The 40430-nt window shown below is 72.7% G+C and carries 30 protein-coding genes and 1 tRNA gene (1 of these 31 cut by a window edge); 11 read left to right on the forward strand and 20 right to left on the reverse strand.

Annotated features, from left to right (window positions below):
* The 6 genes from AOM09_RS12735 to gcvP form a co-directional block, all read right to left on the reverse strand.
* On the reverse strand, positions 1-424 hold the start of the coding sequence (locus tag AOM09_RS12735) for a transglutaminase-like domain-containing protein (RefSeq protein WP_156162364.1). It extends 2105 nt beyond the left edge of the window; the window shows 424 of its 2529 coding nt (coding positions 1-424); its start codon is at positions 422-424; its stop codon lies off the left edge, out of view.
* Complete coding sequence (locus tag AOM09_RS12740) at positions 421-1788, reverse strand: DUF58 domain-containing protein (protein ID WP_062389188.1); 1368 nt, start codon at positions 1786-1788, stop codon at positions 421-423. The genes AOM09_RS12735 and AOM09_RS12740 overlap by 4 nt, the downstream gene beginning before the upstream one ends.
* Positions 1785-2744 carry an AAA family ATPase gene (locus AOM09_RS12745; protein WP_062389191.1) on the reverse strand — a complete coding sequence of 320 codons (960 nt, stop codon included), beginning with the start codon at positions 2742-2744 and terminating at the stop codon, positions 1785-1787. Before AOM09_RS12745 ends, AOM09_RS12740 begins: the two co-directional genes overlap by 4 nt.
* A 52-nt stretch (positions 2745-2796) precedes the next feature.
* Positions 2797-8706 (reverse strand): Ig-like domain-containing protein, encoded by a 5910-nt coding sequence (locus tag AOM09_RS12750; RefSeq protein WP_062389193.1) that lies wholly within the window; start codon positions 8704-8706, stop codon positions 2797-2799.
* The gene (locus tag AOM09_RS12755) at positions 8703-9782 is read right to left on the reverse strand and encodes a serine/threonine-protein kinase (protein WP_062389195.1); all 1080 of its coding nucleotides are present in this window, start codon (positions 9780-9782) and stop codon (positions 8703-8705) included. Before AOM09_RS12755 ends, AOM09_RS12750 begins: the two co-directional genes overlap by 4 nt.
* A 120-nt stretch (positions 9783-9902) precedes the next feature.
* Positions 9903-12770: an aminomethyl-transferring glycine dehydrogenase gene (gene gcvP, locus AOM09_RS12760; RefSeq protein WP_062389250.1), complete on the reverse strand. Its 2868-nt coding sequence runs from the start codon at positions 12768-12770 to the stop codon at positions 9903-9905.
* A 600-nt stretch (positions 12771-13370) separates the two neighbouring features.
* Here gcvP and AOM09_RS12765 point away from each other — a divergent pair.
* Positions 13371-14387: a glycosyltransferase family 2 protein gene (locus AOM09_RS12765; RefSeq protein WP_062389252.1), complete on the forward strand. Its 1017-nt coding sequence runs from the start codon at positions 13371-13373 to the stop codon at positions 14385-14387.
* Here AOM09_RS12765 and AOM09_RS12770 read toward each other — a convergent pair.
* Both AOM09_RS12770 and AOM09_RS12775 read right to left on the reverse strand, forming a co-directional pair.
* Entirely contained in the window at positions 14323-15249 is a 927-nt protein-coding gene (locus tag AOM09_RS12770) for a lysylphosphatidylglycerol synthase domain-containing protein (protein WP_156162365.1), read from the reverse strand. The genes AOM09_RS12765 and AOM09_RS12770 overlap by 65 nt on opposite strands.
* Positions 15246-16094, reverse strand: coding sequence for an NAD-dependent epimerase/dehydratase family protein (locus tag AOM09_RS12775; RefSeq protein ID WP_169747663.1), 849 nt, complete (start codon positions 16092-16094; stop codon positions 15246-15248). The genes AOM09_RS12770 and AOM09_RS12775 overlap by 4 nt, the downstream gene beginning before the upstream one ends.
* 50 nt (positions 16095-16144) lie before the next feature.
* On the opposite strand from AOM09_RS12775, the gene AOM09_RS12780 reads away from it, so the two are divergent.
* A complete protein-coding gene (locus tag AOM09_RS12780) occupies positions 16145-17326 on the forward strand; it encodes a glycosyltransferase (protein ID WP_062389203.1) in 1182 nt (393 codons plus the stop codon).
* Positions 17327-17660: 334 nt separating this feature from the next.
* Here AOM09_RS12780 and rfbB read toward each other — a convergent pair whose 3' ends face one another.
* The gene (gene rfbB, locus AOM09_RS12785; RefSeq protein WP_062389207.1) at positions 17661-18653 is read right to left on the reverse strand and encodes a dTDP-glucose 4,6-dehydratase; all 993 of its coding nucleotides are present in this window, start codon (positions 18651-18653) and stop codon (positions 17661-17663) included.
* Positions 18650-19534: a glucose-1-phosphate thymidylyltransferase RfbA gene (rfbA, locus tag AOM09_RS12790; protein WP_062389210.1), complete on the reverse strand. Its 885-nt coding sequence runs from the start codon at positions 19532-19534 to the stop codon at positions 18650-18652. Before rfbA ends, rfbB begins: the two co-directional genes overlap by 4 nt.
* A 187-nt stretch (positions 19535-19721) precedes the next feature.
* On the opposite strand from rfbA, the gene AOM09_RS12795 reads away from it, so the two are divergent.
* Positions 19722-22172 carry a glycogen/starch/alpha-glucan phosphorylase gene (locus AOM09_RS12795; RefSeq protein ID WP_062389212.1) on the forward strand — a complete coding sequence of 817 codons (2451 nt, stop codon included), beginning with the start codon at positions 19722-19724 and terminating at the stop codon, positions 22170-22172.
* A gap of 25 nt (positions 22173-22197) precedes the next feature.
* On the opposite strand, the gene AOM09_RS12800 is transcribed toward AOM09_RS12795, so the two are convergent.
* The 3 genes from AOM09_RS12800 to AOM09_RS12810 form a co-directional block, all read right to left on the reverse strand.
* Positions 22198-23748 (reverse strand): peroxidase family protein, encoded by a 1551-nt coding sequence (locus AOM09_RS12800; RefSeq protein ID WP_062389215.1) that lies wholly within the window; start codon positions 23746-23748, stop codon positions 22198-22200.
* A gap of 153 nt (positions 23749-23901) precedes the next feature.
* Entirely contained in the window at positions 23902-24405 is a 504-nt protein-coding gene (locus tag AOM09_RS12805; RefSeq protein WP_062389218.1) for a low molecular weight protein-tyrosine-phosphatase, read from the reverse strand.
* Between the two features lie 22 nt (positions 24406-24427).
* Positions 24428-24802, reverse strand: a complete 375-nt coding sequence (locus AOM09_RS12810; protein WP_062389221.1) for an RNA-binding S4 domain-containing protein — start codon at positions 24800-24802, stop codon at positions 24428-24430.
* Between the two features lie 67 nt (positions 24803-24869).
* Between AOM09_RS12810 and AOM09_RS12815 the strand changes: the two genes are divergently transcribed.
* The 8 genes from AOM09_RS12815 (at position 24870) to AOM09_RS12850 (ending at position 31336) form a co-directional block, all read left to right on the forward strand.
* The gene (locus tag AOM09_RS12815) at positions 24870-25499 is read left to right on the forward strand and encodes a YgjV family protein (RefSeq protein ID WP_062389223.1); all 630 of its coding nucleotides are present in this window, start codon (positions 24870-24872) and stop codon (positions 25497-25499) included.
* A 174-nt stretch (positions 25500-25673) separates the two neighbouring features.
* Positions 25674-26768 (forward strand): threonine aldolase family protein, encoded by a 1095-nt coding sequence (locus AOM09_RS12820; RefSeq protein ID WP_062389225.1) that lies wholly within the window; start codon positions 25674-25676, stop codon positions 26766-26768.
* On the forward strand, positions 26768-27154 hold the full coding sequence (locus AOM09_RS12825) for a YchJ family protein (RefSeq protein ID WP_062389227.1): 387 nt from the start codon (positions 26768-26770) through the stop codon (positions 27152-27154). The genes AOM09_RS12820 and AOM09_RS12825 overlap by 1 nt, the downstream gene beginning before the upstream one ends.
* Positions 27155-27278: 124 nt before the next feature.
* Complete coding sequence (locus tag AOM09_RS12830) at positions 27279-28502, forward strand: inorganic phosphate transporter (RefSeq protein WP_082099153.1); 1224 nt, start codon at positions 27279-27281, stop codon at positions 28500-28502.
* On the forward strand, positions 28502-28738 hold the full coding sequence (locus AOM09_RS12835) for a hypothetical protein (protein WP_062389230.1): 237 nt from the start codon (positions 28502-28504) through the stop codon (positions 28736-28738). The genes AOM09_RS12830 and AOM09_RS12835 overlap by 1 nt, the downstream gene beginning before the upstream one ends.
* 4 nt (positions 28739-28742) lie before the next feature.
* Positions 28743-29297 (forward strand): GNAT family N-acetyltransferase, encoded by a 555-nt coding sequence (locus AOM09_RS12840; RefSeq protein WP_062389232.1) that lies wholly within the window; start codon positions 28743-28745, stop codon positions 29295-29297.
* A 13-nt stretch (positions 29298-29310) separates the two neighbouring features.
* On the forward strand, positions 29311-30318 hold the full coding sequence (locus tag AOM09_RS12845; protein ID WP_228375142.1) for a Gfo/Idh/MocA family protein: 1008 nt from the start codon (positions 29311-29313) through the stop codon (positions 30316-30318).
* Between the two features lie 64 nt (positions 30319-30382).
* Entirely contained in the window at positions 30383-31336 is a 954-nt protein-coding gene (locus AOM09_RS12850; protein WP_062389235.1) for a sugar phosphate isomerase/epimerase family protein, read from the forward strand.
* A gap of 82 nt (positions 31337-31418) precedes the next feature.
* Here the strand turns inward: AOM09_RS12850 and AOM09_RS12855 are convergent, their stop codons facing one another.
* The 7 genes from AOM09_RS12855 to AOM09_RS12885 form a co-directional block, all read right to left on the reverse strand.
* Complete coding sequence (locus tag AOM09_RS12855; protein WP_082099158.1) at positions 31419-34121, reverse strand: alpha-L-rhamnosidase; 2703 nt, start codon at positions 34119-34121, stop codon at positions 31419-31421.
* Between the two features lie 63 nt (positions 34122-34184).
* Positions 34185-35033 carry a carbohydrate ABC transporter permease gene (locus AOM09_RS12860; RefSeq protein WP_062389257.1) on the reverse strand — a complete coding sequence of 283 codons (849 nt, stop codon included), beginning with the start codon at positions 35031-35033 and terminating at the stop codon, positions 34185-34187.
* Positions 35034-35035: 2 nt separating this feature from the next.
* On the reverse strand, positions 35036-35968 hold the full coding sequence (locus AOM09_RS12865) for a carbohydrate ABC transporter permease (protein WP_062389237.1): 933 nt from the start codon (positions 35966-35968) through the stop codon (positions 35036-35038).
* A gap of 75 nt (positions 35969-36043) precedes the next feature.
* Positions 36044-37384 carry an ABC transporter substrate-binding protein gene (locus AOM09_RS12870; protein ID WP_062389240.1) on the reverse strand — a complete coding sequence of 447 codons (1341 nt, stop codon included), beginning with the start codon at positions 37382-37384 and terminating at the stop codon, positions 36044-36046.
* 203 nt (positions 37385-37587) lie between these two features.
* The gene (locus AOM09_RS12875) at positions 37588-38622 is read right to left on the reverse strand and encodes a LacI family DNA-binding transcriptional regulator (protein ID WP_062389243.1); all 1035 of its coding nucleotides are present in this window, start codon (positions 38620-38622) and stop codon (positions 37588-37590) included.
* 389 nt (positions 38623-39011) lie between these two features.
* A tRNA-Leu gene (locus tag AOM09_RS12880) sits at positions 39012-39098 on the reverse strand.
* 75 nt (positions 39099-39173) lie between these two features.
* Positions 39174-40364: a methyl-accepting chemotaxis protein gene (locus tag AOM09_RS12885; protein ID WP_156162367.1), complete on the reverse strand. Its 1191-nt coding sequence runs from the start codon at positions 40362-40364 to the stop codon at positions 39174-39176.
* Positions 40365-40430 lie beyond the last annotated feature (66 nt).

Raw genomic sequence — 40430 nt, forward strand, 5'->3', positions numbered from 1 at the left:
TCAGCAGCGGCACGGCGAGCGTCGCCTCGTAGTCGCCCAGCGGGACGGGCAGCGTGACGATGTCCTTCCAGCCGGTCACGGGCGCGCGCACGGCCTGGATCGCCGCCTTCACCAGCGACTCGGGGCCGCGCAGGGCGCCGGGGATCGCCACGAGGAGGGCCCCGCCCAGGTAGCCGACGCCGAGCAGCGTGAGGAGCAGCCCGGGCCCGCGGCGCGCGAGGAGCGTGAGCATGCTCGCGCCGAGGCCGATGACCGCGCCGACGAGCACCACGAGCCCGTAGCGCGCCGGGGCGGCGTCCGATGCGACGTACACGGGGCGCAGCGTGAGCACCACCGTCCCGGCCATCGCGAGCGCATAGAGGCATGCGCCCAGCAGCACCCGGGGCCGGACCGCGGCGCGCGTGGCGCGCTCCCGCGCCATCATCGGCGCGACGCTCCTCGGGCGAGCAGCTGGCGCAGGTCGTCGAGCACGCCGAGGCTCACCACCTCGATGCCGCCCAGCGCGTGCATCCGCGGCTCCTGCGCGGGCGCGCACACCACCGCCCCGACGGAGACGTCCGCCGGGAACCTCAGCGCCGCGGTGCGCAGCGCATCGTGCCCCAGCGCCGAGCCCGTGACGAGCACCGCGAGCGACGTGCCCTGGTCGTCCTCCGCGACCATGCGCGTGACCGTCGCGAGGTGCATCGCGGCGTCGCTCGACCCGATGCCCGCGAGGTCGTCGAGCAGCGCGCGCGGCGACCCGACGCGCAGCGCCCGCAGGGAGCGCACCGAGGCGCGCGCGAACTCGGGCACCTCGCCGCTCGCGACGGCGCGCACCTCGCGGCCGTCGCGGATCGCCCGGGTCCCGAGCGATCCGAGCGCGCTCACCGCCATCTCGAACTCGTCGTCGTCGCGGTAGGAGCCGCGGTCGACGTCGAGGACCAGCGTGAGCAGCGAGCGACGGGTCTCCTCGAACTGCCGGACCATGAGCGTCCCGGTCTTTGCCGTGGACTTCCAGTGGATGTGCCGCTGTGCGTCGCCGCGCTGGTACTCCCGCACGGCATGGAAGGAGATGTCCTCGTTCGTGAGGATGCGCACCGCCTGGCCCTCGAGGTCGCGCACCCAGCCGAGCGAGGTGCTGGGGACCTCGACAGTCCGCGGGTGCACGTAGAGCGTCTGGACCTCGTCCCACGCGCGGTGACGACGCAGCAGGTGCAGCGGGTCGGTGCGGGCCGATGCGGCGGGGCCCACCTCGACGATGCCGCGCGGCCGCGCCGGGATGGTGACGCGCTCGGCCCATTCGGCGTGTCCGCGCATGAGGGGCACGTGAAGCTCGACCAGGGCCTCGCCGACCGGCAGCTCGACGCTGCCGGGCAGCGCCGCATGGCGGCCCTCGTTGACCACCACGACCGATCCCGCGGTCGGCTCGCCGGCGATCACCGCGTCGCGGTCCAGCGCGAACGTCACGCGGTAGCGCACGTCGCCGAGCAGGAACGGCACGGCCGCGAGGAGCAGCACGAGTCCCGCCACGCCCGCGACGAGCGCCTCCTCCCAGCCCCACCCCAACCCGGCGGCGAGGCCCGCCGCGGTCCAGCCGGCCACCGCCCAGCCGGCCGGGGTCACCACGGCCCGCACCGCGCGCCAGCCGGCGGCGATCACGCCGCCGACGGCGCGTCCCGCCTGGTCCAGCCTGAGCCGCGCCCCGACCACCCGACCCCGAGGCGCATCGGCCACCTCGGTGCGCGTCGAGTACGTCCCGGTGACGGCGGTGCGCGTCCGGGTCGCGGTGAGGTCGGGGCGGTCGGTCACACGAGGTCCCGCTGGCTGGGCGGCGCGGTGTCGAGCAGGATCTGGCCGATGACGGCCCCCTGCGTGACGCCGTCGAACTCCGCCTCGGGGTCGAGGATGAGCCGGTGCGCGAGCACCACCTCCGCGAGCGCCTTCACGTCGTCCGGCACCACGTAGTGACGGCCGTGCGCGAGCGCCCAGGTGCGCGACGCGGAGGCGAGGGCCAGCGCGCCGCGCATCGACGCGCCGAGGCGCACCTGGGTCGCGGAGCGGGTCGCGCCGACGATGCGCGCGATGTAGTCCGAGATGAGCGCGTGCTGCTGCACGTCGTGCGTGAGCTCGGACATCGTGGTGATGGTGTCGAGCTCCGCGATCGCCGGCACCGTCATGCGCGCCGGGCGCTTGGGCTCGAGGATGCGCAGCGTCGCGGCATGGTCCGGGTAGCCGAGCGACGTGCGCATGAGGAAGCGGTCCAGCTGCGCCTCGGGCAGCGAGTACGTGCCCGCCTGCTCGATCGGGTTCTGCGTCGCGACCACCATGAACGGCGCCCCGACCTCGCGCGTGACGCCGTCGACAGTGACCTGGCGCTCCTCCATGACCTCGAGCAGCGCGGACTGCGTCTTGGGCGACGCCCGGTTGACCTCGTCCGCCAGCACCACGTTCGCGAACACCGGGCCGTGATGGAACTCGAAGCGCCCCTGGTCGTACACCGTCACGCCGGTGACGTCGCCGGGCAGCAGGTCGGGCGTGAACTGGATGCGTGTGCTCGTGCCCTTGACGGTCTGGGCGATCGCGCGCGCGAGCGACGTCTTGCCGGTGCCGGGCACGTCCTCGAGCAGCAGGTGCCCTTCCGCGATCATCGCCGTGAAGGCGAGCTCGATCACGTGCCGCTTCCCCACCACGGCCCGCTCGACGTTGTCGACGAGCTTGCCGAAGGTGGTCTCGAACCACTGCGTGTGCTCGGAGGTCAGGGCCACAGCGGCCTCCTTTCGTGACGCCCCCGCGGGGGACGATGCGTGGCGCGCGCCGTCATGGCGTCACCGTGGGATCGGGGGTGGGCTCGGGCGGCGCACCGCCGCACGTCACGGCGGCGCCCGTCCACGGGGCGATGCCGGCGAGATCGCCCTGGAAGGTCACGGTCACGCTCGCGGAGCGCATGAGCGTCGCGTCCGTGGTCGCGGCGCCGCCCGCGTCGAGCATCGTCACCGCGGCGGAGAAGTCCGCCGCCGTGCCGCCGAAGGTCGCGACGGGCTGGGTGCCGACGGTGCAGGCCGCGAAGGTGACGGTGGGCCGGTAGGTCGCGCCGGCCTCCGCGGTGACGGGCGTGGTCTGCGTCGAGCACGTGCGCTGACCGCCGCCGAAGTCGACGCAGTAATAGGCGACGACGCTCACGTCGCGTCCCGCGACCATGACGTCCGCGAAGGACCGCGACGTGGTGCCGTCCGAGCCGCGGTACCAGATCTCGAGGCCGGCGCGCGGCTGCCACTGCGGCTCGCCCGCGAGCGCGGTGGTGCAGCTGGTGCCCGCGCCGACGCAGGTGTCCGCGACGCGGTAGCCGCGCTGCAGCACGGGAGCGCCGGGGTCCTGGAAGGCGGCGAACACGACGTCGACGGTCGCGGCCTCGCCGAAGGTGCGGTCCTCGACGCGGCTCTCCGCGCACACCGTCACGGTGTTGTTGGCGTTCGCGTTCACCGCGACGGTGAACGACGCGGTGCCGCCCGCCGCCTGGACCAAGTCGGTGCAGCGGCCGTTCGCCACGCGTCCGACCCACGTGGTCGAGCCCGCGCCGCCGGACGCCACCGAGGCGGTGATGGTGGCCCGGTCGGCGCCGGTCGTGTAGGCGTAGGCGGCGTTGGACAGGGTCGGGCGGCCGACGCCGTTGGCGGTGACCGTGACGCCGGCGCCCTCCGCCTGCGGATCGCCCGCGGGCGGCAGGTCCAGGCCCGTGAGCGGCGCGATGGTCACGTCGACGGGGGTGTTGGAGCCGATGGCCACGCCGTCGAGCCGCTGGCGCCCCGAGGACACCGCGATGGTCTGCTCGGTCCCGCCGACCGTGATGCGCACCGCGCTGGTCGAGGGGTCGGCGATGTCGAGCACCAGGTCGATGCGGCCGCCGTCGCCGGACGTCACGGACGGCTGCCACGACACGACGGTGGGCTGGGCGGGCGCGGCGTACGCCCACGCGACCGTGGTCGGACCCGCGCTCGCCCGTCCCACGGCGTTGACCGCATAGGCCGTGTAGGTCGCCTTGGCGCCGTTCGCCAGCCCCGCGATCGGCGTGCACACGCCCGCGGGGGTGCACGTCGCGACCGTGGTGCCGCCCGTGACGATGTCGAAGCCGAGCAGCGCGGGGTACGCCCCGGCGGCCGCGCCGGGCGTCACCGCGAGCGTCGCGGTGCCGTCCCCGTAATCCGTCTGCACCACGCGCGTGGCGGCACGCGGATAGCCCTGCAGGTCGAGCGAGATGGTGCCCCCGCGCTCCGCCCCGCTCACGCGCCCCTGCGCGTCGCGCACGCTGAAGACCGCGTCGCACACGCCGCCGGGGGCGGAGGACCCCCAGCTCGCGCGCACCGCGCCCGGACCGACGACGGTGAAGCGCACGTCGGGGCAGTCGCCGGCGCCCACCACATCGACGACCTCGAGGGGGGTGCCCGGCAGAGGGTTGACCTCGCCGCTCGTCTCGATCACCGAGAACGTGCAGCCGTCGCCGTCGGCCTGCGAGCAGCGCTGGACCACGGATCCGCCCTTGGGGAGGCGGGAGGGCGCGGATCCGACGATGAGGGAGAGCACGCGCGGCTGCACCTCGGGGTGGTCCGGAAGCGACACGGTCACCGACTCCGCGCGGCCCGGCGTCGCAGCGTCGGCCGCGGTGAGCGTCAGCGTCGCACCGTCGCGCGCGACCGTGAACAGCTGGCCCGAGTACGACGCGACCACGTCGACCGCCGCCGCCTTCGCCCCCTCGGGCCACCGCACCATCTGGCCCAGGTCGAAGCTCGCGGTGGCGCCGGGCGACAGCTCGAGCGAGGCGCTCACCAGGCTCGGCACGGGATCCGTGGGGACCACGGTGACGGGCACGGGCAGCATCGTCCACGCGTCCTGGTCCACGAGCCGCACCGCGACGAGGCACGTGTCCGTGTAGGGCGCGCCGCGCCCCGCCTCGTAGCGCACCCGCGTGTCGCCCGCGCTCACGCAGCGACCGGCCTCACGCGCACCGCCCGCGGCCACCTGCGCCGCGTCGACCTCGATCGCCGTGCCCTCGGGCGCGGCGAGCAGGGGCCGCACGTCGACGGTCGCGGTGCTGTCCTCGTCGACCTGGATCCTCGCGTCCTCCCGCAGCGCGAGGCGGAGGTCCTGCCCGCCCAGCACGCGCAGGAAGCCGTAGCCGACGGCGGGCTCGCCCGCGAAGTCGGTGCCCTCGACGCGGAACGCGACGATGCGCGTCTGGTCCGGCAGCGGCCCGGACAGCGTGGAGCCGACCGCCGTCACGTCGGTCGGGTCGCCCCACAGGGACAGGCGGAGCGTCGGCGCGTCGCCGCTCGACCATGCCACGGTGCCGTCGAGCACGTCGACGCCCTGCGGGAAGGCGTCGCGATCCTCGAGGGTCAGCACCGTGTCGGTGACGATGGGCACGTCGACCACGCGCTCGCGCACCCCCTTGATCACGATGCGACCCTGCGCGAGCGAGCCGGTCGCGTTGCGCACGGTGTAGAGGAACGCGTAGGAGCCGACGTCCTGCGGCACGTCGAAGGTCACGAGCCCCTCGGGCAGGGCGGCGGCGAGCTCCGCGGCGGAGGGCAGCAGCGCGGCGAGCGCCGCATGCTCCGCGGTGCCCTCGACGGCGTCGGGGCGCACGTCCGTCAGCTCGAGCGCGCCGCCGGTGAGGTCCAGGTCGTTCGCGAGCGGCTGCACCACGGTCTGACGGCCGGTGCCGGCCTGGACCTGGACGAAGTCGGAGTAGGTCACGGGAGCCGGATCGGCCTCCACCGCGACCACGCCGATGCGCGCCGTCGCGGTCGCGGTCCGGCCGCGCGCGTCGATCACGCGGAACTCGAAGCTGTCCTGCCCCGCGAAGCCCGCGACCGAGGCGTAGACCAGCGCGGTGCCGTCCGCGCTCACGCGTGCCGCGCCGTGCGAGGGCTGCGCCGTCACCGCGTCGAGCCGCACGGCGTCGCCGTCGGGGTCGACCCCGGTGCCATCGAAGGTGAGCCGCACCTCCTCGCCCGAGGAGGCGCGACCGGCGAGGTCCGGAGGCGTGGGCGCCGCGTTCTCGGTGCCGTCGGTGACGGTCACCACCACGCTCGCGGTGTCGCGCTGCGACGGGTACCCGAGCACGTACGAGACGTAAGGGATGCGGTAGGTCCCGGGGGTCTCCGGCGCGAGGATCCGCACCAGCGGGCCCGCCGCGAAGGCGAGGCCGTCCCCTTCGGGAGCCGCGACGGAGCCGGGGTCGAGGGCGACCACGGCGCCCGCGGCGGCGACGTCGTTGCCCAGCACGCGCACGTCGACCTGGCCGCCCGCACGGACGGTGATCGCATCGTCCGCCGCGAGCGGCGGCGCCGGGACGGAGGCGTCCAGCAGCATGACGGTGATCTCCCCGCGCACCGTCATCGCGGCGCGGCCCGAGCCGTCGGAGACCGTGTAGGAGACCACGCCGAGCACGCCCGGCTGCCCGTCGCCCGTGGTCCCGGACAGGCGCAGCGCGCCGTGGCCGACGATGGACGCCTCCACGCGCGCGCCATCCGTCCCGGCGACCGAGGCGTCGGACAGCAGCAGCACCCGCCCGCCGGGGTTGGTGACGGCGTCGAGCACGTCCACCGTGACGTCCTCGTGCGGCCGCACGAACGCCGTGAGGGGCACCGTCGCGAGCGCCTCGTCCTCGGGCGCGACCACCGTGACGCGTGCATCGCCGCGCGCCTGCAGCGCGCCGTCGACCACCGTCACCTCGACGGTGTAGGTGCCGGGCTCCTCGGCCGCGAAGAGCACCCCCGTCGCGTCGGGCGAGATCTCGACCGTCGCGCCGTCCGCGGGATCGACGCTGGCCTCGGTCACCACGGGTGCCCCCGAGCCGCCGGTGACGCGCGCCGCGAGGTCGATCGCGGTGCGGACGCCCTGGAGCGCGGTGACCGCGAGGGGGTCGACGCTGAGGCGAGGCGATCCGACCACGGAGACGGTGAGCGTGCGTCGGCTGGTCTGACCGCGCGCGTCCGCGACCGTCACCTCGATGCTCGCGCGCGTGGAGCCGCCGCCGTGGCGCACCACCACGGTGCCGTCGGGGCGCGCGGCAACCCCCACGTCCGGATCGTCCGTGGTCGCCGACGCGACGTAGACGGGATCCCCGTCGGGGTCCACCCAGCCCTCGAGGACGTCCACCTGCACGGTGCCGCCCTCCTCGACGCGCGGCGCGGGCCATGGCGCGAGGCAGCCCTCGGTCCCGCACCACTCGGGCGCGGACTCGCCGTCGGAGACCGTGAGCGTCACCTCCGCGGCGTCGGACAGCCCCTGCGCCCCCGTGCCGTCCGACACCGCGTAGGAGAAGGTGGCGCTCCCCGTGGCCCCTGGCGCGACGGTCGCGACGAGCGACTGGCCGTCGTCGCCGATCGCGACGGTGCCGAAGCCAGCCTCCGGCTGCGTGAGCGACGCGGAGTCGATCGTGAGGAGGTCGCCGTTGGGGTCGTGGTCGTTGAGAAGGACGGGCAGGCGCACCTGCCGTCCCGCCCGCACGCCCAGCGCATCGGCCTCCGCGACGGGCGGGCGCGGGTCCCTCACCTCCGAGGCCTGCTGCTGCTCCTCCTCGGCGGTCGTGGTCTGCTCGTCGGGCGACCACTCCTGCGAGGACGCCACGAGCGTCCCCGACGGCACGTCCCACACCCAGCCGCTGCGCGACTCGTTGAGCACCATGCGCGAGCCGTTGGTGCGCAGCACCGGGTCGCGCCGCTCGCCCAGCGTGCCGCCCGCGTAGTCCAGCGTGACGGTCGGACCCGCGGAGCTCCACAGCGTCCCGGTGCCCGATCCCGGCGGCAGCCACGCGGCGTACACGATCCCGTCGAGCTCGACCGGGGCCGCCGGCGCCCCCGCGGCCGCCGAGGAGCCGAACACGCGCTCCGCGGCGCCGCCGTCCGCCGGCACCTGGACCAGCCCGCGCCCGTCGGCGATGAGGACGTCGGCTCCGCCGGTGGGCCGCTGCAGGCGCGCGTCCGCGTCGGTGTCCGTCGCCACCGCGCCGTCCTGGCGCGCGCGCCACAGCTCGCCCGAGTCGACCTCGAGCAGCGCCCAGTCACCCGCGGCGAAGGACACCTGGTAGGTGCCGTCCTCGGGCGCATCGGGCACCGCGTCGACGCCGTCGAGGTCGCCGTCCGCGCCCGCGCGCACCACACCGCCCTGCGCCGGGGAGTACGCGGCGACGTCGCCCTCCGCCGTGATCGCGACGGCCACGGCACGCAGACCCTCGCCCGAGGGCATCGTCACCTCGCGCGGATCCAGCGCCGTCCCGTCGGACAGGCGGCCGACCAGGACGTCGCCGTCGGCCGCGAGGTACGCGACCATGTCGCCCTCCGCCACCACCGCCGTCGTGCCCGCGGGCGTCTCCACGGCGCCCTCGGCGCCGGCCTCGAGGTCGCGCGGCCGCGCCGCGTCGACCGCGACCGCGGTGGTGAGGCCCGACGACAGCACGAGCAGGCGTCCGCCGCCCTGGACGATGTCGCTGGGCGAGTCGACGTCCTTGACGGTGTCGACCTCGGCGAGCGCCGTGTTGATCCGCGCGTAGCGCTCCCCCGTGGCGGTCTGGAGCGCCCACACGGTCGGGTCCACGGCATCGGCCTCGCGCTCGTCGAAGCCGGGGGCGACCACCACGCCTACGGCGACGGCCGCGAGGGCCACGCCCGTGACGATGCGGGCGGTGCGGCGGCGCCGCGCGGCGGTGGCGCGGCCGACGTCGGTCACCCGCCGCCCGCCAGGGTCATGACGAGCACCGTCGTGACCGCCGCAGCGGCGGCCGCTCCGACGACCCACGCGACGAGCGTGCGCGGCGTCGCGTGGGGCTGGCGCGTGAGCGTGCCCGTTGCGACGGGTCGCCGGCGCTCCGCGACCGGCACGTGCGAGCGCCGCGGCCCGCGCGGCGCATCGTCCACCGTCACCCGCGAGGCCTGCGCCCACGCCTCGGTCGGCACCTCGAGAGGCGTCACGGGGAGGTCGAGCTCGCGCTGCACCGCCTGGAGCGCCTGACCCAGGGCGAGCGCGCTGCGGTAGCGGTCGCCCGGATCCTTGCGCATCCCGCCCGCGAGCGCGGCGTCGAGCGCGGCGGGCACGTCGTCGCGCCCCACGGGGCGGTAGCGCGCCTTGACGATGCGCGACTTGAGCTGGTCCTGCGGCAGGCGCCGGTCCGGCTCGTCGAACGGGCTGTGCTGCGCGAGCAGGGTGTAGACGGTCGCCGCCAGCGACCACACGTCCGAGGCCACCGTGCCCGAGCTCATGCGGTCGACCACCTCGGGCGCGCTCCACGGCGGGCTCATCGCGACGTCGTCGGCGTCGCCCGCCATGACGGCGGTCGCGACGCCGAAGTCGGACAGCACGGGATGGCCGAACTGCGTCACCAGGATGTTCGACGGCTTGATGTCGCGGTGGAGCATGCCGATGCGGTGGGCCGCCTCGACCGCCGACGCGATCTGGATCCCCACCGCGAGCACATCGGGCACGGGGATGCGCTCCGCGCGATAGCGGTTGGCGAGCGATCCGGGGCAGTACTCGACCACCATGTACGGGCGCCCGTCGGCCGACACGGACGCCTCGTGGAGCGTGAGGATCGACGGGTGGGCGCTGAGGGCGGCCATGACGTCCGCCTCGACGCCGAGCGCGCGCACCGCGGAGTCCCTCACCTTCGCGTGCAGCACCTTGACCGCGACCTGGCGACGCGGCATGTCCTGCTGGAAGAGGAACACGTCGGCGAAGCCGCCCTGGCCGAGCGGTCGCACGTACGAGTAGCCCGGCAGCACGGGCGGCTGCAGCGGCTGCCGCGTCATGGCCGTCCCCACCCGACGCGCGGGTCGCGAGGCGGGGTGGTCGGGGTCATGACGCCAGGGTAGCCGCGCGCGTCGCGGGGTCCGCCGCACGCGCCGCCGCGCGCGCCGGTCCGCGTCGCGTCAGCCCTCGTACTCCTCGAGCGGCGGGCACGCGCACACGAGGTTGCGGTCGCCGTGAGCGTTGTCGATGCGCCGCACCGGCGACCAGTACTTGTCGACCCGGAGGCGCGCCACGGGGAACGCGGCCTGCTCGCGCGGGTACGCCTGCGACCACGCGTCGGAGACCACCATCGCGGCCGTGTGGGGCGCGTGCCGCAGCGGGCTGTCCTGCGCGGCGATCTCGCCGCGCTCGACCGCCGCGATCTCCTCGCGGATCACGATCATGGCCTCGATGAAGCGGTCGATCTCCGCGAGGTCCTCGGACTCGGTCGGCTCGACCATGAGCGTGCCCGCGACGGGGAAGGACATGGTCGGCGCGTGGATGCCGAAGTCGATGAGGCGCTTCGCGATGTCCTCCGCGGTGACGCCCGTCGCCTGGGTCAGCGGGCGGACGTCCAGGATGCACTCGTGAGCGACCAGGCCGCCCGGGCCGCGGAACAGCACCGGGTAGTGCTCGCCCAGGCGCGCGGCCACGTAGTTCGCGGCGAGCACGGCCGTCTCGGTGGCGCGACGCAGGCCCTCGTGCCCCATGAGCGCGATGTACGCCCACGAGATCGGCAGGATGCCGGCCGAGCCGTACGGCGCGGCGGACACAGCCGCACCCTGACGCTGCAGCTCCGCGGGCGACTGGATCGGCGCGAGCGAGCGCGGCAGGAACGGCACCAGGTGCTCGGCGACGGCCACGGGGCCCACGCCGGGACCGCCGCCGCCGTGCGGGATGCAGAAGGTCTTGTGGAGGTTGAGGTGCGAGACGTCGCCGCCGAAGTGCCCGGGCTTCGCGAGCCCGACCAGCGCGTTGAGGTTCGCGCCGTCGATGTACACCTGGCCGCCGGCCTCGTGCACCGCGGCGCACACCTCGCCCACGTGCTCCTCGAACACGCCGTGCGTGGACGGGTAGGTGATCATGATGCAGCTCACCCGGCCCTCGTGGGCGGCCAGCTTCGCCTGCAGGTCTTCGAGGTCCACCTCGCCGTCGCCGGCTGTCGCGACCACCACGACGCGCATGCCCGCGAGCACCGCGGACGCGGCGTTGGTGCCATGGGCCGATGCGGGGATGAGACAGACGTCGCGCTCGCCCTCGCCGCGCGACAGGTGGTAGCCGCGGATCGCGAGCAGGCCCGCGTACTCGCCGCGCGAGCCGGCGTTGGGCTGCACGGAGACGGCGGCGTAGCCGGTGATCTCCGCGAGCCACTCCTCGAGCTGCGCGATCATCTCGCGGTAGCCGGCGGTCTGCTCGGCCGGCGCGAACGGGTGGATCTGCGCGAAGGCCGGCCAGCTGACGGCGGCCATCTCGACGGCGGCGTTGAGCTTCATGGTGCACGAGCCCAGCGGGATCATCGTCCGGTCGAGCGCGAGGTCGCGGTCCGCGAGGCGCCGCATGTAGCGCATGAGCGACGTCTCCGAGCGGTGCGCGTGGAAGATCGGGTGCGTGAGGTACTCGGACGTGCGGCGCATCGGCACGGGGATGGTGACCGACGGGCCCGTGTAGACCGGCCAGTTCGCGCGACGGTCGAGGATCGCCTCGCACAGCGCGGTGAGGATCTCCGGCGTCGTCTTCTCGTCGCACGCGATCGCCACCGAGTCGTCGTCGAGGCGGTGCACGTTGATGCCGCGCGACGCGATGCGGGTCATGACCGAGTCGGCGCCGCGCGGCACCTCGATCACGACGGTGTCGAAGAAGTGCTCGTGACGGATCGACACGCCCCGCGCGCGCAACGCGTCGGCGAGCGTCGCGGCCATGGTGTGGACCCGCAGCGCGATCTCGCGCAGCCCCTCGGGGCCGTGGTAGACCGCGTAGAAGCTGGCGATGACCGCGAGCAGCGCCTGCGCGGTGCAGATGTTCGAGGTCGCCTTGTCGCGGCGGATGTGCTGCTCGCGGGTCTGCAGCGCGAGGCGGTAGGCGGGGTCGCCGTCGACGTCGACGCTCACGCCGACCAGGCGGCCCGGCAGCTGCCGCTCGAGGCCCTCGCGCACCGCGATGTAGGCGGCGTGCGGCCCGCCGAAGAACAGGGGGACGCCGAAGCGCTGCGCCGAGCCGACCGCGATGTCCGCGCCCAGCTCGCCGGGCGCCTTGATCACGCACAGCGACAGCAGGTCGGCCGCGACCGTGACCAGGCCGCCGGCCGCGTGCGCGGCGTCGATGAGCGCGCCGGTCTCGCGCACCAGGCCCGTGCGGCCGGGCTGCTGGATGACGAGGCCCACGAGGTCCTCGGGCGCCTCCCAGCCCTCGCCCAGGTCCTGCACCTCGAGCGGCAGGCCGATCGCCTCGGCCTGCGCCCGGACCACCTCGAGCGTCTGCGGGAGGCACTCGGAGTCGAGGACGATGCGGCCGCCGTCCCTGCCCCGCACGGCGCGGCGCATGAGCAGCACGGCCTCGGACACGGCGGTGGCCTCGTCGAGCAGCGACGCGCCCGCGACGGGCAGCGCCGTGAGGTCGGCGATCATCGTCTGGAAGTTGAGCATGGCCTCGAGGCGACCCTGCGAGATCTCCGCCTGGTACGGCGTGTAGGCCGTGTACCAGGCAGGGTTCTCGAGCACGTTGCGCTGGATGACCATCGGCGTGATCGTGTCGAAGTACCCCTGGCCGATCATCGACACCTGCACGCTGTTGCGGTCCGCGAACTCCTGCAGATCTGCGAGGACCTGGGACTCCGTGCGCGGCTCGGGCAGCACCAGCACGTCGTCGCGGCGGATCGATGCGGGCACGGCGGCGTCGACGAGGGCGTCCAGCGAGGCCTGCCCCACGGCGTCCAGCATGGTGTCGAGGGCGGGCGCGTCGGGCCCGATGTGGCGGTCGGCGAAGGAGGTCACCGGGCCATTGTTGCGCATCGTCACCCGTCCCCGGCCTGAGACGCACGCGCGTGCGGCGCATCGTCGACCTCTCCGAGGGAGCCGCGCATGCCGCGCCGCCCACCTCCACCCCACTCGCGGAATGGGGCGCTGACGGTCGGATCCGCGGGTCCGCCGCTCCCCATGGGGCGCTCCCGCGCCGTGCCCGGCGACGGATGCCCCATGGCGCGCACGCCGGCCGGCGAAACGACCGTGGTCGCCCCATTCCGGGTGCGACCGGACGATGCTTGGGCTGGCACGGCGCATCGTCGACCTCCCTGAGGGAGCCGCGCATGCCGCCCCGCCCGACCCGGACTCGCCCCGGCCCCGCCCCGGACCCGCCCCAGACCCGACCCGGACGCGACCCGGACGCGACCCGGACGCGACCCGGCCCCACCCGCGGAATGGGGCGCTCCCGCGCGGTGCCCGGCGACGGATGCCCCATGGCGCGCACGCCGGCCGGCGAAACGGCGGTGGCTGCCCCATTCGGGGTGGGGCGGCACGATGCGCGAGGCCGGACGAGGCTCGGGCCGGACGACGCTCGAGGCGGCACGGCGCATCGTCGACCTCCCCGAGGGAGCCGCGCACTACCCTGGACGCGTGAAGGTGGTCATCCAGATTCCGTGCCTCAACGAGGAGACGACGCTGCCGCTCGTGCTGAGCACGATCCCGACCTCGATCCCGGGCGTCGACGAGCTCGAGGTGCTGGTCATCGACGACGGCTCGACGGACCGCACCGCGGAGGTCGCCCGGGCCTACGGCGCCACCGTCATCCGCCACGCGCGCACCATGGGGCTCGCACGGTCGTTCCGCGACGGCGTGGACCACGCGCTGCGCTCGGGCGCCGACATCGTGGTCAACACCGACGGCGACAACCAGTACCCGCAGGAGCGCATCCCCGACCTGGTCGCACCCATCCTCGCCGGCGAGGCCGAGATCGTCATCGGCGACCGCCAGACCAGCACGATCGCGCACTTCTCGCCGTTCAAGAAGACGATGCAGCGGTTCGGCTCGTGGGTGGTCAACCAGGCCGCCGGCACGCGCCTGCCCGACGCCGCCTCGGGCTTCCGCGCGTACTCCCGCTTCGCGCTGTACCGCCTCAACATCGTCACGCAGTTCAGCTACTGCATGGAGACCATCATCCAGGCGGGCAACAAGCGGCTCGCGATCGCGTCGGTCCCGATCGAGACCAACGCCAAGACGCGCGAGTCCCGCCTGTTCAAGAACATGTTCGAGCACATGCTCAAGTCGGGTCAGGCGATCCTGCGCTCGTACATCATGTTCCGGCCGTGGGGCATCTTCGCGTCGCTCGCGACGCTGTTCGGCCTCGCGGGGCTGTTCCCCTACGTGCGGTTCGCCATCCTGCGCGCGCTGGGCGACGACGGCAACCACATCCAGTCGCTCATGCTGGGCCTCGCGCTGCTGTCCGCCGCGATCATCTGCGTCGCGCTCGGAGTGCTCTCCGACCTGCAGAAGACCAACCGGATCCTCGCCGAGGACCAGCTCGAGCGGCTCAAGGAGCAGCAGTACGGCCCCATCCACCGCATCGTCGTCACGCCGGAGGATGCGCTCCTGAAGGATCCTCCGCAGCCGCACCCCGACGCCGCCCGCCGATAGCGATCCCGACGGCGAGCCCGATCCCGTCGGCCGCGGTCATGAGGAAGCGGCTCACCAGCGCGAGGCTCAGCGCCTGAGCGGGCGTGGCGACCGGACCGAGCGCGAGCACCAGCGTCGCCTCGCGGACCACGGCACCCGCCGGGGCGATGACCACCAGGAAGCCCACGAGCCACGCGAACGCGAACGCGCCGGTCGCGATGAGCAGGTCGCCCTCCCCGGAGATCTCGCGCAGCAGCAGCCAGGCCTGGAGACCCAGCAGCGCCCACATCAGCACCGACCAGCCGGCGGAGGCCAGCAGCGCGCGGCCGCCGATCCGTGCGGGCTCCTCGGTGCGCCGCGTGATCCGGAACGCGAGCGCGACCACGCGCGCGAGGACGGGAGGTACCAGCATCGTCGCCAGCCCCGCCGCGACCACGAGGACCCACCAGTAGGTCGCGAGCGCACCCGGCACCGCGGCGACCAGGCCCACGGCGCTGACCACGCCCGCCGTCACCACGCCGACCACCATCGCGACGATGGACCCCGTCATCGCACGCGCCCGGCTCACGCCGTGGTCCCGAGCGAACTCGGCCTGCGCGAGCACGGGCCACACCGATCCGGGCACGTACTTGCCCACCTGGGACAGCAGGAACACGCGCAGCGCCTCGGGCACCGTCGCCGTGAGGCCGATCGCGCGCATCACCGCGCGCCACGACATCGCGTTGACCCCGAGCGCGACCACGCACGCGGCGGCCGCGCCCGCGATCGCCCCCCACGTGAGGTCGCGCAGCGCCGCCGAGACCTCGTCCCAGCTCGACGCCACGGCCCACGCGAGCAGGCCGACGGCGACGGCGAGGAACGCCCAGCGCAGCGCGGCCTTCATGCGGCCGTCCGCCGCCACATGTCCGCGACCCCGTCCGCGAGCGGGGTGCGGGCCTCCCAGCCCAGCGCCTCGCGCGCGAGGGTCACGTCGAGCCAGGTCGAGTCCGGATCCACGCCACGATGCGGGAGCCGCTCGACGCGAGCGGCGTCGCCGGCCACCGCGCGCAGCAGGTCGAGCAGCACCGACAGCGACGTCGGCTCGCCGGAGCCGCAGTTGACCAGCGGCGGCGGCGAGGGGTGGGCGATGACGCGTGCCACCAGATCGGCGACGTCGTCCTGGTGCACGTAGTCGCGGGCCACGGCGCCGTCGCCGTGCAGCGTGATCGCGCGGCCCTCGCGAACCTCGCGCATCCAGATCGCGAGCACGCCCTGGCCGTGCGCGCCGCGCTGCAGCGGGCCGTACGCGTTGGCGATGCGGATGACGGTGACGTCGAGACCCGCCTCCTCGAGCGCCACCTCCTGCGCGCGCTTGTAGGCGCCGTACGCGTTCGGCGGCTGGGGCGCGTCGGTCTCGGCGTACGGCGGCAGCGCCGGCCGGCCGTAGATGGCGCCGCCCGAGGACAGCAGGACGATGCGCGGCGGGACGGCCCGCGCGGCTGCCGCGCGGGCGAACGCGCGGAAGGCGTCCAGCTCGTCGTCCACGGCCGCCGGATCCTCGGCCGCGACGGTGGGCGTGATGCCCCCGGCCGCCCACACGATCACCGGGACGTCCGCCGCCCGGCGGGCCAGCGCATCGTCCACGAGCACGGGATCCTGCCTGGTGAAACCTGTGACGGCGGCGCCGCGGGCGGCCAGATCGGCGGAGATCGCGGAGCCGAGGAAGCCGCCCGAACCGACGACGGCCACGTCATACACTGTGCTCACCCACCGGCCTCTCCCGTATCGGATGTCATCCTATGGCCCTGCCTCGCGTGCTCGTCCTGACGTCCACGCTGCCCGCGCGCGAGGGCGACGGGACCCCCGCGTTCGTCGCGGATCTGTCGCGGGAGCTGGGCCGCGACTTCGAGGTCAGGGTGCTCGCGCCGGCCGTGCCCGGAGGCGCCGCGCGCGAGCGCCTCGGCGACACGGTCGAGGTGGTGAGGTACCGCTACTTCCCCGCGCGCTGGGAGGACCTCGCCGACGGCGCGATCCTCGAGAACGTCCGCGCGCGCCGCTCCCGCGCCGGCCAGGTGCCGTTCCTGCTGGGCGGGCTCGCGGCGGCGCTGCGGCGCGAGGTGCGCGACTTCCGGCCCGACGCGATCCACGCGCATTGGATCATCCCGCAGGGCATCGTGGCGCGGCAGGTCGCCGGCTCGGTGCCCACCGTGGTGACCACCCTGGGCGGCGACCTCTACGCGCTGGACAACGCTCCCGCCCGCGCCCAGAAGTCGCGGGTGGTGCGCGCCGCCGCCGCGGTCACCGTGATGAACGAGGACATGCGCGCGCGGGTCATCGAGCTGGGCGCGGACCCGGCGACCACCCACGTCATCCCCATGGGCGCGCGCTTCGGCTCCGTCGCGCACGACGACCGCCAGGTCTCCAAGCCCGCCACGCGCAAGCACCCGGTGCACGTGCTCGCGGTCGGCCGGCTGGTGGAGAAGAAGGGCTTCGACGTGCTGCTCGAGGCGATGCGCCTCACGCATGCGCGGCTCGACCTCACCATCGTCGGCGACGGCCCGGAGCGCGCGCGGCTCGAGGAGCTCGCCGCCGGCCTGTCGGTGACCTTCCTGGGTCAGCTGGGACGCGCCGAGCTCGACGCCGTGCTGTCGAGGTCCGGCATCGCGGCCTTCCCCTCGCGGCGCGCGGCCTCGGGCGATCAGGACGGACTGCCCGTGGCGATGCTCGAGGCGATGGGAGCGGGCTGCGCGATCGTCGCCTCCGACCTGCCGGGGCTCAACGAGGCGATCGAGCCGGGCCGCTCGGGCGTGCTGGTGCCCGAGGGGGACGCGCGCGCGCTGGCCCGCTCGCTCGAGGTGCTCGCCGAGGACCAGGAGCTGCGCGCGGGCCTGGGCGCGGCCGCGCGGACGCGTTCGCGCGAGTACTCGGTGGAGGCCGTGGGCGAGCGCTACCGGGCGCTGTTCCGGTCGGTCATCGGCTGAGCCGGCGCCGCCCCGCCGCCCCGCGCCGCCCTCCGCCCCGTCGCCCCGTCGCCCCGCCGAATGGGGCACTCACGGTCGGTTTCGCCTCTCGGGTGCGCGCCATGGGGCATCGCCGATCAGCGCCAACCGCGGATGCCCCATGGCAGACGGCGAGGCCGGCGAATCGACCGCCAGTGCCCCATTTCGCATGCGGCGGCGGGGGCGGTGGAGCTGCGGGGGCGGCGCGGGCGGCAGCGCGGCGCGGGCGGCGGCGCGGCGCGGGCGGCAGTGCGGCGGGGTGGTCGAGGCGACGGGGGTGGCGGGGAGCCCAGCGCGCTGGACCCCGCGCTGCCGGCTACCGCCCCAGCCGCTGATACCGGAGCTCGGTCTCGAGCTTCTGGGCCCGCCACCAGGCCTCGTGCTCGCGGTACCAGTCGACGGTCGCCGCGAGTCCGGCGCGGAAGTCGCCGTAGACCGGCTCCCAGCCCAGCTCGGACCGCAGCCGCGACGCGTCGATCGCGTAGCGGAGGTCGTGGCCCGGGCGGTCGGGGACGTGCTCGTAGTCATCGGGCGCGTGCCCCATGAGCTCCAGCACGGCCTCGACCACCTCCTTGTTGGAGGCCTCGCCGTCGGCGCCGATGAGGTACGTCTCGCCGATGCGGCCGGACTCGAGGACGGTCCACACCGCCCGGTTGTGGTCGTCCACGTGGATCCAGTCGCGCACGTTCAGCCCCGCGCCGTAGAGCTTGGGCCTCACCCCGTCGATGAGGTTGGTGATCTGACGCGGGATGAACTTCTCGACGTGCTGGAACGGCCCGTAGTTGTTCGAGCAGTTCGAGATGGTCGCCTCGAGCCCGAAGGAGCGCACCCAGGCCCTCACCATGAGGTCCGAGCCCGCCTTGGTCGACGAGTACGGCGAGGACGGGTTGTAGGGAGTCTCCGGCGTGAAGCGATCCCCGCCCTCCAAGGGCAGGTCCCCGTAGACCTCGTCCGTGCTCACGTGGTGGAAGCGCACGCCATGTCGCCGCGCCGCCTCGAGCAACTGGAACGTGCCCACCAGGTTGGTGTGGACGAACGGCGTCGGATCATCCAGCGAGTTGTCGTTGTGGGACTCGGCCGCGAAGTGGACCACCGCATCGTGCTCGCGCACCAGGGAGTCGACCAGCTCGCCGTCCGCGATGTCCCCCTTGACCAGGGTCACCCGCGCATCGTCGGGCAGGGACGATGCGTTCCCCGCGTAGGTGAGCAGGTCCAGCACGGTCACCTCGACCGAGGGTCGCGTCTCGAGCGTGAGGCGCACGAAGTTCGCGCCGATGAACCCCGCCCCGCCGGTCACCAGCAGCCTCATCGCGCCGCCTCCACCGCGGACCGCTCGAGCAGCGACAGCAGGTACTGGCCGTACCCGGACTTCACCAGCGCCTCGGCCCGCGAGCGCAGCTCGTCGTCGGTGAGGAAGCCGCGACGCCACGCGATCTCCTCGGGCGCCCCGATCTTGAGCCCCTGGCGGCGCTCGACCGCCTGCACGAACTGGCTCGCCTCGAGCAGCGAGTCGAACGTGCCGGTATCGAGCCACGCGGTGCCGCGCGGGAGCACCTCGACCTGGAGGCGCCCCGCGTCGAGGTAGCGCTGATTGATCGAGGTGATCTCGTACTCGCCGCGAGGCGACGGCGCGATGGACCGCGCGATCTCGACCACCTCGTTGTCGTAGAAGTAGAGGCCCGGCACGGCGTACTCCGAGCGCGGGTGCTCGGGCTTCTCCTCGAGGGACAGCGCGCGACCCTCGGCGTCGAACTCGACCACGCCGTAGGCGCGCGGATCGGCCACGTGGTAGGCGAACACCGCGGCGCCGTCGACCTCGGCGAAGCGCTGGAGGTGCAGCCCCAGGCCGGGGCCGTAGAAGACGTTGTCGCCCAGCACGAGCGCGACCCTCTGGACCCCGATGAACTCCGCGCCGATGGTGAAGGCCTGCGCGAGACCCTTCGGCTCGGGCTGCGCCGCATAGCTGAGCGAGATCCCGAAGCGCGAGCCGTCGCCCAGCAGCCGCTGGAACTGCGGAAGGTCGTGCGGGGTGCTGATGAGCAGGACCTCGTCGATCCCCGCGAGCAGCAACGTCGACAGCGGGTAGTAGACGAGCGGCTTGTCGTACACCGGAAGCAGCTGCTTCGAGACGCCCTGGGTGATGGGGTGCAGGCGCGTCCCTGAGCCGCCCGCGAGGATGATGCCGCGCATGGGCGCCAGTCTGCCGTGGCGGGACGATGCGGCGCCACCGGCGCCCGCCCGGCGCAGGCCTGGCGCGGGCCCGGCGCAGGCCCGACCCCGCGCATCGTCCGCCCGGAATGTTAAATGTGTGCGACGCCAGGGGCACCCGGGACCGTAAGCGCCTACATTGGCGAATGTGAACGCTTACCCGCCGCCCATGGCCGCCCCCGACCACACCGTCGAGGCCTTCACCTGGCACTTCCTGCACGAGATCAACTACGGCCAGGGCGTGGACCTCGACCGCGCCTCGGCCAACGACAAGTACCTCGCGCTCGCGCGCACCGTGCGCCACTACCTGTCGACGCGCTGGCTCGAGGCGCTGCGGCACCAGCACCACGACCAGGCGAAGACGGTCGCGTACCTCTCCGCCGAGTTCCTGCTGGGCCCGCAGCTCGAGAACGCGCTGCTCGCGACGGATCTCGAGGAGATCGCGGCGGAGTCGCTGCGCCTGCTGGGGGTCGACCTGGACGAGCTGCGCGGCGTGGAGATCGAGCCCGGGCTCGGCAACGGCGGCCTCGGCCGCCTCGCCGCGTGCTTCATCGACTCGCTCGCGACGCTGAACGTGCCGTCGGTGGGCTACGGCATCCGGTACGAGTACGGCATCTTCCGTCAGACCTTCGTCGACGGCAAGCAGGTCGAGCGCCCCGACCACTGGCTCCGCCTGGGGTCGCCCTGGGAGATCCCGCACCCGGAGAACGCCGTCGAGATCTCCTTCGGCGGCCGCACCGAGGCGGTCGAGGGAAGCGACGATGCGCGCGCCTGGATCCCCGACTGGCACGTCACCGCGGTGCCGTACAACTACATGGTCCCCGGCTACCGTAACGGCCGCGTCAACACGCTGCGCCTGTGGAGCGCGAAGGCGCAGCACGAGTTCGACCTCGCGATCTTCAACGCGGGCGACTACGCGGAGGCCGTGCGCGCGCGCACGTTCGCGGAGAACATCTCGAAGGTGCTCTACCCCGAGGACTCGACGCCGCAGGGCAAGGAGCTGCGCCTGCAGCAGCAGTACTTCTTCGTCGCCGCGTCGCTGCGCGACTTCCTCGAGACGGTGCTGCCCGCGGACTACGACCTCCACAACCTCCCGAACCGCATCACGTGGCAGCTCAACGACACGCACCCGGTCATCGCGGTGCCCGAGCTCATGCGGCTGCTGGTCGACGAGCGCGGCTGGAGCTGGGACGACGCGTGGGCGGTCACCCAGAAGGTGTTCGCCTACACGTGCCACACGCTGCTGCCCGAGGCGCTCGAGGTGTGGTCGGTGGACCTGCTCGGCCGGCTGCTGCCGCGCCACCTCGAGATCATCTACCGGATCAACGAGGGCTTCATCGAGGAGCTGCGCGCCGCGTACCCGGGCGACGAGCTGCGCGTGCGCCGCATGTCGATCATCGCGGAGCAGCCGGAGCGGTCGGTCCGCATGGCCCACCTCGCGACCGTGGCGGGCTTCCGCGTCAACGGCGTCGCCGAGCTCCACTCGCAGCTGCTGCGGGACAAGGTCCTCAACGACTTCGCGGAGCTGTGGCCCGACAAGTTCACCAACGTCACCAACGGCGTGACGCCGCGCCGCTTCGTGCGGCTCGCGAACCCCGGCCTGTCGGGGCTCATCACGGAGGCCATCGGCGACGGCTGGATCACCGACCTCGAGCAGTTGCGCGGCCTCGAGCCGCTCGCGGAGGACGCCGAGTTCCGGCGCCGCTTCCGCGAGATCAAGGGTGCCAACAAGACGCGCCTCGCGGCCGTGCTGGCCGAGCGCGACGGCATCGAGATCGCGGGCGACGCGATGCTCGACGCGATGGTCAAGCGCCTCCACGAGTACAAGCGGCAGTCGCTCAAGCTGCTGCACATCGTGTCCCTCTACGAGGGCGTGAAGAGCGGCCGCGTGCCCCTCGAGTCGGTCACGCCGCGCACCTTCGTGTTCGGAGCCAAGGCGGCGCCCGGCTACGTGCGCGCGAAGGAGACCATCGAGCTCATCAACGCCGTCGGCGCCACCATCAACGCCGATGCGTCCCTCCAGGGCCGCCTCAAGGTCGCCTTCCCCGCCAACTACAACGTCGGGCTCGCCGAGACGCTCATCCCGGCCGCGGACCTGTCCGAGCAGATCTCGCTCGCGGGCAAGGAGGCGTCGGGCACGGGCAACATGAAGTTCGCGCTCAACGGCGCGCTCACCATCGGCACGGACGACGGCGCGAACGTCGAGATCCGCCAGCTGGTGGGCGACGACCACTTCTTCCTGTTCGGGATGACCGAGCCCGAGGCGGCGGACCTGCAGGCGAAGGGCTACGACCCGGGTGCGTTCTACGAGTCGGACCCGCAGCTCAAGGCGGCGCTCGACCTCATCGCGTCGGGCGAGTTCACGGGCGGCGAGCGGGGCGGCGCGGTCGCCTCGATCTTCTCGAGCCTGACCGAGCGCGACCGGTTCATGGCGCTCGCGGACTTCCGCGCGTACATGGACGCCCAGGAGCGCGTCGAGGCGGCCTACGCCGACCACGAGGCGTGGAGCCGCTCCGCGGTGCTCAACGTCGCGCGCTCGGGCTTCTTCAGCTCGGACCGCTCGATCCAGGACTACCTCGACCGCATCTGGGGCGCCAAGCCCGTCCACCAGGCGGGGTGAGCCGCGCGGCTGCTGGGCGCGCGCATCACTCGCCCAGCAGCCCGCCGATCGCGCCGAACGGGAACGCGTCGACCGGCACCCCGGCGATCCGGATGATCGACGCGAGGGTCCACGGCTGGTCGGGCGACTCCGCACGGCCGTCGACGTTGTCCGCCCGGACCAGCAGCGGGTCGTCGCTCGGCTTCCAGCCCGGCTCGGCCGAGACCCACGATCGCCGGTCGCCCTGCAGCAGGCCCGCGAAGGTCGCCGCGACGATGATCGAGCCCACCTTGCCCAGGTGCTGCCCCTTCGGGGCGCCTCCCGCCTCGGACAGGATGTAGAACCACAGCGCGTCCTTGGCCGGGTCGATCGCGATCGGGGTGACGCCGAGGCGCTGCGCGACGGCCGTGCCCGAGGGCAGCCCGTGCCGCCAGCCGCGCTTGAGGTTGCGCATGGGGAGCAGGGCGGCGCCGTCGGGCAGGTCCGCGAGCGCGTTCGAGACCTTCGCGTCGATCTTGTGCGCGCGCTGCGGGAAGCCGGCCTCCGCGACGGAGCTGGTCATGGGCAGGAACCAGTCCCACTGGATCGCGTTGCGCGGGGTCATGGGGCGCCCGCCGCGAAGATCGTCGACGGCGTCGCCCGGCGCGAACACGGGCACGTGCTTGGTGAGGCCGCGGAAGAAGTTGGTGCGGTACTCGGTACGCACCATCGAGTGCCCGAAGCGGTAGGCGGCCGCGGAGAACTCGAGCGGCATGAACGGCTGATCCCGCCAGTGGTAGACGTCCGCGAAGCCGAGCGTCACGCTGCGCCGGCCGGTGGCGTCCGGGGCGCCGATCTGCAGCGCGTGCTCCCAGACGTCGCGGTCGCACACGCGCCGCAGGAAGTCGTGCCACACGATCCATTGGTAGAGCCGGCGGAGCGTGTCGCGGGCCTGGTTGAACGCGGCCCCGCGCGAGGCGCCCGCGTCGATGGCGCGGTCCACCAGGGTGTTGTGGGCCGCGAGGAAGGCGACCTGGAGCTGGCTGACGATGACGTTCTCGTCATTGCGGGGGTCCCCGATGATCGCGACGCCGCGAGCGTTGCGCTGCACGTCGAGCAGGAACCCCGGCCCACCCTTGGGCTCGCCCTGCAGCTCCACCGGGTCGCCCTTGCGATCCTTCACGCGGGCGAGCACGAACTTCCCGCGGTGGAACAGGTACGGCTGATCGGCGGGCCCGCGCCCGTAGAGGTTGTCGAGGTCGAGCCGGGGGGTGCGGAAGTTCAGCAGCCCGTTCGGGTCGTTCGCGCGCACCAGGCTCGACGCGGGGTCGAACGTGATGTCGTGGTCGACGAACTGCCCGAGGTACGTGTAGCCGGCGGGCAGGCGCGAGTCGAACGTCGGGTCGGTGTCGCCGGCCTCGCGCGCGATCGCGGTCGGCGACTTGCCGGGCCGCTCGATCATCGACTCGGCGAGCGCGGTGAAGCGCTCATCGGCCTGCCTGTCCGTGAGGTGCTCGGGCGGCCACGCGGGGAGATCCGGGAACAGCCGCCCGAACGGGCCCTGATAGAAGCGGGATCGCGGCGCGAGGGCCGCGATCGGCTGGTCTCCGTGGCTCATGGGAGCCCCTTCCCCCGGTGGCGCGCGGTCCGTTCCGCGCGCACCCCTGAGGCGCATTGTGCGCTCGCGCGCGGGTGGCGCGCGAGGGGAACGCATCGTCCCTGGCAGGGGTCGCGTCCCGCGGGACGATGCGCGGCACGTCAGCGCAGCGCGTCAGCGCAGCGCGAGCGCCTCCCGCACGGCGGCGACCACGCCGTCCGCGCCCGCCTCGACCTGGGCGAGCGTGGTGCGGAAGTCCTCGATGCCGCCGTACCAGGGGTCGTCGATGTCGAGGTCGTGCTCGCGGCCGTCGACCAGCGCGGGCGCGGCCGGGTCGAACTCGCGGTAGAGCCGCACCACGGGCCGGTCGGTGAGGGCGCGCAGCCGGCGCGCGTGCCCCTCGGTCATCGCGAGCGCGAGGTCGACGCTCCCCAGGTCCGCCGCGGTCACCCTGCGCGCGGCGCGGCGCGGGACCGTGTAGCCGGCCTCGCGCAGCACGGCCGCGGCACGCCGGTCGATGGGGTTGCCACGCTCCTCGTCGCTCACGCCCGTCGACGTGACCTCGACAGCGTCCGCGAGGCCGGCCTCGGCCAGGCGCGCCTTGAGGACCACCTCCGCCATGGGGGAGCGGCAGATGTTGCCGGTGCAGACGGTCATGAGCCGGAAGGGCGAGGTCATGGCCCGATCATCCCAGGGCGGATCAGCGCGACGCGCGCCCGCGCAGCCGGTCGAGGTCGCGCCGCTCCTTCTTGGTGGGCCGGCCCGCGCCGCGGTCGCGCTGTCCGAACGGGGACGCGAGCTCCTTCGGGGGCGGCGGCGGGCTGTGGTCGAGATAGGCGGCCTGCGCGACGGGTGCTCCCACGCGCTTGCTCAGCAGCTGGCGCACCTCCACGATGCGCACGCGCTCGCCACCGCGCACCTCGATCCTGCTGCCGATGCCGACCTTCTGCGCGGGCTTGGCGCGCTCGTCGTCGATGCGCACGTGGCCCGCGCGGCACGCGGCGGTCGCCTGCGAGCGCGTCTTGTACAGGCGCACCGCCCACACCCACGCGTCCACCCGCACCGACTCGGCCATCCGACGAGGGTACGCCGGGCGCTCCTCGCGCGGCGCATCGTGCCTGCATGCGCCTACGCTGGGGCGCATGGACACCGTGTGGGAGGCGATCGGCTGGATCGGCTCGATCCTGGTCGTGTGGTCGCTCACGCAGTCGCGCGTGCTGCGCTTCCGCTGGATGAACCTCGCGGGCTCGATCCTGGCGACGGGCTACAACGCGGTGTTCGAGATCTGGCCGTTCGTGCTCATGAACGGGGCGATCGCCGTCATCAACACCTACTGGATCGTACGCCTCAGCCGCGAACGCCACGATCCCGGGGTCTATCACGTGATCCCGATGACGCCGGAGGACCCGTTCCTCCAGCACGTGCTCCGCGTCCACGCGGCGGACATCGCGCGGCACCGCCCCGACTTCGTCGCGACGTCCCTGGCCACCGGCGGCAGGCGCGCCACGTTCCTGGTGACGCGCGGCGACGAGGCGGTGGGCGTGGTCGCGATCCACGACGAGGGCGGCGGGGTCGGGCTGGTCGAGCTCGACTGGGTGAAGCCGAGGTTCCGGGACTTCACGCCCGGCGAGTTCGTCTACCGCGACTCCGGGGTGCTGACGGCGGCGGGCTTCCGCCGCGTCGAGATCGAGACGCGGCCCGAGCTGGACCGCGAGTACCTGCGCAACGTGGGCTTCAGCACGCGCGGCACGCGGTGGGTGCGCGAGCTGTAGCGGCGGCCCCGGGTGGGCACAAGTCACGGACCTGCGGACGGTGGGTGCCCGTCGCGCGCACGAAGGCGCAGTCGGCAGGCTCGAGATCCGTGACTTGTGCACGGGGGCGGCGCGGGGGCGCGGCGCGCCCAGCTCCGCGCGCCGCACGCGCTCGCCGCGTGACAGACTTCTGCGGTGAACCCGACCGTGCACTTCGCGTCCGACAACTACGCCGCCGTCCACCCCGAGGTCATGGCGGCGATGGCCCAGGCCAACACGGGTCATGACGTCGCCTACGGCGCCGACGCCGCGACCGCCGCCTTCGACGCCGCCATCGCCTCGACCTTCGGCGAGCACGCCCTGGGCTTCCCCGTCTTCAACGGCACGGGCGCCAACATCGTCTCGCTCATGGCGCTCAGCCCTCGCTGGGGCGGCGTGGTCGCATCGGAGCACGCGCACATCCACAACGACGAGAACGGCGCGCCGGAGCGGGTGGGAGGGCTCAAGATCCTGCCGCTCGCGTCGGCCGACGGCCGCCTCGCGCCCGAGCAGCTCGCGCGCTACGCGGGGGACCTGGGCGACCCGCACCGCGCGCAGCCCGTGGTGCTCTCGGTCACGCAGGCGACCGAGCTCGGCACCGTGTACTCGCTCGAGGAGATGGCCGAGCTCACGTACGCGGCCCACGAGCTCGGCATGCGGGTCCACATGGACGGCGCGCGCCTCGCGAACGCCGCCGCCGCGCTCGGGGCGACCCTGAGCGAGGCGGCCCGCGGCGCGGATCTCCTCTCGCTCGGCGGCACCAAGAACGGCGCGATGCTGGGCGAGGCCGTGGTGATCCTGGCCGAGGACCTCCGCGACTCGCTCGGCCACGACCTCCCCTACCTGCGCAAATCGACCATGCAGCTGGGCTCCAAGATGCGGTACGTCTCCGCCCAGCTCACCGCGCTGCTGACCTCGACCGACGTGACCGGTGATCCGCTCTGGCATCGCAACGCGAGCCACGCGAACGCGATGGCCACGCGGCTGCGCGAGGCCCTCGCGCCGCTCGCCGAGGCGGGCGAGCTGCGGTTCACCCAGGAGACCCAGGCGAACGCCGTCTTCGTCGAGCTGCCCCGGGCGGCGGCCGACGCCGTGCGGTCCGCCTTCCGCTTCTACGACTGGCAGCCGGGCACCGCGCCGGGCTCGGTCGAGGCGCGCTGGATGTGCGCGTGGGACACGAGCCCCGCGGACGTCGACGGCTTCGCGGCCGCCGTCACGGGAGCCCTCGAGCGCGCCAACGGGGCCCGCTGATGGCCGCCGCGTGCCCGTGCGGCTCCGGCGCATCGTTCGCCGCCTGCTGCCGCCCCTACCTGCGAGGCGAGGCGCACGCCCCGACCGCCGAGGCGCTCATGCGCTCGCGCTACACCGCCTTCGTCCGCCGCGACGCGGTGCACCTCGCGAGCACGTGGCATCCGTCGACCCGCCCGCTCGATGTGGCGGCCGGTCTCGACGAGCTGGAGTGGCGGGGCCTCGAGATCCTCGGGACCACCGACGGCGGCGAGGGGGACGAGGCGGGGACCGTCACCTTCGTCGCCCACCACGCGACCGGCGTGCTCACGCTCGGGCAGCACCGCGAGACCAGCCGGTTCGTGCGCGAGGACGGAGTCTGGCTGTATGTCGACGGAGATCTCAGTTAACTCTGGGTGAACAACATATGGCCTGGTAGTGAACGGCTTCGACCGGGCACAAGGTGACGAAAAGGATGCCTCCGGAGCCCGACATGACGATGTGCCCACGCATCACCCCTGAGAACCCCCCACAATGGTGCGTGTGACCGAGCCCCTCCTCCTCGCGGTGGTCGTCGCGACAGCACTCGCGTTCGACTTCACCAACGGCTTCCACGACACCGGCAACGCGATGGCGACCTCCATCGCGACCCGCGCCCTGAAGCCCAAGCAAGCCGTCCTCCTGTCCGCGTCGCTCAACCTCGTCGGCGCCTTCCTGTCGCTCACGGTCGCCGCCACCATCGCCAAGGGCATCGTCGACTCCGACGTCGTCACGCTCGGCGTGGTCCTCGCAGGGCTCACCGGCGGCATCCTGTGGAACCTGCTCACGTGGCTGCTCGGGCTGCCGTCGAGCTCCTCGCACGCCCTCATCGGCGGCGTGGTCGGCGCGGTGCTGGCCGCCGCCGGCACCAGCGGCGTCCTGTGGGACGGGCTCATCTCGAAGGTCCTGCTTCCGGCGCTCATCGCGCCCGTGGTGGCGATCCTGGTCGCGTCCGTCGGCACGCGCCTGGTGACCCGCTTCACGCGCGACGTCAAGCAGGACGACAACGACCGGCTGTTCCGCTGGGGCCAGATCGGCTCGGCCTCGCTCGTGTCCCTCGCGCACGGCACCAACGACGCGCAGAAGTCGATGGGCATCATCCTGCTCGCGCTCATCGCGGGCGGCGCGGTCCCCGCGGACTCGGGAGTCCCGTTCTGGGTGATCCTCGCATGCGCCCTCGCCATGGCGCTCGGCACGTACCTCGGCGGCTGGCGCGTCATCCGCACGCTCGGCAAGGGCCTGGTCGAGCTGGAGTCCCGCCAGGGCATGGCCGCCGAGACCTCGTCCGCGGCCGTCATCCTCCTCTCGAGCCACTTCGGCTACTCGCTGTCGACCACGCACGTCGCGACCGGCTCGATCCTGGGCTCGGGCGTGGGCATGAAGGGCGCCTCGGTGCGCTGGTCCGTTGCGGGCCGCATGTTCCTGGCGTGGCTCATCACCGTGCCCGCCGCCGGCATCGTGGGCGCCCTCGCCTACGGGCTCGGCGCGCTCGTGGGCGGCGGCGTCGGCTCGTTCGTGGTGTTCGCGGCCCTCATCGCCTGCTCCGCGGCGATCTGGATGGCGTCGCGCAAGGACGCCGTCGGCCACCACAACGTCAACGAGGACTGGAAGCCCAAGAAGGACAACGAGTCGATCCTCGCCGAGTCCGTGGTCGATCACGACATGAAGCTCATGCGCGTGTCCAAGAAGGGCAAGCGCCGCAAGCTGGGAGGCAAGTGATGGGCACCTACGTCGAGTGGGACGCGCTGGGCAACATCCTCCTGTGGGGCCTCGTGGTCGGCGCCGGGCTGCCCGCGCTGTTCGCGCTGGGCGTCCGCATCGCGGAGGGACCCGGCGCGCGCGACGCGAACGGGCGAATCTCGACGGGGCGCAAGATCCTCAGCGGGATCTGCTTCGGCATCGCCGCGCTCACGGTGCTCGGCGCCGTCGCGTACATCGCGGCCGGCGGCCACTGACCCCGTGACGTCCCCGCTCACGGTGCGCGCCGCCGCTCGCGCGGACGTGCACGCCCTCGTGCGCCTCGCCGCCGACACGTTCCCGCTCGCGTGCCCGCCTGGCACCGATCCCGCCGCCATCGCGGCGCATCTGAGGGACGCGCTCGGGCCGGCGGCCTTCGAGGCCTGGCTGGGGGACGATGCGGCCACGCTCATGGTCGCGGCGCGGGACGATGCGCTGGTCGGGTACGCCCTGGTCCTCACCGGGGAGTGCGGGGACGAGGACGCGTCCGGCCCGTTGAGCTCGGCGGGCGTCGACACGGCGCGCGTCCATGAGCTCTCCAAGATCTACGTGCGCGCCTCGACCCAGGGGACCGGCGCCGCCGGCGCGCTGCTCGAGGCCGCCGTCGCCGCCGCATCGTCCACCCACGGCGACCTGCCCGTGTGGCTCGGCACCAACGAGGCCAACGCCCGCGCGCAGGCGTTCTACGCGCGGCACGGCTTCGCCGTGATCGGCGGGCGGACCTACCGCGTGGGCGGGCAGGAGCACGCCGACGTGGTGATGCTCCGCGCCGCCTGAGGAGGGACGCGGGATGAACGATGCGGTGCGCGTGGGCGGCACCGCCGCGCCGCTGCGCATCGGCGTGCTCGGCGCGGCGCGCATCGTCAAGGACGCGCTCGTCGCCCCGGCCGCGGACCTACCGGGCGTCGAGGTCGCGGCGCTCGCCGCGCGCGACCGGGCGCGCGCCGAGGCCGCCGCGCGGCGGCACCGCATTCCCGAGGTGCACGGCTCGTACGAGGCGATGCTCGAGGATCCGGCCATCGACGCCGTCTACGTCCCGCTGCCGGCCGCGCTGCACGCCCAGTGGACCATCGCGGCCGCGCGCGCGGGCAAGCACGTGCTGTGCGAGAAGCCCTTCACGTCCCACAGCGACGCCGCCGTGCGCGTCGCCGAGGAGACCGCGGCCACCGGCGTCGTGGTCATGGAGGCGTACCACACCCACCATCACCCGCTCATGGGACGCCTGCGCGAGATCCTCGCCGGTGGCGAGCTCGGGACCGTCCGGCGGGCGCGCGCGACCTTCTGCGCGCCGATCCCGCCGGGCCGGGACATCCGGTGGAACCTCGCGCTCGGCGGCGGTGGCCTGCTCGACATCGGCTACTACCCGGTCCGGATGCTCCGCGAGCTGTTCGGCGGCGCACCCGAGGTGGTCGACGCGCGCGCCGTCATGCGCGGCGACATCGACCGGCTGCTCACGGCCGACCTCGCCTTCGAGGGCGGCGTCGAGGGCAGCATCGTGTCGTCGATGTGGTCGCGCCGCCTCGTCGGCGCGACCCTGACGGTCGAGGGTGACGCGGGGACGCTCGAGGTGCCGCTCCCGTACCACCCCCAGATGCGCGGCATCATCAAGGTGCGCACCGCCGAGGGCCGCCGCGTGGAGCGGGTGGACCGGCGCAGCACGTACGCGTACCAGCTCCAGGCGTTCGCACGGGCGGCGCGCGGCAGCGGTCCGATCGGCACCGATGTCGAGGCCGCGATCGCTCAGATGCGCGTGCTCGACGCGATCTACGACGCCGCCGGCGTGGCCCGGCGGCCGTAGGGCCTACTGTGGCGCAGGCGGATCCGGCCCCACGCGGGGGCCGGACGACGGGAGGGACATCACGGTGAGCGGGACCCAGCGGACCACGGGGCGGCGCACGAGGCGCCTCGCGCTGATCGCGACGGCGGTCGCCGCGGCGGCGCTGATCGGGATCGGATGGGCCGTGACGGTGCCGCGCGGCACCGCCGGGGCGGAGGCGACGCCCCCGGCCGGCGCATCGTCCATCCCGGATGCCAGCATCAGCATCCAGATGTTCACCTTCTTCCAGTACATCGGCTTCGGCGAGGACGATGCGGCGCAGGCCCGCCAGGAGGAGGTGCTCGCCCGGCTCGCCGAGGCCGGCTACAGCCACGTCGAGCCCGTCGACTACACGGGCTTCCAGGGGCTCGACGCCGAGGAGTACCGCGCACTGCTCGACGAGCACGGCCTCGAGGCGAGCTCGCTGCACACGTCGGTGACGATGGACACCACCGACGAGCAGTGGGCGGACAAGCTAGCGACCGCGACGACGCTCGGCGCGGAGTACGTGGGCGCGGGCGAGAACCCCCGCACGTTCACCTCGCGCGCCGAGTGGGTGGCGTTCGCGGAGAGGATCGACCACCTCGGAGCCATGGCCCGCGACGCGGGGATGCGCTACCTGGTCCACCTGCACGACTACGAGTTCACGTCGATCGACGGGGGTCAGAGCGCGTTCGAGATCCTCGTCGCGCACACGTCGCCCGAGAACGTCACGTTCGAGCTCGACCTCTACTGGGCCGTCGCCGCCGGCGAGGACCCGGTGGCGCTGGTCGCGGAGCACCGCGACCGGATCGCACTGCTCCACGTCAAGGACATGGACGAGGACGGGGAGATCGCCACCGTCGGCGAGGGCACCATCGACTTCCCGGCGATCTTCGCGGAGGCCGGGCCCGCCATCGACTTCTACGTGGTCGAGCGCGATCCCGTCGACGATCCCGCCGCCGACCCGTTCGGGCCCGCGGTCGCGGGGCTGGAGTACCTGCGGTCGATGGAGTTCTGAGCGGGTCCGGGCGCGGGGGGGGGGGGGTCGCGCGCGGCGGCAGCCCGTTCCCGCAGGCACGGAACGTGCTCTCCCACGAGCGTCAGAGCGCGGCGAGCGCCCGATCGATCTCCTCGACGATTCCTCCCGGCAGCATCTGAGCGAAGTTGCGGAACGTCCCCTGCGCGCCCCACTGCATGGTGCGCAGGAACTCTCGGCTGGCCGACACCCCGAGCACTCGCTCGGCGGTGCCGCGCACTGCCGCGTACGCGGCGGCGTCGCGCCGGATCTCGACCAGCGGCGTGTCAGCCGAGAACCGTCGGTGCGGTCGCACGGGCAACGGCACGCTCGCGACCCATTCGTGGGTACCGGAGCCCACGGTGACAGGCTCCGCCGAACCCGGCACGTGCACCACCGCCGTCGTGTTCGGCGGGACCACCACCCGCAGGCGGACCGCCTCGCCCACGCGCGACCAGCCGGCCTCGTGTCGTCCGTAGGCCGACTCGAAGGTCGCAGCAGCGTGATCGAGCCCCTCGAGGACGAGCGGGCGGACCTCGACGGCACGGTAGCCGGGCGACGCGGGCGCGAGTCCCGCGACCCGCCTGTGCAGCCAGTCCGCGATCGCGCCGAGCGCGTAGTGGTTGAAGCTGGTCATCTCACCTGGGTTGACGCGCCCGTCCTCGAGCATCGAGTCCCATCGCTCCCAGATCGTGGTCGCCCCCATGGTGACCGGGTAGAGCCACGACGGGTTCTCGTCGTTCAGCACGAGCCTTCCGGCGACATCGGCATGCCCCGTATCGGCAAGCGCGTCCGCGATCAACGGGGTCCCGACGAACCCGGTCGAGATGCGATACCCGGCTTCCTCGACGAGCTCGGCGAGCCTGTCACCCATGGCATCCCGGCGGTGGTCGTCGGCGATCTCGAAGGCGATCGCCAGCGCGTACGACGTCTGGGCGTCGGACATGAGCCGCCCGGCCGGCGTGGCGTACTGCGTCAGCCAGGCCTCTTGCACACGCCGTGCGAGATCGGCGTACCGGTCGGCCGCCGCATCGTCCCCGAGCACCCGGCCGGCCTCGGAGACGACCCTCGCCGACCGGAACAGATGCGCGGTCGCGACGAGGTCCTTGTCGGCCTTCGCCGCCGCAGGCCGGTCGGGCGGTGCCGTGGGGTCGAGCCAGTCGGCGAACTGGAAGTCGCCCTCCCACAGAAGGTTGTCACCGGCGCGACCCGCCATCCAGTCGACCCACCGCCGCATCGAGCCGAACTGCCGCGCGAGGGTGTCGCGATCCCCGAACCGCTGGTAGAGCGCCCATGGGACGAGCGCCGCCGCATCGCCCCATGCGGCCGTGCCGACGCGCGCAGAGTCGATCACATCGGGCACCACGAAGGGCACCGAGCCCTCATCGGTCTGCTCGATCGCGAGGTCCTCGAGCCACGACGACAGGAAGGCATCGACATCGTGCAGGAACGATGCGGTGGGCGCGAACACCTGGATGTCGCCCGTCCAACCCAAGCGCTCGTCACGCTGCGGGCAGTCCGTCGGGATCGACAGGAAGTTGCCGCGCATCGACCACACGACGTTCTCGTGCAGGCGGTCGAGCAGAGGATGCGACGATGCGAACGTGCCGGTCCGGCGCATGTCGGAGCCGACCACGACCGCGGTGACGTCGGCGAGGTCGAGCTCGCCGGGCCAACCGTCGACCTGCGCGTAGCGGAAGCCGTGGAACGTGAACCGCGGCTCCCACACCTCCTCGCCGTCGCCGGCGAGGGTGTAGTGATCGGTGGCCTCGGCGCGACGGAGGGGGCGAAGCGCGAGCTCGCCATGCTCGAGCACCTCCGCATGCCGGAGCGTCACGGTTGTACCGGCGACCCCCGAGACACGGATGCGCAGATGCCCGACCAGGTTCTGACCGAAGTCGAGGACGGTCGCGCCCGAGGGCGTGCGGATGAGCGCCACGGGCGCGACCTCCTGGGTCGCCCGCACGGGCGGGCTGGTCCTCGGCACCGGCGCTCCCTCGACCGGCGCGGACGCCGCCGACGCCCAGGTCGCGGGAGTCTCGCGACGAGCGTCCACCCGCTCGCCCGCATAGATGCCCGATGCGACCACCGGACCTGCGTCGGTGACCTCCCACGTGTCGTCGGTGATCAGCTCGTCGACCGTGCCGTCCTCGTACTCGAGACGGAGCACCGCGGAGAACGAGGGCTGCGACGAGCCGTAGATGCAGCGCTCCAGCCCGTCCCACCCGTACTTCTCGGCGAACCAGCCCGCCGCGAGGTCGACCGTGAGCACTCGCTCGCCCGCCACGAGCAGCGCGGTGACGTCGGTGGCGGCATATGTGTCGCGCCGACCGTAGCTCGTCCAGCCGGGCTTGAGCCGCTCGTCGTCGACCGCCACCCCGTCCACGTAGGCCTGGTAGACGCCGTGCGCGGTGGCATGCAGCGTCGCGGTCGCGAGTCCGCGACGGATCTCGACGCGACGGCGCAGCCGGACGGGGCACTGCTCGGCCCGCGGCGCGGGATGGCGCACCCACCGCGCGGGCCAGTCCTCGCGGACACCGCAGACCACGGGCGCTTCGTCGCTCCAAGCCGACCACCCGGTGGAAGGGGTGTGAACCCGCACGCGGATCCTTCCCGACTCGCCGTCGGCCAGCGGCGTGAAGGGCCAGGCGACCTGGCTCGACGCGGCCCCGGCGATCTCATGGATGACGGTGCCGGCGGCACCTTCCCATGCGATCTGGGCGGACGACTGCGTCCAGCCCTCGGCATCGGTCACGGTCGCCCAGCTGAGGCGCGGGGTTCGGGTCATGACGAGGGCGCCGAACGCACCCGAGTCGACGCGTATGCGGACGGAGGCGAGTGAGGCCACGAGCTACCCCTTCACGGCGCCGGATGTCATGCCGGCGACGATCTGACGGTTGAAGAAGATGTACATGACGAGCATCGGCACCGTGATGAGCAGGATGTCCATGAACAGCAGGTTCCACGACGTCGAGAACTGCCCCTGGAAGTTGTAGAGCGTCACCTGGACGGTCGCGCCCTTGTCGCCCGGGAGGAAGTACAGAGGGTTCTGGAAGTCGTTGAACACCGTCACCGCCTGCACGACGATGACGGTCACGATCACCGAGCGCAGCAGCGGGAAGATGACCCTGAAGAAGAGCCGCACGGGGCCGGCGCCGTCCATGGTCGCCGCCTCGTCGAGCTCTCGCGGGATGGTGGAGACGAACGCACGGAACATGAGGATGCAGAAGGCCATGCCGAACGCGACCTCGATGAGGACCAGGCCGTGCAGCGTCTTGTAGATCCCGAGCGACTGCATCACCCAGATCGTGGGGACCACCGCGGGCGGCACGATGAGGCCGGCCAGCACGAAGAAGTTGATGAGCGGGTTCCAGCGGCTCTTGCGGCGTTGCAGGACGTAGCCGACCATCGCGCTGACGATGACCATGATCGCGACGGATGCCACGGTCAGGATCGTCGAGTTGATGAATGCGGTGATGAGGATGTAGTCGCGCGACTGGACCACCTCGACAAGGTTCTCGACGAACGCCCACTCGGTGGGCCAGGAGAACTCGAGCAGCGCGGCCTCGCCTCGGGTCTTCGACGCCGTGACGAAGATGAAGGCGAACGGCACGAGGAAGACGACCGCCGAGACGATGATGCCGGCGAGCCCGCCGATGCGGGAGTACGTGCGGTTGAGCGAGGACCTCTGGGTGGCGATGCTCACTGGTCGACCTCCTTGCGGTTGAGGAACCAGAACAGCGGTATGACGATCGCTGCCACGAGGACGAAGAGCACCACGTTGCCTGCCGTCGACAGGCCATAGAAGCCTGCCTGATACTGCTTGTAGACGACCGATGCGAGCACGTCCGAGCTGAAGCCCGGTCCACCCTTGGTCATGGTCCAGATGAGATCGAAGGACCGGAGGCCGCCGATGAGCGACAGGATGATCACGGTCGTCGTGGCGGGACGCATGAGCGGCAGGGTGACGTGCCAGAAGCGACGCCACGCATTGGCTCCGTCGACCTTCGCCGCCTCGAAGTACTCCTGCGGGATCGCGACGATGCCGGCGATGTAGATGAGCGTGGCGAGGCCGACGCCGCGCCACACATCGACGAGCGCGACGGAGAACAGCGCCAGATCGGGATCGGTGAGCCAGCCCGGCCCCTCGACGCCGACGACGGCGAGCATCTTGTTGATGAGCCCATCGAACGGGTCCATGAGGACTGAGAAGGTCACGCCCACGCCGACCGCCGAGACGAGCACCGGGAAGAAGACCACGCTGCGGAGATACCCGCGGGCGATAATCTGGCTCGAGAGGAATACCGCGAGCAGAAGCCCGATGACGACCTTCGCGCCCGAGGTGAACGTCGCGTAGAACAGGGTGTTCAGCAGGCTCTCGAACAGGTATGGCTCCGCGAAGAAGGTCTTGAAGTTCTCAAGCCCGATGAACTCGGAGTCGAAGATCGTCCACCGCGTGAGCGCGAAGTAGAACGAGGCGAACGTCGGGACCACGAAGAGCGCGCCGTAGATCACGCCCGCGGGGGCGTAGAACCACATGGGGTAGTTGCTGCGCTTCCGCGTTCTCCGCGTCGGTGCCGGCTCGCCGCCATCGGCAGGGATCGCCTGCTGGGGCGCGTGCAGTGTGTCAGTCATGAGGGAGCTCCGCTCGCCCCCCGGGTCCCGGTCACGGCCGAGACCCGGGGGTGTGCTGATGTGATGGGCGTGGGCTTACCAGCCCTCGAGGCCCAGCTGCTGGGCCTGCTTCTTGACGTCCTCGTCGTAGTACGCCGCGGCGTCGTCCGCGGAACGGATACCCGAGCCGACCTCGACCATGATCTGCTCCAGCGCCGGGCCCTTGACCGGCGAGAGGAACTCGAGGGCGGCGCCCGTGTTGCCCGACTCGAAGTACGGCATCATGTCGGCGACCATCTGCGGGACGTCGTCGGGGATGGTGCAACCCTCGACGAAGTAGGGCCCCTGGGCGCCGACGGCCTCGGTCTGGACGTCGCAGGCCTCGGGGGTCGCGACCCAGCTGAGGAACGCCTTCACCGCATCGGCGTGCTCGGTGTCGGCCGAGGCGTAGTAACCGTGCGAGAGCCACGTGGTGAGCGGGCTGTCCGGCTCCTCGCCGGGAAGCGCGAAGAGTCCCACATCATCGACCTGGTCAGGCGTGTTCGCCTGCAGCGACGAGAACGCGAAGGTCAGCATCGGGTAGTGCGCACCCTCACCGGTGGCGACCATCCGCATGCCGTCGTCGAGCCCAGCGGACGCGAAGTCCTTGTTCAGGTATCCGGCGTCCGCCACCTCCTGCAGGTGCTGGAAGCCATCGATGGCGGGCGACCCGTCGGCGTACTTCGCCTCGTTGGCGGTGTACTTGTCCGCCCACTCCGGGTCCGCGGCGAGCACGTTGGCGAAGTCCGCCAGCACGAAGAGCTGGGAGGTCCAGGTCTCGCCGTACGTCTGGACGACCGGCGCCACGTCAGGCTTCGCGTCGGCGATCGCGGCGTTGTTCGCCATGAACTCGTCCCACGTCGTGGGGATCTCGAGGCCCAGCTCCTCGTACAGCGGGATGTTGTAGAGGATGCCGCCTCCCATGGCGGTCGCCGACGGGACACCGTAGACGTGCCCCTCGGCCGCGACGCCGGCCTTGAAGGTGTCCGAGACCGCATCCATGGTGGCGATGTCGTCGAGAGGGAGCATCGTCTTGGTCGGGGCGAGCGCCTGGAACAGCGAACCCGAGTTGTACTGGAAGATGTCCGTCATCTCGCCCGTCTGGAGGCGGGTCTTGACGAGGTTGTCGCCCTCGGTGCCGCCCGGGCGCTGCTCGATGTCGAACGTCACGTTCGGGTTCTCGGCGGTGTACGCGGCGGTGAGCGCCTCGGCGATCCCGACCGTCACCTCCGAGTTCTCGATGAGCAGCGAGAGCGTGACCGGCTCGTCGCCGGCGGCGCCCTCTGCCGAGTCGCTCGAGGCGGGCGCGGTGCCCGTCGCACACGCCGCGAGACCGATCGCCGAGACGGCGACAAACGCAGGTAGCGCGATCCGGCGCCGGTGAAGAGTGAAAGGCATCGTTGTCCTCCTCCTTGGTCAGCTAGGCCCCAATGCCTTGCCGATGAACGGATTCAATCATAATTTGCGCGTGAATGGCTAGTGTGAATGTAACGGTTCAGCCACGGGTCCAGCGGCGCAGGCGCGGCGTTGCAGCCAACACGGGAGGGCTCCGCGGCGTGTGTCGCGACGACCCCGGCCCACCGAACTGCGCGAAGTGCGACCTACCTGGAGGCGGCCGCGTCGACGGGCCCGACGGTGCTCGCCCGGATGACGAGCTCGGGGACCAGACGGCGCTGCTCGTGCACATGCGGGTTCGTCACGCTGGAGCGCTCCTCTTCGAGGATCAGGCGGAGCGCCTCGGTCGCGATGGTGGTGCGCGGCTGCGCGACCGAGGTCAGCGGCACAGCGGCCGTCTTCGCGTAATCGATGTCGTCGTAGCCGACCAGCGCCACGTCGGTGGGAACCCCGATCCCAGAGGCCTGGAGTTCAGCGAGGACACCGAGGGCCACCAGGTCGTTCGCGGCGAAGATCCCGTCTGGCCTGTCACGCGCGTCGAGGGCGGCGATCCGCCGGCCGATCACGCGCCCTTGGTCCACCGTCAGGTCGGGAACCTCGAAGACGGTCATCAACGCTCCGGGGCACTCGTCTACCGCCCGCGAGACGCCCGCCAGCCTGTCGGTCACCTGCGCGAGGGGCCCGCCGACGAATGCGAGCCGACGCCGACCGAGCTCGACCAGGTGGCTTGCCGCAGCGTAGCCACCCGCCGTTCCATCGAGCGAGACCGAGCAGAACTGCTCACCATCAGCGTGCTCGTCGAGCAGCACGATCGGCATCCCTCGGCGATGAGCAGCCACGAGACCAGGAGTGACACCGCGCACAGGGGCCACGAGCAACCCCCGTGCACGCGACTCCTCGAACATGGTCAACAGGCGCGCCTCGCGGTCCGGGTCCTGGTCGCTGCTCGCGATCACCAGAGGCGATCCCTCGCCTTGTGCGAGCTCTTGCACCACGTGCGCCACATCCGCGAAGAACGGGTTCCCCACGTTGAGCACGAGCATGCCGATGACGTCCGACCGCCCGCCACGGAGCTGGCGCGCGTGCGAGTTGGGGACGAACCCGAGCTCCTGGATGGCACGCTGCACCCGCTCCACATTCTCGGGGCTGACCGTGGTCAGTCCGTTGACCACGTTGGACACCGTGCCCATCGACACTCCGGCCCGCTCGGCCACCTCGCGCACCCCGACCTTGCGCCCCATCGAGCCCTCCCCGCTCTCCTATGGTCGACACTGCCGCCAGAAGCCAGCCGCCGACATCGTCATCGGCGACGCTGCCCGGTTGGGTCCGCGCGGCCTGCGACGATGCTACACCGCAAATGAACGCTTTCATCTTCTTTGGTCACCTAGTGCCACGATGACGATGCAGGACCGATCGGACCCGCGCCACAGGCCCCCGAGCGGCTGAACCGGCAGCAAGGAAGGCGCACATGGTGGACGCCGCGGTCAAGGCGGCGCCCGCGGCGGGTCCGGCTGTCGGGTGCGGGCGACAGGATCCTCCACGTGCCGTCGAGGTGGCGGCGAGCGGGGCCCGACCGCACCCGTCGAGACAGCGAGAAGGCCCCCGAGGAGTCCTCGGGGGCCTTCTTCAGTGGTGCGCGAGGGGGGAGTTGAACCCCCACGCCCTTTCGGGCACACGGACCTGAACCGTGCGCGTCTGCCTATTCCGCCACTCGCGCGCGCCGGGCAACTCTAGCACGAATCGGGCACGCCCCCGGACCACCGGCGCACGGCGGGGACGATGCGCCGGCGGGTCAGTTGCGGAACTCGGCCACGGTGCCGTGGAGCGAGGCCGCGAGCTCGGCGAGCTCGGCGACCGACGCATCGGCCTCGACGGTCACGTCCGCACCATGCGCTGCCGCCTCAGCGACCGCCGCGATCGAGCTCGCGATGCCGGCCGAGCCGGCCGCGGCCTCGGACACGCCGCGCGACATCTCGGCCGTGGTCGCGGTCTGCTCCTCCACGGCCGACGCGATGGTGAGCTGGAAGTCGTTGATCTGCTTCACGATGGCCGAGATCTCGCCGATCGCGTCAACCGCGCCGCCGGTGTCCTCCTGGATCGCCGACACCCGACGAGCGACCTCCTCGGTCGCCTTCGCCGTCTCCTGCGCCAGATCCTTCACCTCACCGGCCACGACGGCGAAGCCCTTGCCGGCCTCGCCGGCGCGGGCGGCCTCGATGGTGGCGTTCAGCGCCAGCAGGTTCGTCTGCTCGGCGATGCTGGAGATCACCTTGATGACCTCGCCGATCTCCTGCGAGGAGGCCCCGAGGCGACCGACCTTCTCCGTGGTCGACTCGGCCACCGAGGTGGCCTGCGCCGCGACGCGCGCGGCCTCGTTGGCGCTGTGGGAGATCTCCTTGATCGACGCGCCCATCTCGTCGGCGCCGTCCGCGACGGCCTGCACGCTGCGGTTGACCTCGTCGGCGGCCGTGGCGGCGCCGGAGGCGCGCTCCGATGCCACCCGCGAGCCCTGGGCCACCTGCGCGTTGGCCTCGGTGAGCGCCCGCGCCGAGTCGGCAAGCGTCTGCGCGGTGCTCTCGACGTGGTCGATGAGCGCGCGCAGCGAGGCGGACGTGACGTCGAGCGCGGCCGACATGTCGCCCAGCTCGTCGTTCGAGGTCACGCCGGCGGTCGCGTCGAGCTTGCCGTGCGCGGCCGCCTCGATGGTCGCGGTGAGGCGGCGCGTCGCGCGGGTGACGCGCGTCGCGAGGACCAGACCGATGGCCGAGGTGCCGGCCACGGCGCCGATGAGGACGGCGACGATGACGCCGCGCGCCCCGCCGATGCTCGCCTCGGGGTTCTCGGCGATCGCGGAGACCTCCGCCAGCGCGACGGCGCACACCGCGACGACGATGAGCACGCCGACGCCGAAGGCGCCGAGGATCTGCGCCATGAGCGGCACACGGGGTCCACGGCGCGGGGCGCCGACAGGAGCGGGATTCATGTCTCTCCATCCTTGAGAGGTCGAGTGGGGACGCCGGCCCATCCGTGGACCGGGGTGTGAGGTCCT

It is taken from the genome of Demequina iriomotensis, assembly GCF_000971395.1.
Lineage (GTDB): Bacteria > Actinomycetota > Actinomycetes > Actinomycetales > Demequinaceae > Demequina > Demequina iriomotensis.

Coding starts and splice junctions, on each gene's coding strand:
- AOM09_RS12755 (WP_062389195.1), bottom strand. CDS start 9,782: ATGACGCGGCAGCCGCTGCAGCCGCCCGTGCTGCCGGGCTACTCGTAC.
- gcvP (WP_062389250.1), bottom strand. CDS start 12,770: ATGCGCAACAATGGCCCGGTGACCTCCTTCGCCGACCGCCACATCGGG.
- AOM09_RS12770 (WP_156162365.1), bottom strand. CDS start 15,249: ATGAAGGCCGCGCTGCGCTGGGCGTTCCTCGCCGTCGCCGTCGGCCTG.
- AOM09_RS12780 (WP_062389203.1), top strand. CDS start 16,145: ATGGCCCTGCCTCGCGTGCTCGTCCTGACGTCCACGCTGCCCGCGCGC.
- rfbB (WP_062389207.1), bottom strand. CDS start 18,653: ATGAGGCTGCTGGTGACCGGCGGGGCGGGGTTCATCGGCGCGAACTTC.
- rfbA (WP_062389210.1), bottom strand. CDS start 19,534: ATGCGCGGCATCATCCTCGCGGGCGGCTCAGGGACGCGCCTGCACCCC.
- AOM09_RS12795 (WP_062389212.1), top strand. CDS start 19,722: ATGGCCGCCCCCGACCACACCGTCGAGGCCTTCACCTGGCACTTCCTG.
- AOM09_RS12800 (WP_062389215.1), bottom strand. CDS start 23,748: ATGAGCCACGGAGACCAGCCGATCGCGGCCCTCGCGCCGCGATCCCGC.
- AOM09_RS12805 (WP_062389218.1), bottom strand. CDS start 24,405: ATGACCTCGCCCTTCCGGCTCATGACCGTCTGCACCGGCAACATCTGC.
- AOM09_RS12810 (WP_062389221.1), bottom strand. CDS start 24,802: ATGGCCGAGTCGGTGCGGGTGGACGCGTGGGTGTGGGCGGTGCGCCTG.
- AOM09_RS12815 (WP_062389223.1), top strand. CDS start 24,870: ATGGACACCGTGTGGGAGGCGATCGGCTGGATCGGCTCGATCCTGGTC.
- AOM09_RS12825 (WP_062389227.1), top strand. CDS start 26,768: ATGGCCGCCGCGTGCCCGTGCGGCTCCGGCGCATCGTTCGCCGCCTGC.
- AOM09_RS12830 (WP_082099153.1), top strand. CDS start 27,279: ATGGTGCGTGTGACCGAGCCCCTCCTCCTCGCGGTGGTCGTCGCGACA.
- AOM09_RS12835 (WP_062389230.1), top strand. CDS start 28,502: ATGGGCACCTACGTCGAGTGGGACGCGCTGGGCAACATCCTCCTGTGG.
- AOM09_RS12845 (WP_228375142.1), top strand. CDS start 29,311: ATGAACGATGCGGTGCGCGTGGGCGGCACCGCCGCGCCGCTGCGCATC.
- AOM09_RS12855 (WP_082099158.1), bottom strand. CDS start 34,121: ATGACCCGAACCCCGCGCCTCAGCTGGGCGACCGTGACCGATGCCGAG.
- AOM09_RS12865 (WP_062389237.1), bottom strand. CDS start 35,968: ATGACTGACACACTGCACGCGCCCCAGCAGGCGATCCCTGCCGATGGC.
- AOM09_RS12870 (WP_062389240.1), bottom strand. CDS start 37,384: ATGCCTTTCACTCTTCACCGGCGCCGGATCGCGCTACCTGCGTTTGTC.
- AOM09_RS12875 (WP_062389243.1), bottom strand. CDS start 38,622: ATGGGGCGCAAGGTCGGGGTGCGCGAGGTGGCCGAGCGGGCCGGAGTG.
- AOM09_RS12885 (WP_156162367.1), bottom strand. CDS start 40,364: ATGAATCCCGCTCCTGTCGGCGCCCCGCGCCGTGGACCCCGTGTGCCG.